We start from the raw sequence: 44028 nt of genomic DNA on the forward strand, positions 1-44028 counted from the left end.
TTGCTGATGTTATGTCTCATTGAGATATAGTCGATCAGGTCCCCACCTTCATTGACCGCATGATCGAACCATTGGCCTTCCTCGTTGATATGGAAGGACCCGATGTGCTTATCCCCGCGATTCGTGTTCAGGGTCCAGTATTCACCGGCTTTCCAGTAGGCGCCGGGTGCCTGGAGGTATCGCTCTATAAGGCCCCGATTGATGCAGCGCCGGGCCTGTTCAAACTTGTCATTCAATCGATTACCCTTGTCTTCACTACCTCGGTTATCCTGAGCTTATGCGGCTGCTTCATGTTGGTCCGCATGAGCGTTATCTCCGACTGGCATTTCTGGAAGTCGCCGTATCCTTCATTGATCGGGTGCCATTGGCCGGGGGAGACTTGCTTTTCGATTTGGTAGCGTTTCATATTTTCACCCACTTCCCGCAATGCGGACACTTAATTTTTGCTTTACCACCGGACACGCCCCGCACCATATCTCGGATAGGATCGGTGTTGTCGCCCTTCCATTTCCCCGGTACTCCTGACCCACCCTTTGGCGGGCTACTCGTCTTCCCCGTTTCCTTCGGCTGATACCCCCGCACCTTCTCATCCTTCCCCACCCGCTTCTCGACCTTCGGAATTTCGCCTTTCGCTTCCTTCTCTTTTCTCACTTTTGAAACGGTCTTATGATCCACCTTGGCTTTCCGCGCGATCTCGTGGTCGCTTAATTCGGGCGTCTCCCCGAGGTAGTGATCGGCAATCGCCCGCTTCTGGAGGTTCGATATATGCCGCCGGTTGTAATTGTCATCGATGGCAAGCTGGGTGTATTCCTTGGTAGTGCCTTCGTAGATGTCGATCGGTACATGCTCCATGTTGATCTCAAGGGCGATGTTGTGGCGCGTAAGGCCGCCGATGATGAAGAATTCGCCGTCTGCATTCTGATATACCTTGATGGCGTCCCGGATGCCGTTCTTTCTGATGTCGGCCGCCGTGCGCTCAAGGTCATCGTTATTCCAGGGGAAAAGATGCTGGACCGAGAGCAGCTCGGGCGATGGCTGGAGGAGCTTCGGGGAGACTTGCATGGTGGTGAGTTTTTTCATTTTTTGACCTCAATAATTATTTCGAGAACAGCTCTCAATTCTCCGATTGCCTTTATAATAACATCAATCGGATCAGATCCACCCTGTTTGTAATAGATCATTTCATCACGGAATTCTTTCATTTTTTTATAGGAAAGTTCTATAAGTCTTTTTTGGAGTTGTTCATCGGTCAGGTTCATTTCCATACCTCGCCAATTATCAGCACAGCCAATTCAGCAAGCCCGAGGACGAGCAAGACGTGTGCAATAATCTTCCACTTCTTCGCCTGATCCATATGCCACTTCAACTCCTGGCCGTGCTGCGACATGAGAAACTTCATTGTTTGTCGTCTGCGTTTCTTATCTCGACGGTTGCGGGCTGACATGCGCGACCTCCAATATTTCAATTAGTTCGCAGAGCGGCTTCAAATATTTCTCCCGCTTTAAAACAGTGACTTCAATATCCCCCGCGATTATCTTCTGGGATGTTACATCCGACGGGATCATTCCGGCATAATATTCACCGAAGGCCTTAATCATTTCATCCCGCAGCTGGGCGAGATATCCTTCATGGCGGTTTCCAACTATAACGACATGGCCCATCTTTTCGATTTCTTCGAGGCATTGCAGCGTGTACATGGTCGGGCCGAATGATGATTGACTGACCTCGCAGGGCACCAGGATGATGTCAGAATACCAGGCGGCGGCGCGGGTGATCCCCTGCATGGTCGGCGGGGTGTCGAAGATGATATAATCGTACTCTGATTCGATGGATTTCAATGCCCGCTTGAATGCGAGATGGTCAAGCGTCACATACAATTTGTCGAGCTCATAGCTTGAAGTGAAAACATAGGTATTGTCATCTCCGACGGATAAATACGGCAGGCAGGGTTTGCCCATCAAAACATCATGAACGATTCCCTTTAAACTTGGAGCGAGATTACATGAGAGCCCGCCCTGGGGATCGCAGTCAATGGCGAGATTCTTTGTCCCCCGGAGAGCCTTGGTGATGAGCGTCGTGAGTCCTGTCTTCCTGGACCCGCCCTTCTGATTGCAGACACAAATTTTAACGGTCATGATCTACCTCGCCACCCACAATGCAAATTTGATTATGCCATACCAGAAGGCGCAACAAAACAGAAGGCTTATTATAAGCGATATGCTTTTCAGTGTCACAATTATCCTCCATAATTTTTATCTGTGAGCAAGGCGGGAATTGAACCCGCGACCTTCCGATTGATTTCGTTCCGGGGGGAGAGAGTTTTATCAATCGGCTGCGCCAACCAACTGCGCCACTTGCTCGGGTGCCGGGACCTTCCCCCGGCGGATTCGTTCAGGTAAATCGTTTGCAGAATTAAGCGGCTATCTGCGCTATCCCAGTGTATTTAATGACGTGACTGGGTTCGTCATGGTTGCCCGGTCATCCTCCGGGCGGATTCACTGCCTCCGTTGTTGTGACCCGCTCATGCAGGGGATTTTCGCTCTTGGTCATCGGCTATCCCATGCCATCACCGATTCGGCATCGCTATGGCCCACTTTCGTGGAAAGGGTCTTTTGCGTTGTGGACAGGGCAGGATTCGAACCTGCGACCTGGTCAACGGTTATTATCATGTGGCTGGCCTTGTCACAGCCCTTTGGACTCATATTCGATAATAATCAATGACCTCTCTGCCTCTGAGATACCTGTCCAGATCGCCGGGCTGCCCTCAGTTTCGGGGACCTCAGGAGCCCGGCTTTCTCTACTACTACTTCTACTACTAACTTACTAATGCAGAAAAATAATCTTTATATTATTAACCTTGGTCCTATCATGGCCCGCGAGAACGCCGTGACGTATAGTTACCTGGGTTATAATCATTGTTCACCCCATGCAATCCATCTGTTGCATGCCGGGCAGCGATCGTGCGAGGTGATTAAACCGCGATATCCGCACACCTGGCAGAAAAATATTATACCGTTCGTGATGGCATCCTGACGCGGATAGGTTCTGTTAATATTCATTTCTTTGCCACCATGAGCAACTTTATCGAATTGAGGCGATCAGTCGCGAGCTTCGTGATCTCGATGAACTTATCGACGGTGATCTTCTGCTCGACGGTCGCGAGATTGAGCATTTTCGAGACCGCCCTCTTATACATTTCGATGGCCTTGTCATTCGTTGACTGGATGACGCGATTCGAGTTTACCTCTTTTATCCGCTCACGCTTGAGGCGGGCCATATCATAACCGATGGTCTTCGGGTTCAGCCCGGTACGCTCGGCGATCTTCTTTGAGTCAATGCCGCATCCGGATTTGTTGTGATGTAGAATGCGGTCTTTGAAGTCGTGATATATATGATAATATAATTGTTTCCGCTCATCGGGTGACAGGTGGCGGCGGTTAAGGTTGTCCCGGAGCATCAGGTCTTCCTCTTCCTGCGCCGTTATTTTCGATTCGACGTATTGGACCGGGACGGTCTTGACCTTGAGTTGGATACAGGCGACGCGCCGGCGATGGCCGCAGAGGATTGTCCCATCCTTCTTTGCGATCAGGGGCACCAGGACGCCATGGGCCGCGATGTCGTCTTTCAGGGTCTTCAGGTCATTCCCCATATCGGGCCTGAAGAACTTGTCGTTCTTTGGATGCGGCTTTAATTTGCCGACTTCGACCTGTTTAATCGGTGATAATTTTATATTCATTGTTTCCTCTCTATCCTGTCCCGCTTGAATTCTTTCATGTTTTCCTCGATCTCGCCTTCCCAATCGTCGGAGCCCGAGAAGAGCGCCATTGCCAGAAATATGATAAATACGATTGCGATCACCGCGGCTTCCATGTTACAGCCTCTGATTCACGTCGCTGTTGAGGTAGTCTCCGATCTGCCCGGTCATCATCCACCTGGTCAGCGTCGAGTTCAGATCGAAGATCTCTGAGTTAATGGAATTCGTCGATTCCTGGATATTTGACATCCTGCTCTTCATAACCGAGAGGACCTCCAGGGCGACGATGAGGATCGCAAGGAGAATGATCGAATTCACTACACGCAGGATATTTTTAAGTCCGCCGGTGCCGATGCGTTTTAAAAAATACTTTACGTCGATCAGGGCGATCTCGACCGGCAGCTTTAAATAACGGGTCACGAAGGTAATCTCGCCCAGCTGGTACTTTTTGTCAGCGACATCTTTAAGCGTTGTGTTCATGGCTCCCCTCCCATTTTTTACAGGTATAAGACGGATTGATCCTGTAGCGCGACGATGTATTGAATCCGATCAATGAGCAGCGCAATTGCGAGCCACCGGTCCCATGAATATGAATGTGCCTGGAATTCATGCAATCCTCGCATCTTCCCTCGCCTACCCTGGCGACCCGATACCCGGCGTCAATCTTGCTCCTCAATCTCGGAAATGATCCCATGTCAACCTTCCCTGACGTTTATAATCCTTCGTCCGTACATTTGATTCTCCCTGTCATCCTTAAATAATGACCGGGCATGGTCCTCGTTATTCGCCTCCCAGTGCTGAACCATTGACGTAGTATTCCCGCCGCCTTCGAGGCTCCCCATGGTGCATGTGATCAGATAATCTTTCATATATACTTTTTCAGGTTCTCGAAATTGTTCTTTTCTTCTTCCTTGAGTTTGTCGACCAGGAAGTCCGGGATTGTCCTCATGATGGGGATGTGGAATTTCTTTTTGATCTTGGTGATAAGGCGCGTATATTCTTCGGCGACTTTCGACTTCTCGGTGTAAAAATGTATGTGCTTGTTCGGCATAGTACCTCGCTTCATTTTTTCTGCATTCAACTTCGCCGGGGACATCATGTCTAGAACCTCTTTAGAAGAAAATCTATCTCGGCTTTCTTCTCTTCGTTATCAGTTTTGCTTCGTTCTATGAGCAGCGTGTTCTTTATGTTATTTCTCGATTCCTCAACCTCAAGTTGGTCGATAATGTGATTAACTGCCAGTGCGTTCACAATTGTGCTCCTTTATTTCAGTATTTTTGATGTATATACGACATAATTTCAGAATTTCTGAAATTGTCAACGCTTTTTTTAATAAAAATTTCATTTTTCTAAAATTTTCAATTGATTCATTCAGTATTTCAGAATATATTGACGATACACATAAACAGGTTAACTGGAGGACACATAATGATGGAAGATTTCAACTGTGGTAAGCGACTCAGAGAGCTGATGCACGAGCAGGGATGGGACCATAGGGATGTAGCCAGGATCCTCGGGCGTAAAAGCATAAGCAGCGTATCGACGAAGATCGGCGGGACTGATTTAAAAATATCAGAAATAACAAAACTCATGAACGCCGCCGGAAAAAAATTATATGAATTCATAATATCAAAAGATGAACTTTCCGAAATATTCTCAATTAACCCTTTATTGCTCGAAGTGTTCAAGAGGATCAACAGCCTTGATAAACCCGCGCTTGAAAAATTCGTTAAATTTATGGATGCTTCGCTCGATAATTTTCAATTATAACATCCAGCTTTTTAATAATGCTTTTTAAATGCTTATCGATATTTTTATCGATCGGCGCCCTATTGCTTTGAATCTTTACCGTTATCGCTTTCTTCATTGTTTTTTCCCCCACCCATGATTTGCTGATGATATTCCAGCATCCATTTCTTGACAATGGTCTGGATTTTATCCCCCGATTCCTCGACTGCTTTGTTGAATTTATCCAATACATTCATTGGAATACGCGTCATAAACGGATGAAGAGTTGCATCGGCTTCTTTATCCCGCTGTTCTTTTTTCGCCCTCGCCCTGGCTTCTGCCATAAGCTCTTTTTGCGGCCGCATATTTCCGTCTTTGTCGAAAAGTCCCATGCTGTCCTCCAATTTTTGATGGACAGATGGAAGCGGTTTTGGTAGGTTGTTTAAGGAAAGTTAAATATTTGTTTTACTTTTGTTTATAAAAATTTAAATACACATATGATATATTATGTCTCATTGAGATATTTTGATTTATAGCAGCCATATATCAGACCATGGGACCAATACTCATCAAGGCAACTGAATAACAGGCGATTCCTTCACCCCTGCCGGTAAAGCCCATCCCTTCGGTGGTTTTCCCTTTTATGCTTACCCGTGATTCTTCAATGTGCAGCGCCGATGATATATTTTTTTTCATATCATCGATATGGGGATAAATTTTCGGTTCCTGGCATATGACGATTGAATCGATATTCACTATCCGCGCGTCATTCTCATCAAGGTAGTTTCTGACCGTGTCAAGAAGGACCATACTGCTGATGTCCTTAAAGGTCTTATCATTATCGGGGAAAAGCCTTCCTATATCCTTCAGCCCCGCGGCACCCAGAAGAGAATCTATTATGGCGTGGATGAGCACATCCGCATCGGAATGACCTTGAAGCCCGAACCTGTAATCGATTTTTTTTCCGCCCAGGATGAGGTCCCGGCCCGTGACAAACTGGTGGGCATCAAAGCCGTTTCCTATCCTCAGGTTCATTATTGACGGCTACATCTCGAAGACGTCGGAAAGAGAGCTTAGCTTGAGAACATTGAGGACTTTAGCACTGACTTTTTTAATATTGAGATTTCGACCTTTCTTTTTTTGAAGCTTTAGGAGGCTTATCAACACACCGACCCCGGAAGAATCGATGTAATCCACATGGGAAAGATCTATCTCAATGTTCTTGTCAATGTTATGACCGATTTCAAAGAGTTTTTCCTTGAAATTCTTGATGGTCATCATCTCTATATCACCGTTGACAATCACATTAACGATATCGGCTTCTTCTTTAATTTCAATATCCATAATGATAGTCTCCCAGAGAATTTTGTATAATTATATTTTAGTATTAATGGCACGTCAAACATAAATTTGGGAAAAACGGTTAAAAATATGTCTTCAGGCAATGATGTCAAGAATAATCATCCGGGGAGTGACTTTTCCGTTAAAATAGTTGTTCTCCAGTCTGAAAACAAGGTCAAGGGGTTTGCCAGATTCGAAATAATTTTTCATCTTTTCTCCCATGCTCCATCCTATTGCCGTGAGCGAGTCATAATCGGAAATTAAATATTTGCCGTGGTTGTTTCCAAACTGCTGGAACGATTCGAATTTCAGCTTCCGCGCCATGAAAACCGGCTCGCCGTTACCCTGCCCGAACGGTTCAAGGGTCTGAAGATCATTGATGAATTTCGAGTTGATACAGGAGACGTCAAGCTCGCAATCTATTTGAACGGCATCACGGGCGACAGAGTCCTCACCGATAGATTGTTCTATGAGGCCTATGATTTCATCCACCAGTTCGACCCTGACCGTGAAGCCGAAGGCATTCTCATGGCCGCCGATCCTTTCGAACCGATCGGAATATTTCTCGAAATGACTGAAGAACAGTGATCCGCCTTTTGACCGTCCCGATCCCTTTACAATGCCGTTTTTCCCGGGCAGGACCGTAACGATGACAGGTTGCCCTGCCATGTCCGCTATGCGATTTGCTATCAGCCCTGCATATCCTTCAGGTATCCTGTCTGTCTTGATATGAATGATACGCCCCTGGATTGGCTGCGGGCTATTTTCTATATTCTCCCAAATAGATCCGCAGAATTTTTTTACAAAGAGACGTCTCCCTTCGTTCAGCTCTTTTATTTCAGATAATACCTGCTCCAGCTTTTTCTTATCTTTGGCTATAAAGAAATCCACCGTTAGATCGGTTTTGCCAAGACGTCCCGGTGTATTGAGCAGCGGCGCCATAGTCCATCCGATGAACCGTGAATCGATTTTCTCTCCATGCGTGACCATCGACAAGGCCCTGTGAGTTGTCCTGCCAAGATTTTCTATTCCAGCTTTTACGAGAATCCTGTTCTCTCCAATCAATGGTATGACATCGGCGATACTGCCAATTGCCACCAGGCCAATGACGGATTCTATATAATCCATCACTTTTTCCGAACCGGTAAATTGAATCTCCATGAAGATTTTATTTAAAAGATCAATGTCATGGGCAAAGAGTGTTCTTTTAAGTGACAAAGACCTGCTTATGCTTTCAATATCTTCGTCTCTGGTTCCTATTATCCCTGTTGCGAATTCTATATAGGCCATGATCCTTTTTGCAGGATATTCATTTTTCATCATCTTGGCGGCTTCATTATCATGGACAAGGATGAAATCATCAATACCGATCCTGTTTATTCTCGTTTGCAGATCATCAAAACTTAAATCGAATTCAATGGCTCCTATGATACAGTCTCGTATTTCAGAAGCCGTGAATCGACCCCGGTTCTCTTCGACTATCAGGAATCGTTTTTTAAATGATTGCAGATAACTCATGAGGATGGCCTGGCACAGTTTAAAGGCCACGCCCACACCCGCAAGGTGTTTGAAAGGATATGGCGAGTCCTGTATTTTTGGATTAATCACTATGGCATCCGGCAGCTCGCGGTCCTGTTCATGGTGATCGGTCACGATAACATCGATGCCCAGGGACCTGGCATAGGCGATCTCGGATATATCCCGAATGCCGGAATCAACGGTTATCATCAGGGATACGCCGTTATCCTTGAACTCATCGACTATCCCATTGGTGATCCCGTAATTCTCCTCATCCTTGAGATATCTTAGGAAAGGGTCGATTTTCATCCTGCTTAAGAGGTTGTATATGACCGCCATTGACGTGATCCCGTCAAGGTCGGAATCGGCAAATATGCCGATGCGCTCACGGCCGAGTATGGCTTTCCTGATCCTCTCAACGGCGTGGTACATCCCTCTGAAGAGAAATGGGCTGTGCAAATCTGCGAGATCGGCATGCAAAAAATTGTCAATTGCCTCTGCCGTGTCGTACCCGCGCGCATGGAGTATTCTGATGATTATTGGATGAACGCCGAACCGGGCCGCATGGTCAGTCACATGCTTGTTCTCACCTGGGGCTATGGTTGCTCGGTTATTCATGGACTATTGTGTTGCCTTCTTGGCCAGGTAATCGGCCTTGTCGTTTTGGCTCCGCGGGACGTGTTCAATCTTGCAGACACCTATTTCCTTTATAAGGGATACGGCCTGGTCGTACAGCTTTTTTATCTGATCGTTTTTAACCTTGTATTCACCGGAAATCTGTTTGACGATGAGCTCCGAATCGGTCCGGACCCTCAGGACCTTTGCCTTGAAATAAATAGCTATTTTCAGGGCACGTATAAGCGCTGTATATTCAGCGTAATTGTTGGTGCGGGAGCCGATATACGACGACACCTTGCCGATCTGCCTGCCGTCATGGTCAAAAATGACGATCCCGATGCCTGCGGGCCCGGGATTACCGCTGGACGCGCCGTCCGTATACATCGTCAGCGTTGAATTGAGAGGGATCGTTGACAGCTCAGCGCCTTCGAACAATAGACTTTCTATCGTCTGGGAGTCGCCGGCTGACTTCGATTTCTCATCGTCATGATCGTCGGCGCCCTTTTTAATAATGATCTTTTTACGGGCAAATTGCTTCTCATACTTATTGATGATGGTGATGGCTTCCTCAATCACTTCCACGACATCTTTTATCTCGCAGTTGGCCAGTTCAGCTATCTTTTCAAGGCTTTTTCCCTCAGCCAGCAGTTTAAGTACCCTGTCGATGCTCAGTAACATTTATGTATCCCCGCTGAAATAATCTTTTCGATCAAGTATTCATCACTAGGGCCTTTCCTGACCCAATGGCGCAGTAGGCTATCGGTAAATAAACTTGCCGCAATTGGTGCAGTTAACAACCTTGTCTTCCTTGGAAGCATCAATTGCCAGGAAGGATGGAATTTTAAAATTGCAGAACCCGCAGATTTCGCCTTCCACTCGGGCAATCCCCTTGCCATCACGGGATTTTATCATCTTGAGAAATTTGGATTTGTATAATGAAGATACCTGGTCCGTCAGCGCATTGAACTTCTCTGTGTTAATTTTTATTATCTCTTCATGTCCGGCTGCGACCTGCGACGTATTTTCCTTCTCTGCATCATGGTGCCGCGCTTTTTCATCGTATCGAATGTTCAACTCTGATAGCTCCTTCTCCATTGCGTCAAGATCATCTATCATCGAAAGCGTTTTTTCCTCAAGGGCTCCTGATTCGAACGTGATGACATCTATCTCTTTTTCCAGTGCATGGAGCTCCTTTTCGGTATGTATCACTTTTTTCCTGTCTTCAAGTTTTCTTGTCCTACCGCTCATCTCGGAGAGGGTCAATTCATTCTGCTTTATGGCGCTTTTCAATTCCTTGGTTCTCTTGGCTAAAATTTCTATCGCTGCCCTGTCCGCGTCAATCTCCTTCTCCATAGCCTTGTTCAGAGTGTTGATCTTTTCAATGGCCGCCTGTGAAGACGTGACTTTGTCCCAATAAAGCTGGAGCTCCAGCATTATTTTTATAGTGCTATTCATTGCCGGTGCCGTATAGTCTGAATGGATTTTTCTCTCTTTCTGATATGCATAGGGGTATATCTTCAGCAGTCCCGTAGTTTGTCAAGCAGTCGATCACAAGGTCACGCAAAAAACCGATCATGATTATCTCTGTTCCGAAATGGCCTGCGTCAAGAACCGCAACACCTGAATCACTGGCATATTTGGCATGGTGGTACCCGACATCGCCTGTAATGATGCAATCCGGGTCAAATTGACTGATAATCTTTTCTATTGAACCGCCCCCTGCCCCGTTCATCAATGCAACTCGCTTTATCTTCTTCCCTGCATCTCCGCTATAATGAATATAATCGAGATCCAGGGCTTTTTTGACCCGTGCGAGCATTTCATTGAGTCCTACCGGTTTTTCAAGAGATGCCAGCGCTCCCATGCCTGCATCCATGCCAGGCTCTGGGTACATTATTTCGATATCGGTAAATCCTATTGTTCGGGCCAATTTATCGTAAAGGAGTTTATCGAGGTTGGTATGGGCCGAATACACATTGATCCTTTTATCGATCAGTTTCACAACCAATGATGATTTTGCATCATACGTACCAATATGGCGCAATGGCTTGAAAAATAACGGATGATGAGTGATTATCAAATCACAATTCCTGTCAAGAGCCTCGTCAACCACCGAAGAATCAATATCAAGTGACAGCAGTATTGAAGTAACCTCTTTGTCATGAAAAATAATCTGCCTACCGGAATTGTCATATTCCTCCTGAATATTTACTTTCAGATACCGGTCAAGATTATTGATGATCGTGGTGATGTTCATATTGGTTATAACGAATGTGAAGGAAAATATTTAAAAATATTTATCTTATCTGGAATAAAATTAAAGATATGTCAAATAGAAAACGCCATGAACATCAATTCATTATAAGGAATCATCTGTTCCTGGGCCGATCATAGAATCAGCATGGAATCGCCGTAAGAGAAGAACCTGTAATTGAGCCGCACCGCTTCGCGGTAGGCATCCATGATCGTTTCATACCCGCCGAAAGCCGTCGTGAGCATGAGGAGCGTCGACCGGGGAGTATGGAAATTGGTTATCAGCGAATCAACTGATGTGATTCTCCGGGGCGGATAAATGAAGATGTCCGTTTCGCCCCTGCCCGGTACGTTTTTCCCGTTTACAAAAGTGCTTTCCAGGACCCGTACTGACGTCGTACCCACTGCTATTATTCTTTCACCATTCCCTCTTGCGGAGTTGATAACGTCAGCGCTTTCTTCGCTGAGGAAGTATTTTTCACTGTGCATGCGATGCAATGTTATATCTGTGACCCGAACAGGCTGGAAGGTGCCCCAGGAAACGTACAGTGTCAGGTTCACCATCCTGATTCCCTTTGCTTTTATGGCCGATATCAGCTCGTTGGTGAAATGAAGGCCCGCAGTCGGCGCGGCCACTGCCCCGCTTTCACTGGCGAAGACCGTTTGATATCTAACCTTATCGTCATCATTCAATTCGCGCTTAATATATGGCGGCAGCGCAAGTCCGCCGATCGCCGAAAGCAGGGCATCGGTCAGTTCGGTGTTTGATTCAATTTCGACTATCTCATTATTTTTACCAGTGATCCTGAACTCAATGCTGCCGTCCTTATCGGAATAGATAACTTCATTAAGGCCGAGTCGGCGGGTCCTGTTAGTGATTGCCGTCCATCTGAGATCATCGATCCGTGATGTCAGAAGCATTTCAACGGCGCCCCCGCTTTTCTTTCTGCAGGGAATGCGGGCGCTTATGACCTTGGCGTCGTTGAACACAAGGATATCGCCGGACCTGAGAAAATCCGGCAGGAACGCAAACGCGCTATGGATGTAGGCCGGACCTTTTCGATCCAGGACGAACAGGCGCGATTCGTCACGCTTTTCTTTGGGATGCTGCGCTATTAAATCTTGTGGAAGCAAAAAGTCAAAATCATCGAGACTGTAGTGGTCATTAGGCATATGTTATTGGTAAGCGGCGTTATTCCTCGATTTCGACGCAACATAGGCATTTCTTATGCTCGTTATCTTAACGCCGGAGTAATAATGTTTTAGAATGTCCCTGCTGTTATATCCTCGCATCGCCATGCCCCGGGCGCCCCACTGGCATAATCCAACACCATGGCCCCATCCATGTCCTTTTAATGCAAGACCGTTTTTAATTTTTTTTGATATAAAATAGAGGCTTCGAATTTTCTCGGCAGGAAAGAGGAGGCGAAAATTATTTCCGCTTATGCGTGTGTTGCCATTGCCATGCCGTACCAGCACCTCCACAACGCGTTCGTCTTTTTTCTTAAAAGATATGGCACTGATAGTCCCGATAGCCGGAAATTTTTTTAAAAGGCACGTCCTGATTTCATCGAGAGAAAGCTCTGATTCCCACTCATATTTGTTTGAATCAGTGCAAAAACCGCAGCGTGTGCCCTGGAGATAGGGAAGACGGCTTTTCTCCCATACATATCTGTCGTCTATGGTTTTTCCGCCGCAGGTGGAATGGAAATACGATAATATCGGTTTTTCATCATAGACCATAACCTGGCCTGAGGTTTCCCTCACCGCTGCAGATGTTTGCGGTTTTTCATCGGACATGCCCCGGTACACCTGTGACGCGGCTGTAGCGTCAAGATCATAGACAGTGTCGCCCTTCTTTTGTGTCGACATATGGTAATAGGTAAAGGTGCGGGCCGCGATTGCCTGGGCCTTGAGAGCTTCCGCATCCCAATTTGCAGGTATTTCACCGGGGACCACGCTTATCAGGTATTCATCAACTTTAAGGACATTGATGATCAATGCAAAACCATGGATGTTTTTAATCAAGAAGGAGCCTCTGTACGGAGTTCCATTGAGAAGCAGCGGCTCCTTCATCGGATCCACGGTAATAGAACCGTCCAAGGAACGCGGGTTCAGGGCAATGCTCGACCGATCTCTGTCGCCCATATTCGCAGGCCTGGTGTCTTTATTTACCTTCATGGACCCTTTTGATGATATGGTAAATGTGTCTTTGGTTTTCATCACCAGTATCTTCACGGTCCGGGTATCATAGCCGCCGTAATTCCGTATCAGTTCAGGTGAACATGAAACAAGCAGTATCATATATAATACTGCTTGTCCTATCAGTAGCCTGTACAATATTCTTGAGATGGGCATGTCAGCTCTTGGGATGGTGCTTTTTGTGTATATCCTGGAGCTTCCTCTTGGCCAGGTGCGTATATACCTGGGTGGTTGAAATATCCATGTGCCCCAGCAATTCCTGGACCGATCTGAGGTCCGCGCCGTTCTCTATGAGATGCGTCGCAAAGGAGTGCCTCAGCGTATGAGGAGTTATATTCTTCTTTATTTTGGTTCTTGTTACGTAATTTTTCAAGAGCCGCCACACGCTTTTGCGGTTTAACTTCGATCCCTTCTTGCTTATAAAGAGATATTCGCTTTCACGCTTGCCGCATATGTCTGGACGGGATTCCAGGAGATACTTTTTCAGAAGTCGCTTTGCCTCATCGCCTATCGGGGCGAGGCGCTCCTTGTTCCCCTTCCCTATTACGCGAATGAGGGAATTATCGAAATCTACATGGTTGTGAAGGATCTCGATCGCCTCGCTTATACGCAGTCCGCATGAATACAGGAGCTCGAAAATCGCCTTGTCCCTCAACTCGTACACGTCGTTTTCGGAAATGGAGCTGAAAAGAGTATTGACCTCCTGGATGTTGAGAAAATCAGGCAGCGTTTTTTCAACATGGGGCGATTCGATCTTTGCGGTCGGATTATCCATTTCATCGAATTTATCTGAAATGAAATTGTAAAACTGCCTGATCGCGGCAAGAGAGCGGGCAAGAGTTCGGGACGAGTTCTTTTTCTTTGTTTTTTCGAAATTCAGGAACTGCTGGATGTCTTCCTGAGTCGCGGAAAGAATGTCCTTGTTATTCGTTGACAGAAAATCGCTGAATTTTTTCAAGTCGTAGGTATACGAATAAATTGAATTTTCTGACAACCCCTTCTCTACTTGTAAAAATCTTTTAAACCGATTGATTGCTTGAACTTCTTTCACGTCCGATCTCCTGAGTGGTTTTTTTTTCCACTCCTACATAATATGAAAAAAATTCACCAGGTATGTTATATTAATTAATGTATTCGAATTCTGTATAATTACAAATTAATTATCGGTCAAAGCAGATTATGTCTTAATTTATTGAGAGAAAAGTTTAAATTTTATATAAAAAAAATCGATTTTTTTAATTATTTTTATATTACGATTTTTTGTATTAAATAAGCGGTAATTATATGCGAGTTTATGTCGCATAACTTACCATTGACGCTTTATCTTCAGGTAAATCGATCAGGAAGGTCTTTTTTTCGAAGTTGCGTGTTTTAATTTTAACCTGGGAATGGGGGTGTCCTCAATAATAAGGCCATCTTTGAATACAACTTTCCGGTCAGTGTAGGCAGCCACATCTGATTCGTGGGTCACCATGATGATGGTGATGCCGATTTCCTTATTGAGCCTGGTGAAAAGCTCCATTATTTCAGTTGTATTATGGGAATCAAGGTTGCCCGTCGGCTCGTCGGCAAGGATTATAGCCGGATCATTGACCAGGGCCCGGGCAATGGCCACCCGTTGCTGCTCGCCGCCTGAAAGCTTGTTGGGATAATGGTCCTCCCTGCCGGAAAGTCCCACGCGGGCTAAAAGGTCCTTCGCTTTTTCTGATAAATCCTTCGGCGTAACCCCGCCTTTGTAAAACAGGGGCAATTCAACGTTCTCAAGGGCGCTGGTCCTCGATAACAGGTTAAATCCCTGGAAAACAAATCCAATTTTCGTGTTTCGTATTTCAGCCTTCTCGTCATTATCGAGACGGCTTCCGTCTATGCCGTCCAGGATATATTTGCCCGCAGTGGGCGTATCCAGGAATCCAAGTATATTCATCAGTGTCGATTTACCCGATCCGGATGCGCCCATGATCGCTATATATTCGCCGCGGCGTACATTGAACGATACCCCTTTGAGCGCCCTCACCTGTACTTCTTCACTGAGGAAAAAAGTCTTTTCGATGCCTATGATTTCTATGACATTATCGTCCATGTTACTTGCCGGAGCCCTTTGCGCTCTTCATGTACTTAATGAGGACTTTGTCGCCTTTTTTGAGGTTTTTCTTTATCTCGGTGAAGGTGTCGCCATGCAAGCCCACTTCCACCTTCACTTTCTCAACCGGGAGCTTTCCGCTCAAGCTTTCGGACTTGCGCCAGACCGTATTCTTTTCCGGCTCTGATTTCCCTTCCGGCGGATTCACCAGCAAGGCCTGATTGGGGACACGGAGGACGTTCTCGCGCTTGTCGATCTCGATGGTTGCCGTAGCCGTCATTCCCGGCTTCAGCAGCAATTCGCTGTTATCGCAAATCACATAGGAGTCATAGGTCACGAGGCCGCCCTTCAATACCGGTGTCATATGCACTTCGCTTATTTCACCGGTAAATGTTTTTTCCGGGAACGCGCTCACGGTAAAAAACACCCTCTGGTCCTCTTTGACAATACCCACATCCGATTCATCGACGCTAATGCTCAGCTTCATCTTTTTCAAATTTGGAACGATAAGGAATAACGGCGTATTCATGGCGATTGGCGCTTTTTCTTTTGCCATCATGTTGAGCAGAATACCGCTTACCGGCGATGTTATTCTTGAGTTACTTTTCTGCTTTTTCAGAGTGTCATAATCGACCATGAATTGCCTTTGTTTTAATATGACCGTCTTGTAATTTGATTCAGCCCGCTCCATTCCCTTTTCGGATATCAGGTTTTCCTTGAACATGCTCCTTTTTGATTCGAGATCTTCCCTGGCGATGGTTATTTCTATTTTGAGGGCTTCTCCCTGGGCAGCCATCTTGTTCATGGCCGGATCAAGATCGCTGGTGTCCACCTCGGCGAGGAGCTGGCCTTTTTTTACTTCCTGGTTGAATTCAACATATATTTTCTTGATAATACCGGCTGTTTTAGATTGTACTATCTCCTGCTCGTTCACATCAAGGACTCCGGTCACGGAAATGGTCTTTTCCACTTTTCCAACATTAACATCTTCATATTCAAATTTATCCACGGAGCCCTTCCTGCAGCTGCGGACAATGCTGAAAACGACTATTATGAGGACAGCAATGACGGCGAAGGTTATTATTCTTTTTCTCGTTATAGTTTTTATTTTTTGCATAGGGTATCCTCTCCAAGACCGACCATGCTTGAAATTTTAGCGATGGCCATTAGATAATCAAACCGTGCTCTCTGATAGTTCATTTCAGCGTTTTCATAGGCCATCATGGCATCCTGCAACTCAAGCTGGGTCACCGAACCTGTCTCATATGATTTCTTGGCCATTATCCAATTTTTTTCGGCATTATCCTTCATGATCTTTGATAATTCTATCTGCTTCTTCATGTCCTGTACAGTAATATACTGGTTCTCGACCATAATCTTCATTGACTGTTGCATATCCTTTTCTTTTAACAAAGCCTTATTGTATTCGGCTTTAGATGAAGCAACCTTTGCCTCGATCATACCACTTGAAAAAATTGGTATTCTTGCGATAAAGTTGACACCTAATGTAGGTTTCCAGTTTTCAGAAGAAAAATTACTTTTAGCAACAGCGAAATCAATTCTCGAATTCCGATATCCGCCAGCCAATTGGAAAAGCACTTCAGGATAATGGCTTGCCTTATCAAGTTCCATTCTGGCCCTAAAAAGCTCTGATTGTTTTTTTATCAACTGCAACTCTGGAGAATTCAATTCTGATAAAGAGTTTAATTGTTCAACTGTATATGATAATTCTCTATCATCATTTAGTTCTTCTAAGGTAAATTCTTCACTATTATCTTGAATTCCCATATTTCTGAAAAGTTCAATGCGTGCATTTCTCTCGGCATTGACGGCCTTTTGTAACTCCAATTGGGCGTTTTGATAATCATACTTGGCCCTATTGAGATCCAGAACCGATTTTAAAGCATTTTTATATAGAATTTCGGTCATGCGTATCCGGTCATGATTGCTTTTCAGCTGCTTATCCTTTATCATCACAACTACTTTTGCAATGTAGTAGTTATAATAAAGATTTTTTACAGTTAGAATAACATCATTGATAGTTTTTGTATTCTGAATTTTATATATTTCAACATTCTTTTTCATCATGGCCTGGTTTCTTGCTTTCTTTTCGTCATAAAGACTAACCGAAGCTGTTACCCCTATTGACAAGCCAAGATCATAATCCCGTGTTAACCATTTAAAAATTGGGCTTGGTTGTGGTTGAAGATTGTTGAAATATTGCGTGCCAAAATATTGAACTTGGGATGCTGGAATTGTAACGCCGTTCCAGGTAAAATCTGTTGCAAAAGGTATCCTTTCATACGCGCCTTTATAATGAGATGGGGTACTGACATGAGGGTATGTATCAGTTTGGATATTCATGTCTATATTAAAGAGACGCTGTGCCGTCGCAACTTTATAATCAGCAAGGGCTTTGTTCTTATCTTCTACCGATGCTTTTATGGATGTGCTGTTTTCTACCGCTATATTTATACATTCCTTGAGCAATAAAATCCTTTTTTCAGGTTTCTCGTCGGCATAAACAACATTTGCCGCAACAATCAAAGCCGACAATATAAAAATATAATATTTCATCTTGACCCTGTTATTCAGTTTTATATTTTTCTATATGTGATAAATCAAATACACAAGTAAATTATTAATCCATAATTTACTATCAAAAATAAGGATAATGAAGTGTAAAAATTAATGTAGTTAAATAGTAGCATATAATTATTTATGATAAATACTGTCAAGAAATTAAATCATCCCATACCCATGCATGGAAAGACCCGAGAATGACAATTTTCATATAATTAACATGAGTATTAAACATTTATCAATAAAATGCAATTTGAATATTAGAGTACAATATATAATCATCTGTTACGCCCATATCCGGATCCATGGTGCTCATTACGGTGGACAACCATGCAGATGCTTAATAAAATAAAAAAAATATTTGACAGTTGTCCTTCATAATTAAATAAAGGATTTTCTGATGCGTGCTGGCGTAGCTCAATCGGTAGAGCAGTTGATTTGTAATCAACTTGTTGGGGGTTCAATTCCTCTCGCCAGCTTAGTTAAAAGGTGAGGTTCCCGAGCGGCCAAAGGGAGCAGACTGTAAATCTGCCGGCGTAGCCTTCGATGGTTCGAATCCATCCCTCACCACAGAAAACATTAACGCGGCGCCATGGCGCCGCGTTTTTTTGCTTGTTATTTTCCCATGCGCTCTTTTATAATATTTAGAAACACCAAATGGTGCCACAAACGAATCAGGATTGCGTCAATGCTTTCTAATGATGAAATTCAGTTCTATTCCCGACAGTTGGGAATAGCCGGCTGGGGTGGAGCGGCCCAGGAAAGACTCAAGAGTTCGACGGTATTTGTGGCCGGCGCCGGCGGTCTTGGAAGCCCCGTCCTCTACTATCTTGCGGCGGCCGGCATAGGCACCCTCGTCATCTGCGACTATGATACCATTGAAATGACCAATTTAAACAGGCAGATCCTTCATGAGTACGGTAAGATCGGGCAATTTAAAGTGGATTCTGCCGGGACATCCCTATCTGAATTGAATCCATTTATTAAAGTCATACGGGTAAAAACAAAACTAACCAAAAAAAATGCGATATCGTTAGTCGGAGATCCAGATCTCATAGTAGATTGTCTTGATAATTTTGAGACAAGGCATATTCTTAACCGCGTTTCCGTTGAGAAAAAAATACCGATGATCCATGGCGGTGTCGCTGAATTCAGGGGACAGATAACGTTCCTGCATCCCCCGGAAACGCCCTGCCTTGCCTGCTTCCTGGACCGTAAAGACAGGAAAGGGAAGATTCAGGTGGCCGGCGCCACGGCCGGGGTTATCGGCTCACTCCAGGCGAGCGAAGCGATCAAGTACTGCGCGGGTATCGGACCGGCATTGAAGAACAGGCTCATGTTCTGGGACGGTCTGTCAATGAAATTCGAGACCATAACCATACGGCGCAATCCCCGCTGCCGCGTATGTAAAAACAGCTGATTCGGCATCTGCATTCATATCGGGCGTGAACAATGCGCCTGACGGAAATATCATTAACACGAGGAGTTGATCATGGCAGGTTCATTAAAAGGCAAAATTATCGGAATAACGATCGTGGTTCTACTTGTTTTAAGCGCATTTATCTTTTTCAGGTACTTTTTCACCTTCGAACAGAGGCAGCAGTTCATGAGGAAAGTTGACACGGTGACCGGCCAGAACATGACTATCACTGTTTTCGGATATGATGGCAGAATAATTAAGCGCTGGGTCGGCATACAGAAGATCACATCCGGTTACACGAGGGGCGTCTCAGGAGAACGCAATTACACCTTCTTCTACACCCGCGAAGGGAAATACGTCCAGCTGCCCGATTCGGTCTGGTACATTGCCGAAGAGGAATGACGTGCTTAATGACGCGATCACCGCGATACAGGGCATAGGCCCCAAGAAGGCGCAGGTACTCAGGGATGAAGCGGGCGTAGAAACCGTTGAAGATCTACTGTATTACATTCCCCGGAAATACATTGACCGGTCATATTTCAAACTTATAAAAGACTGTTTTATCAATGACGTGGTCACCGTATCGGGAACGATACGTAACGTTTCCATGTCCGGGATGCGGAAAAAATTCCTGGAAGTGGATATTGAAGACGGCACCGATACGCTTACCGGGGTTTTCTTCGGCGGAGTCGGTTATTTTGCAAAGATATTCACGATCGGCGACAATGTGATCTTTTCCGGTAAAGTTAATTTTTACCGGAAAAAGCAGATGGTACATCCCGATTTCGACTTCATTGACGACGGTTCGGGAACGGGCATTCAGGCCATCAATACCGGGCGGATCATTCCCCTCTACAGGTCCACGGAAAAGCTCAAGACACTTGGGTTTGACTCCCGCGGATTCAGAAGGATCATAAAGGCCGCCCTGGACACGAACCTTCCCTTAGTCAAAGAGACGATCGACCCGGACATACTGGCCAGGCACAGCCTCATTGGCATCGCCGATGCCATTGAGTCCATCCACTTTCCCGGTTCCTTCGAGGACGCCGAACGGGCCCGCAGGAGACTCGCCTTCAACGAAATATTCTTTCATCAATACTACCTGTCCCTTTCGCGAAGATACTTACGGGAAACAAGGAGGAAAAATATTTCCGCCGCTCCAGGCGACTTCTACCGGCGCTTTATATCATCGCTCCCTTTCCGGCTTACCCCGGACCAGACATCCGCCATCGAAACGCTGCGGCACGATATTGCCTCCCCCCTTCCCATGAACCGCCTGCTCCAGGGCGATGTCGGTTCCGGAAAAACCGTGGTTGCCATGGCAGCCATGACATTGGTCATCGAACAAGGACGTCAGACGGTTCTCATGGCCCCGACGGAAATTCTCGCGAACCAGCACTATGCCAATTTCCAGAAATCTTTCGGTGACGCCGTTCCGATGGTCCTGCTGACCGGGAGCACCCCCAAGAGCGAGAAGACCGCCTTCTACGAATCGATAAGTTCCGGCTCGGTCAGCCTTGTGATCGGGACCCATGCCATTATCCAGGATAACGTCATTTTCAAGGATCTCGGCCTCATCATTATCGATGAACAGCACCGCTTCGGGGTCGAGCAGCGCGCGGCGCTCCGCGAAAAGGGAGATGCCGCCGATCTCCTGGTCATGACGGCAACCCCTATCCCACGCTCTCTTTCGCTGACCCTTTACGGCGATCTCAGCATAACGTCAATAAGAACGATGCCGGCCGAACGGCTCCCGGTGCAGACGATGTCTTTTCCCGAATCGCGATTGCCGGGCGTGTATAAATCTATTGAAAAATATATATCACAGGGCCGGCAGGTATATTATGTTCTGCCCCTCATTGAAGAATCGGACAAACTAGATTTAAAATCCGCCATACAGGTGTACGAACATCTCAAGAACGATATTTTCCCTAAACGCCGGGTTGATCTGCTCCATGGACGGATGAAACAGCAGGAACGTGACGATATCATGGGCCGTTTTAAGGATAACGAGATAGACATCCTGGTCTGCACAACGGTCATTGAGGTGGGGATCGACGTTCCCAACGCCACCGTCATCGTGATCGAGCACGCCGAGCGGTTCGGGCTGGCCCAGCTTCACCAGCTCCGGGGACGCGTCGGCCGCGGGGCCCATCAATCCTTCTGCGTCCTCATCAGTCCCGATACTATTTCCGGTGAAAGCAGAACGCGCATCGATACAATCGTAGCCACCAATGACGGCTTCACCATTTCAGAGGAAGACCTTAAACAGAGGGGCGCCGGCGAGCTCATCGGCCTTCGCCAGCACGGCCATGGAGGGACCTTTGAATTTGCCGACCTGGGACTTGATATCGACCTTATCTTGTATGCGCGGGAGGTTTCCGAAGGGCTTGTATCCGCCATTGAGGACATAGCCTCCCTGTGGGATCAGTTCAAGGACAGGAAATACAGCCCCCTCCTTAAAGGCATACGCGATAAAAGGGTATTGTCTCTCTTATCGTGACCGGGGCACATGTCATGGATCACATGAATATCGCGCCGCCCAGAAACCTTTTATATATTTCAATATTCAGGCTTCCGAACCACTGGTTTCCCTTGATCTGCAACAGCTTCATCCTGCTTATCGATCGTTCGGCGCCCAGCTTGGAATTCAATTGTTCAAAACGATTGTTAAACGCGCGCAGGTCATTGTAATACCTGCGCGACGCCACCTTTTTCATCTCTTCATATTTTTGTATGCTGTCAAAGGGAAGGTTAAGCGTGTTGATGTTCTCCTCGAACCACTTCAGGACCGTCGTCTTTATATATTCATCCGGGAAAAATCGCGCCGCCTTGTTTCCGGGGAGATACTTGTAGCAGTATCCGTATTTGTTCTGGATAAAATCATCCTTGATGAATTTGTACACCGTCAGGGGGCCGAGATGGTACATGAAAAGCTTTTCCGCGTCCTGCTCCAACTTGAACGTTGCGGTTATATTTTCCACCATGACCGAAATTTTCCTGCAGATGAAATCGGCATATGTATCGGTGACATGCCCGGTCGGTTTTCTCAGGAAAGCCACGATCTCCTGCTTGATTCTCTGTTTGAGCTCATCCTGCTCGGACGGATCTTCGACGAAGAAAAAAGATTTCTGCAGGCTTTCCAGGTCATTCCTGAGGGCATCGGGATTTACCGGTATGATATAGGGCTCGCGCCGGTTCCAGTTTTTTGAGCCTGGCATTGAAAACATGCCGGCATCGTCGGATCCGGCTGCCCTGATCCTCTCATAGCGGTCCATTTCCGGCGAAGATGGCGCCTCAGCCTCACCGCCGGGACCGGCATCCGCAGGAGCATCTGCTGATTCCGCCGTTACGCTTTCCTGCGAATCCTCACTCTGTTCGATCGTCGCGCCCAGTTTGTCGATTAATTCCGATATCTCATCATTCCGTTTCGCATCGGCGCCCTGAGGCTTGAACAACTTGGCGTCGTCATCCTTATCGATATTCGACAGAATTTCATCGATTTCGTTCATGCCACCACCCGGATTTAATTTTCGCCGCTATCCGCCGTTTCCGTGGTTTCTTTACCCGATGGCGCGGGTTTTATCTTCTCATCATGGTTCTGTACGGGGGGCAGTTTTTGCCCGGCCATGATGATATTGATTTCTTCACCGGTAAGGGTCTCCCGCTCGATAAGGCTCTGGGCAAGCTTGTCAAGCTTAGACATGTTCTTCTTCAACAGCCGCTGGGCGTTGCTCTTGCAGGAGCCTATTATGCCGTTGACTTCCTCATCGATGAGCTGGGCCGTCGTCTCGCTGTAGTCCCGGTGCTGCGTTATCTCCCTTCCAAGAAATATCTGCTCGTTCCTTTTCCCAAAGGTGATGGGACCGAGCTTCTCGCTCATGCCCCATTCGCAGACCATTTTCCGGGCAATGTCAGAGGCCCGCTCAAGGTCATTGCTTGACCCGGTCGTCACTTCCTTGAATTTCATCTCCTCGGCCAGGTGGCCGCCGAAGAGGATGGTTATCTGGTCCAGCCAGTGTTTCTTCGAGTAGAGTCGGCGGTCTTCCTTGGGAAGCTGCATCGTTATGCCGAGGGCCCTTCCCCGCGGGATGATGGTGACCTTGTGCACCGGGTCTGATCCGGTCAGGACGCCCAGGATCGCGTGCCCCCCTTCATGGTAGGCGGTGATCTCTTTTTCCTTATCCGAAATCAGGATGGACCTTCGCTCAGGCCCCATCAGTACCTTATCCTTGGCGTCTTCCATGTCCTCCATGGTAACGCGCTTTCGGCCCCTTCGCGCGGCGAGCAGCGCCCCTTCGTTGATGAGGTTGGCGAGGTCCGCGCCGGTAAAGCCCGGAGTCCCCCGTGCTATTATTTTCAGATCGACCTCACGGGAAAGGGGTATTTTCTTTGAATGGACAGCCAGTATCTTTTCCCTTCCCTTCACATCGGGGATGTCGACAACGACCTCACGGTCAAAGCGGCCCGGTCTCAGGAGCGCAGGGTCCAGCACATCGGGCCTGTTAGTGGCGGCAATGATGATCACTCCCTCGTTGGTCTCGAATCCGTCCATTTCCACCAGAAGCTGGTTCAGCGTCTGTTCACGCTCGTCGTGGCCTCCGCCGAGGCCCGCGCCGCGGAGACGGCCCACTGCGTCAATCTCGTCGATGAATATGATGCAGGGGGCGTTCTTCTTGCCCTGGTCGAAAAGATCCCGCACACGCGACGCTCCGACCCCGACGAACATCTCTACGAAATCGGAGCCGCTGATGGAAAAAAAACGCACACCGGCCTCGCCGGCAATGGCGCGCGCCAGCAGTGTCTTTCCTGTCCCCGGAGGGCCCATGAGGAGTACGCCGGTCGGTATCTTGGCGCCGATATTAATGAACTTCTTCGGGTCCTTGAGGAACTCGACGATCTCCTTGAGCTCCTCCTTGGCCTCATCGACACCTGCCACATCGGCGAAGGTGACCTTGCGGTTCGTTTCAGGGTTCAGTTTGGCCCTGCTCTTGCCGAACGAAAGGGCCTTGTTACCCGTTGACTGTATCTGCCTGATCATGATGAACCAGATGAAGCCGAAAAAAAGGAGCCACGGCAGGAAATTCAATACTCCCTTCAGAAGAATATTATCGTCATCCTCACGTCCCTCGACCTTGACCTCGTTTGCCATCAACGTCTTTATGAGCTCCGGGTCTTCATAGGGGATCACGGTCTCAAAATCCGGGTTCTCCCTTTTGACCAGCCCCTTGGTTTCCGGCTTTTTCGCCTCGTCAATCTTGTTGACCCTGTAGTAACCGATAATCTTCTTGTTGTTCTCTATGGCTACCCTGGCAATTTCCTTGTTCGCGACCTTCACCATGAAATCGCTGTAATTGAGGGTTTTCTTGTCCTTGTCTGTCTGGTTCAATTGAAATATCGCTATGAGAATAAGCCCTATGAGAAGCAACAGGGCTATTTGTTTCGCGGTTTTATTCATGAAAATCTCCTGAGAATTTCTATCGTGCTGACTATTGTTTCTTATAGACAGCTACTACTTTTTTTGAATTTTTGTCTACCAGAAAATCCGGGGCGACCCTGCCGGGGATGTCCAGAACCAGACCGGTCATGCAGGCGATCACGGTATCACCGGCAACCAGGAGTGGAATGCGATCCTTGGTTGCATGATCAAGCTTTCTTTCGATGAACAGTTCCTTTATCTTTTTAGTGCCCTTTTCAGTCTTGATAACGTCTCCGGCTCTCCTGTTTCTAATATATAGTGGTTCCGAACTATTTTCCAGTGTTACAAAAATATACTCGGTATTTTTGCGGAATTTCTCAAAAAAGACATAATCCGCCCGTTCTATGACAATGGTTTCGCCTATTTCCGATAGATGAAGCATCCGTTCATTGCGATCATCAAGATCAACGCGGTATTCCCATAGAGGCTGAACCGACGCTCCTTCAGTGGCGGGACCCATGACGAGCCAGCTTCTGTCTTTTCTGTATGTCTTGTCAACCCGGATGAACCTGTCTTCATAGATGCTGATATTGGCTTTTTCAATCATAAATTTTGAATATATCTCCTGCAGCATGTGCCTGTTCACGTGATGATTGAAGTTCTTCCTGATGATGGATGACACAACATGTGAAAAAACAGGGAAACTGCGCTTAACGGCATCAACATCAAGATATAACAGGCCGTTATTCCATTCTGCCAGATCGCCGAACTTGTCAGAAAGCAATTCGTCGATCATGGAGATTGTTTCACCTGCGACCCGGTTCAGGGAAAGAATTGAATCATCCGCCATGGGGAACTTTTCACGAATCCGGGGCGCCAGTTCATGGCGGATAAAATTCCTGGCGAAAGCCCTATCGTCATTGGACTCATCTTCACGCCATGCAATTCCATGAGCCTTTAAATAGGCATATATATCGGCTGCCGGTACTGACAGGAGCGGCCGTACGATTTTTCCCCTCCTGGGAAGTATCCCCTGGAGTCCGTGTATGCCGGTTCCGGTGAATATCCGCATCAGAACGGTTTCCACCTGGTCGTCCCTGGAATGGGCCGTCGCGATGACTGAATAGTCCCGGGCATCGGCGATCTCCTCGAGCATGCGGTACCGGACGTTCCGCCCATGCTCTTCAAATGATACGCCTGCGCCACGGTCGGCTTTGATATCATGGCGCCTCATATGCAGCTCGAGGCCGAGCTTTTCTCCCAGGGCGCGGAGGAAATCCGCGTCATGGTCCGATTCGGCGCCGCGCGCCATATGATTCAGGTGGAATATTCCCGGCTGAATGCCCAGTTCTTCCCGTAAGAGCATGACACAATGAAGGAGAAACATCGAGTCCTTGCCGGCCGAAAGTGAGAGAAGCACGCGGTCTCCTTTTTTAAAAAGTCCATGCCGATCAATGAAGTTCCGCACTTCCGTGATAAGAGGTTCCATTCATTCATGGTAATGCATCGGGGCCCCCATGTCTATTAATTTTCTTGACTCGAGCCGCTGATGGCATTACAAAGTAAACACTATTATAATTTACAGGAAAGGATCATGGATACGAGCATTCAGAAGCGCATTGAGGAATGGACCCTCACCCCCTTCGATGAAGATACAATCAGGGAAATTCAACTCCTTGTCGAAAAAAACGACGCCAAAGAGCTGGAAGACCGTTTTTACAGGACCCTGGAATTCGGCACCGGAGGCCTCCGCGGCGTCATCGGGGCCGGCACCAACAGGATGAACGTCTACACCGTGGGCATGGCGACCCAGGGCCTGGCCAATTACATCGCAAAAACGCGCTCCGCCGGCACCGGGGTTGTCATAGCCAGGGACTCGAGGCGTTTTTCCGACGTCTTCGCCCATGAAACCGCCTCGATTCTGGCCGCTAATGGCATACCGGTTTATCTTTTCGAAGATATCACGCCGACTCCTCTGGCCTCTTTCGCCATCAGGCTCATGAAAGCGGTCGCCGGCGTCGTTATAACCGCCAGCCACAATCCACCGGAATACAACGGTTACAAGGTCTACTGGGACGACGGGGGACAGATCACGCCGCCCCATGACGACCTGATCATCGCCGAAGTGAATATAGTGGATTCGATAACAAAAATTAAAAAGATCCCGTTCCAGGAAGGCGTGGCAAAGGGTTTGATAAAAGTAATCAGCGATGAAATAAATATAGCCTACATCGCGGAGCTGGAAAGATCGGCCCTCAGGCCAAGGGGAAAATCAACCGTGAAGATCGCCTACACGCCCATTCACGGCACAGGCTACAAGATCATACCGCGCATCCTCAATCATTTCGGCTTCAGCGATGTGCTGGTCCAGGAAGACCAGGCCAGGCCCGACGGGAATTTCCCCACGGTTAAATATCCGAACCCTGAAGAAAAGGAGGCAATGGAGCTTGTCACAAGCCTGGCCCGGTCCACCGGGGCCGATATAATTCTCGCCACCGATCCCGACGCGGACCGGATGGGCGTCGGATTCAAGGGTAACGGCGGAGAATATATTCTCATCAACGGCAACCAGATCGGGACCATGCTCGAATATTACATCCTGTCACGGTCGAAAGAGAACAAGACCCTTCCGGCCAACGCGGCTGTCATCAAGACGATCGTGACGACGGAGCTCCAGAGGAAGATTGCCGAGGGCTTTTCCTGCGCCATTTTCGACGTCCTCACCGGTTTCAAATGGATTGCCGCAAAGATGAAGGAGTTCGACGACAGCGGGTCCGCCACGTTCATGTTCGGGGGGGAAGAAAGCTACGGCTACCTGCCGGTACCCTTCGTCCGCGACAAGGACGCGGTCAGCTCCTGCTACTTCTTCGCCGAGATGACCGATTGGCTCAAGGGAAGGAACATGACCCTTTCCGCGTTCCTTGACGAGATATATTGCTCCTACGGGCTTTACCTCGAGGATCTCGCGTCACTGACCCTTAAAGGCAAGGAAGGCACCGAGAAGATCAAGGGCCTCATGGAAAACTTCCGTCAAACGCCGCCGCCGGCATTTGCATCAATTCCCGTGGAGTCCGTGGCTGACATCAAGAACCTTGTCATGAAGGATATTAAGACCGGCTCCGTCGAGCCGATCAGGGGCCTTCCCGGGTCTGACGTTATCCAGTTTTTCCTGACCGACGGCTCGAAAATAACCATGCGGCCGTCCGGGACCGAACCGAAGATCAAATTCTATTTCAGCGTCCGCGGCGAGGCGGACGCCAAAACGCTGGCCGAAGGCAAAAAGAAGGTGCGGGAAAAGCTTGAGGCCCTTAAAAAAGATCTCCTGAATTTGGTCGGCGAGTGACGCCTTGAACCACGGCTTTCGATCATCTGACGCTAGAGAATGATTGCCCGGCAGATTTCATCTTCCTTTTTGAGCATGATATCTTCGTCCTCGTCGGATCGTTCGTGATCGTACCCGACAAGGTGCAGGATGCCATGCACGATGAGGCGCTTCACCTCATCCTGCAGGGTAACACGGTATTCATGGGACTGGCGATCAGCGCGATCCATGGAAATGTAAATATCGCCGATTTCCTCGCAGGTATCGTCGACGGAGGGAAAAGGATTTTCCCGGTTCGAAAAAGATATGACATCGGTGGGCTCGTCATGACCGCGGAATTCCCTGTTGATCTTCCTTATATACCGATCATTTGACACGATGATGGTAATGGACGCGTTTTTCAATTCAAGCATGTCCGCCGCGGTCGAGGCGACTGCCTTAATAATCTTCTTCCCGATCTTCTTATAGGGAAGCGACAGCTCTTCGCAAAAAACGTCAATCCGTATCATGGGTCTGCATTATTCTCTTTTCAAGTTTTTTCAGATCAAAATCTTCCGGATACTCGATTCGAGAGTGAAAAATGCCCTTCAGGAGAGACAGGAACGTCTCCTGGATTATCCTCAACTCGGTCATGGAAAGCTCCGATGACTCCAGCTCGCCCTCATTGATCTTGTTGAAAATGATTTTTTGCACCAGCCCGTCAAGCTTTTCGTAGGAGGGGTTCTGGACCGAGCGCGCCGCCGCCTCGATCGAATCCGCTAGCATTACGATGGCCGTTTCCTTGCTGCTGGGCCTGGGCCCGGGGTACTGGAAATCGTTCTTATGTATCTCTACCCGGTCGCTGCTGTCGAGGCCTTCCAGGGCCTGGTGATAGAAGAAGGTCATGGTGGTCTGGCCATGGTGCTGCCGGATGAAATCAATGACCGATTCCGGGAGGAGGTTTTTCCTCGCAAGGGCGACCCCCTTTTCCACATGGGAAATGATGAGCTGCGCGTATTCCTGGGGCGTGAGGCTCCTGGCCCTGGGATCGGTGACCCTGTTTTCGATGTACATGCCGGCATCTGCGATCTTGCCGATATCGTGGTAATAGGCGCCGACGCGGGCCAGAAGGTGGTTCGCGCCGATCTCCTTGCAGGCGGCTTCGGATATGGTGGACACAAGCATCGAATGATTATAGGTTCCCGGCGCCTTCATCAGCATTTCCTTGAATATTTCGGCGTTGAGGTCGGAAAGCTCGAGGAGCTTGAATTTCGTGGTGATGCCGAAGATGTTCTCGTACACCGGGAGTATACCCAGCACCAGTATCGAATTGATGAAACCGCTGGCACCGGCGATACCGACGATCTTGAGGAAATTCATGTTCAGTACCGGGATCTCCTGGATCAGGGCAACGGATATGATGATGAAGATGTTGATTATTCCAACGATCATGCCGCCACGGAGAAAATCGGTCCGCTTCTCCACTTTCTCGTTGACAAAGACCCCCACCAGGGCCGTGCAGAAGGAGATTATCGCCGTCGAGATATTGCTTCCGCCGATCAGCGTGGTGAAGAATACGATATAAAGGCCGGCGATGATGGAGAGATACCGGTTGTAAAGGATCGACAGGATCATCGTCGCGAAGGATATGGGCAGCATCAGGGCAAAGGTGAGCCTGGAAATGACCGGCGATTCAAAGCGTGACATGAAAAATGTGTAAACCATGAATACGATGACCAGGGAGAAGATGATGATGGCCGATCTTTTATCAGGGAGGAAGACCTTGTTGAACTCCATGAGGAAAAATCCGAATATGAAAAAAAACACCGCCTGGATCATAAGCAGGCCTAAAATATAGCTCAGGTTTATACTGGCCGTCTGCTTGTTGTAGATGTCTATTTTTTTCAATACGTCCTGTGTGATGGTGTCCCCTTCCCGCACGATGGTCTGGCCTTTTTTAAGCTTGCTGGTAACGGGGGTAACCTTTTTCACCACCTCTGTTATCCGCCGTTTCGATTCCTCAGCATTGAAGGATATGTTCGGTTCAAGAATGCCGGTTATGATGCCGCTGATGGCCGTTATCGCCGGCTTCTGCAAAAACGGTGCGATGGTCGTGGAAATACCGTAAACGTTGCCCTTTACCTCGTCGATGGTCTTCAGCGTGTCCAGGGTGCGCGACACCTCGTCAACCGCTTCGGCCGAATTGATGGTGCGGATCGTGACATTGTTGTTATAGATCTTCAGCGGATTGTCATAGGGCTTGTCCAGGATCCCCATGCGGGAATCATCGTAAATGTATATGAGTATTCTCGATATGATCTTCTTAAGCTTCCCATGGTCCCGGAACTTGAGGATCTCGGCCAGCACCGCGTCGTTGAACTGGAGGTACCGGGGCATCCGGGACTTCATCGCGTAGACCTGGAAGGTGTAATCGTTGCCGGCCGGCGGGAACTGCTTGAGGGTGTCAACGGCATGGTTGATGAGAACGCTTACCACATTGAGCTTTTTCTGCAGAATCGAGGCGTCCTTGTCGAATACGATGGGAACCGATTCAGCCTCGCGTTTACGCTCGATGGCCGTTTCCGGCTCGTTCACGTACTCGATGTCCCTGGGAACCCGGATATCCTCGTTGGCTATATCCCCTATCTCATAATTGTACGATGTGCCGAAGATGTTGATGGACAACATGATCGTCGAGATAAGGACAATTATGATCAGGGATAAAAATGAAAACTTGGTATTCTGGCTGCCGAGGAAATGCCGTGCCGAATGCTTCACTATATCAAACAATGATTTCATGACGGGTAAATTACATTAATCACTATAGCCGCTCTTTTCATAGGCTGCAACTATTTTTTCAACAATTGGATGCCGTGAAATATCATCCCTGGTAAAACGAATGAAGCTTATATCATTTATATCCTTGAGAATGCGCATGGCCTGGAGCAGGCCGGATTTCTTTGGTTTTTCTATGTCAATCTGGGTATCGTCGCCGGAAATGACTATTTTCGAATTGCCGCCGAGCCTGGTCAGGAACATCTTCATCTGCGCCACTGTGGTGTTCTGCGCCTCATCAAGGATGATGAAGGCGTTGTTCAGGGTCCGGCCCCTCATGTAGGCCAGAGGCGCCACCTCGATGATATTCTTCTCCATCATCTTAGATATCTTTTCGAAAGGCTGGAGGTCAAAAAGGGCGTCATAGAGGGGCCGCAGGTAGGGATTAATCTTCTGGATCAGATCGCCGGGAAGGTATCCCAGGTTCTCGCCCGCCTCCACGGCAGGCCTGGTAAGAATGATACGGTCTACCTTTCCAGTGAGAAGGAATTTCAGGGCCATCACCACCGCCAGGTAGGTCTTGCCGGTGCCGGCCGGCCCGGTGGCGATGGTGATCGGGAAAGTGTGCATGGCGGTTATGTAATGGGCCTGGTTCAGCGTTTTGGGCATTACCGCCTTGCCCGTGTCCGGGAAGGTTATCTTCAGCCGGTTTATATCGTCGGCCCTGAAATTCTTGCCCGATATGACCGTGTTGATGACATACCGAAGGTCAAAGTCATCGAACTCGTATTCCTTGCCGTTGGCATAGATGAAATCGCTCATGACATGGAGCAGTTTCATCACCAGGTCGTTCTTTTCCTTGACGGCCTTGACAATGAGGGTATTACCCCGCGGTATGATGTTGACGCCGGTTATCTCCTCGATTTTTTTGATATTTGAGTCCTGGTACCCGCAGATTCTCTTGAATATCGATATGTCATCGATTTCAAACCGGTTCTCGACCATGTTATTTGCCGACCACCTTCAGATTGAGCTCCTGGAGCTGCTCCGGCGATACCGGCGACGGCGCGTTGCTCATCAGGCACTGTCCTCTCGTCGTCTTCGGGAAGGCTATGACGTCCCTGATAGATTTTTTTCCCAGGAGCAGCATCATGACGCGGTCAAGGCCCAGGGCGATGCCGCCATGGGGCGGCGCGCCGTACTTGAGGGCGTCAACCAGGAACGAAAATTTCTCGTCTGCTTCCTCTTTCGATATGCCCAGGAGCGAGAAAATCTTGCTCTGGACCTCCGGGTTGTTGATCCGTATCGATCCCCCGCCTATCTCGACTCCGTTGAGCACCACGTCATAAGCGTTTGCCAGGACCTTGTCCGCCTGCTCGGGCTTCAGGGTGTCCAGGATCGGGATGAACTCCGCCTTGGGCGAAGTGAAGGGATGGTGCTTTGAGTAAAAGCGCTTGTCCTGCTCGCTGTATTCAAAGAGCGGGAAATCGGTGACCCAGAGAAAATTGAGCTTCTTCTCGTCAATGAGGCCCAGGTCGCGGGCAATTTTCACGCGCACGCTCGCAAGGGCGCTTGATGCCGTGCCGTACGAATCTGCGACGAAGAATAAGGATGCCTGGCCTGAAAGGTTAAAAAGGGTTTTCAGCTTGTCCAGTTCTTCCGGCTTGAGGTACTTGGCAATGCCGCTTTCGGCCGCATTGTTATTGTACTTGAACATCAGGAGGCTTTTTGCGCCGAAGACCTTCGCGTCCTCTCCGTACTGGTCGGCCATCTTCCGCGAGAGCTTTCCGCCGTCGGGAACGGCTATGCCCTTAATGACGCCGCCGGAGGCCAGGGCCTGGGCGAAGACGCTGAATTCCGAATTCTTGAATATTTCACTGCAATCCTTTAACTCAAGGCCGAACCTCGTATCCGGTGCGTCCGAGCCGAACCGGTCCATGGCCTCCTGGTAGGTCAGGCGGGGAAAAGGAATTGTTATTTCGCTTCCCATGAGATCGCGTACGACCTCTTTAAGGAGCCCTTCTATGATCCCGATAATGGTATCCTGATCAATGAATGACAGCTCCAGGTCAACCTGTGTGAATTCAGGCTGGCGGTCGCCCCGCAGGTCCTCGTCTCGGAAGCATTTTACGATCTGAAAATACCGGTCAAAACCGGAGATCATGAGTATCTGTTTGAATAGCTGCGGCGACTGCGGCAGAGCGTAGAACTCCCCCTTGCTGATGCGGCTCGGCACAAGGAAGTCCCTCGCGCCTTCAGGGGTCGACTTGTTAAGAATAGGCGTTTCTATCTCGAAAAAGCGGTTATCGCTCAGGTACCGGCGCATAGTCATGGTGACACGGTGGCGCTTGACGATAGCGTCGCGCATTTCCTCGCGCCTTAGGTCGAGATAGCGGTATTTCAGCCGCGTATCCTCGTTCAGCGTATCCTTGGAATCGATCGGAATGGGAGGCACCTCCGAGGCGTTCAATATTATAAGGGAGTCGCAGAGGACTTCGATATAACCGGTAGGCTGGTCTGTCTTGATGTTCTTTTCGTCCCTGAGCCTCACGGTCCCTTTTATTGATACAACAAATTCGCTCCTGGCCTGGTCAGCTGTTTCCAGCAGTCCCGGCGCGGCTGAGGAATCGACAACGACCTGCACCGTTCCGGATACATCCCTCAGCTTGATAAATATCAAACCGCCGAGATTCCTGTTGCTCTCGACCCATCCGGCCAGCTCGACTTGTCGGCCCACATCAGACTGATTCAATTCACCGCAATATGACCTGTTCTTAAACATACTCACACTTCTTTTTTAAAAACTTATAATGTAATAACCTTGATACCCCGCCGCCTTAGGCGGAGGGGGCATTATTGATATGTATTACCTTAATATAACAATTATTGTAAGAATAATTCATCAGATTGTTCAAAACAAGTTAATTCTTGTCATCGGGAGTATTTGTCAAGCTGAAATTATGCGGTGGATATATATGCGCCTTCTGTTAGGGTGGGGTTTAAACCCCACCCTAACAGAAGGCGCATGGGGATTATTTCAACAATTTCTCAAAATGCCTGTAAATCGCTTCCGCCTGGGCGGCATCCTTCCCTTCGGATATGATGCGGAATATCGGCTCGGTATTGGATGGCCTGAGGTGTACCCAGCCGCCGGCGAATTCGTGGGAAGTGGTGAACTCTATCCGGAGCCCGTCGATACTCGATATCGTTTGCTGCGAATATTCCTGTTCGAGGCGCTTCAGTATGGACGGATCGACGCCCTTCCCTGCCAGCTTGATGCTCCCTTTTTTCATGGTATAGCGCGGAAGCTTCGCGACCAGCTCTGAAATCGACATTGACCGCTCCGCCATCATCTCCAGCACATAGCTGATCCCGACAAGGCTGTCCCTGCCAAGATGAACTTCCGGGGAAATGACCCCGCCGTTGCCCTCACCGCCGATGCGGGCTCCGTTGCGCATCATCTCTTCTACGACGTTTATTTCGCCCACCCTGGCCCGCGCCACCGGCGACCCGTGGGACGCCGCTATGTCATCTACCGTCTTGGTAGTGGAAAGGTTTATGACCACCCTCCCCGGCTTTTTTGCCAGCAGGTGCTCCACCACAAGGGCGATGGTGCTTTCCTCGCCTATGGGCTTTCCCCTGTCATCGACGATGGCCAGCCGGTCAGCGTCCGGGTCCTGGGCAAAGCCGATATCGGCCTTCTCCTCGACTACCTTCTTGGAAAGGATCGCGAGATTTTCAGGCACGGGCTCGGCCCCGCGGGGAAAAAGGCCGTTCATTTCGCAGTGGATCGGAACCACGTCACATCCCAGCCGCTTTAACAGGTTTATGGTGATGCGGGAACCGGCGCCGTTTACCGAATCGAGAACGACCCTGAATTTCTTTTTGCCTATCCTGTCACTGTCCACGACTGACAGCACTTTGCCGATATGTATATCATCCGCACCGGTTTCGCCCGTGACAGTGCCAACACCGTCCCACCGCTTATACGCAAAGGGAGATTCCATTAATTTAAAGAATTCGTCTATTTCGGAAGCCGTGAGGAACGTCCCCGATTTGCCCACAAGCTTGAAGGCGTTCCATTCTATGGGGTTGTGCGACGCGGATATGACGATTCCACCGGCTGCATGGAGATGCTCCACCATGACCTGCACGGTGGGGGTCGGGACGATGCCGATGTTCACGACATTGCATCCTGACAGCATGAGGGCTGATTCGAGGCCCTTTTCTATGGCCGCGCCGGTTGGCCTCGAGTCCCTTCCGATTACGACAGTGCCGAATCCGCAATATTTCGCGAAAGCAGACGCTACGCCTGTGATAAGGTCCGGCGTAACAGTCTCCCCGACTATGCCCCTGATCCCGGATACGCTCTTCATTAATACCGATGACATGACGATTACCTTCTGTTCCTGCGGCTTTTCTTGCGCTTAACGCCGCCCACGGTTTCCTGGTGCTCATGCTCTTTTTTTTGTTCCGCGGGCCTTTGCCCCGGTACGGCCTGTGATTGTGACGTCATGGGGATTCCGCCGGCGCCGAACTGTTCGACCTCTGCGTGAAATTCGCTTCCGATGATTTCCGCCGACGGCACCGGGGGCTCTTCCTCGACAATGCGCTCGACCTGGACCCTCATGAGGTATTCGAGGATGTCTTCCTTCAGGGTCGCGAGCATGTCCCTGAATAGGTTGAAGCCTTGGATCTTGTACTCCACCAGGGGATTCCGCTCGCCGTAGCTCAGGGTCCAGATGCCGTCCCGCATCTCGTCCATGTTGTACAGGTGGTCCCGCCACTTGGTGTCGATGATCTGGAGCGATATCATCCGCTCGAGAGCCCTCATATCCTTCACGCCAAGAGTCTCCTCTTTCGTCTTATAGGCCTTTTTCAGCTCGTTTATTATGGCTTCCTCGAATTCCGAGTATCTCATCTCCATGGGGCTTATTTTTTCAAGATCGAGGTCGACGCCGAACTTGAAGCGCATCCAGTTCCTGAGACCTTCAAGGTCCCATTCCTCGGGATGGGCCATGCCGCCGGTGAACACTTCCAGTTTTTCCCTGCAGATGTCTTCTATGTAGGCGGCGAACTTGTAGGATATGTCCTCGCCCAGGAGAATCTCGTCGCGCTCCTTGTAGATGAACTCGCGCTGGGAGTTCATGACGTCGTCGTATTCGAGAAGGTGCTTCCGTATGTCGAAGTTGCGGCCCTCAACCCGCTTCTGCGCGCTGGCGATCGCCTTCGTCACCATGGGGCTCTCTATTTCCTGTCCTTCCTCCATGCCCAGGCGCTGCATGATGTTGCCGATCCGCTCGGATCCGAAGAGCCTCATAAGCTCGTCTTCGAGGGCCAGGTAAAACCGGGACGAGCCGGGGTCACCCTGGCGGCCGGAGCGCCCCCGCAACTGGTTGTCGATGCGGCGCGCCTCGTGGCGCTCGGTGCCCAGGATATGGAGACCGCCAGCCTCCACGACTTTGTTGTGGTTGACGTACCATTCCCTTCCTTCCCGCACCAGGGTTTTCGCCTTGTGCTTGTCCTGTCCAGTCAACTGCTCGGAAAGCTGCTCGGCCTTGTCGAAATCAGACGTGAAAATCGAAATCTTAAAATCATTCCAGAGGTTTGCGTCATGGACCGGCACGTGCGATTCGAGCTCATCCACATAGAGCCTGCGTCCGCCCAGGACTATGTCGGTCCCGCGGCCCGCCATGTTCGTGGCAATGGTCACCGCGCCTGGCCGTCCGGCCTCGGCGATGATGCGCGCCTCCTGCTCGTGGAACTTGGCGTTCAGCACGTTATGCATGATCCCCTTCGACCGGAGCAGCTGCGAGAGCTTTTCCGACCTGTCGATGGAAATGGTTCCCACCAGGATCGGCTGACTCTTCGCGTTAAGCTCCCGTATCTCGCTTATGATGGCGTCATACTTTTCCCGCTCGGTCCGGTAGACCTTGTCCGGGTAGTCCCGCCGTATCATCGGCATGTTCGTCGGAACAACAACTACGTCGAGCTTGTAAATCTTCTGGAACTCGACCGCTTCCGTGTCCGCGGTACCGGTCATGCCGCCGAGCTTCTTATACATCCTGAAAAAGTTCTGGAAGGTGATGGTCGCCAGTGTCTGGCTTTCCCGGGCGATAGTGACGTTTTCCTTGGCTTCCAGTGCCTGGTGGAGTCCGTCGGAGTAGCGGCGGCCAGGCATGAGGCGGCCTGTGAATTCGTCGACGATAATGACCTGGCCGTCCTTGACGATGTAGTCCTCGTCGATATGGAACAGCGTGTGGGCCTTCAGCGCCTGGTTGACATGGTGCACGGTGTCGATATGCCTGTTGTCATAGAGGTTGTCGATCTTGAGGAGGCGCTGCACGTGGTTGACACCGTCCTCGGTAAGGGTGACATGACGGTCCTTCTCATTCACCTCGTAATCGGCCTTTTCCTTGAGGTTGAGAATGACCTTGTTTATGAGATAGTATTTCTTGGTGGACTCCTCCGTGGAGCCGGATATGATGAGCGGCGTCCGGGCCTCGTCGATGAGGATGGAGTCGACTTCGTCCACGATGGCGTAATTGAGGACCCGCTGGACGCGGAGGCTCTGGTGCTCCACCATGTTGTCGCGTAGGTAATCGAAGCCGAATTCGTTGTTGGTGCCGTAGGTTACGTCGCACCTGTACGACACCTGCCGGTTATAGGGGGACATGTCGTGCTGGATGACGCCGACTTCTAGGCCGAGGAACTTGTAGATAGTGCCCATCCATTCCGAGTCCCGGCGAGCAAGGTAGTCGTTCACCGTGACGACATGGACGCCCTTCCCTCCGAGTGCGTTGAGATACACCGGGAGAGTTGCCACCAGGGTCTTGCCTTCGCCGGTCTTCATTTCCGTGATGCGCCCCTGGTGGAGGACTACGCCGCCCATGAGCTGCACGTCGAAGTGACGCATTCCCAGGGTGCGCACCGACGCTTCACGCGTCAGTGCAAAGGCCTCGGGAAGCAGGCTGTCAAGGGACTCTCCCTTTTCTATACGCTGGCGGAATTTCGAGGTCATGCCGCGCATTTCGTCGTTGGTGAGCTTTTTCATATTCGGCTCGAGGGCGTTGATCTTGTGCACGATGGGCCACAGCTTTTTCACGTCCCTCTCATGCTTTGTGCCGAAGAATATGCTCAGAATTTTATCAATCATGGTTCGGTCCTTTCAGGTTATGTCCGGAATAGTCACAGTTTGTCAGTAAAAACAAGGTAAGTGATGTTGCTAATATTCCGTGGATATTTAACCGACATAAAACTTTTCCGTCAATAATAAATCTGCTATAAATATTTCAAGAATAATATATGATTATGAAAGCGCGGTCACGTGACCGCGCTTTTATAATATGCACACATCCTCAAGGGGTATCTTAAAAATACTTCCGAAATCCCTTTACCTCTCCCGGGTCATACCCTGCTTCCCTGTAAAAGGAATGGGCGCCGGTGCGGAACGACGAGGAGCAGAACTCGATGAATATGCAGTTCCGATCCCGGGCGATCGATTCGACCTTTTCCATGAGCAAGGAACCTATTCCCTTTCTATGCCATCCCGCGTCCACCACGAGGTTTTCCATGATCATGAAGGGCCTGCAATCCTTGACCAGGTCGTGGCATATCACCGCCATGATGGTACCGACCAGACGATTATCTCCGGCCCTGGCGCCGAAAAGGCAATAATCGCCGTTGGCCGTGATTTTTTCGAAGGTCTCCCTCATTCCTTCGGGATCGACGTCTCTGTTTGCAAGCTGTTCATAGAGTTTTGCCAGCTGCGGCAGGTCACTTATGGTTATGTCATTGATGATGAACACGGATTTTCAGATTCCTCCGGCATGGGCGGTCGTCGATTCAGGCCTGTTTTGGTCGCCTTTTACCATCCGGTTCTCATAAATCTCCATCATTCTCTGCTTCAGCTCTTCCAGGCCAGTGCCCTGTGCCGCCGATCCGATGATCGCGCCGGGATAGTTGTTCCCCATCCTATTGGCGATGGCTTCGTCATCAAGGAGATCGGCCTTGTTGAAAAACTGTATCACCTTCTTGTCCGCGCCGCCGAGCTCATAGATCTCCTGGTTCACGGTCCTGATGTTAGAGGTGATTTCATGTGACGAGATATCGATGATGTGGACGAGAAAATCGGCGTTAAGTATCTCTTCCAGCGTGGACCGGAAGGATTCGACCAGGTTTGCCGGCAGGTTCCTGATAAATCCGACAGTATCAACAATGAGGCATTTCCTGCCCTCGCCGAGGTACACCGTACGTGTATAGGAGTCGAGGGTCGCGAAGAGACGGTCCTCTACAAAGAGATCATCCTTTGCCAGGCGGTTAATGACCGTTGACTTGCCTGCGTTGGTGTATCCCACCACGGCCCCCACCAGCTCGTTCCGCCGTCCCTTGCGCATGGTTTCGCGGTGTCTCCGTATCTTTTCCAGCTTGCGGTTGAGACTCGATATTCGACGGAGGATGTGGCGACGGTCGGTTTCCAGCATCTTTTCGCCGGGTCCCCTGGTGCCGATGCCGCCGCCGAGACGCGACAGCACGCCGCCGAGGCCCTTGAGGCGCGGCAGGATATACTTGAGCTGAGCCAGCTCCACCTGGATCTTCGATTCCGTGCTGCGTGCCCTGCGGGCGAATATGTCCATGATGATCTCGTTCCGTCCGATGACGCGGCACTTCAGGCGCTCCTCCAGGTTCCGGACCTGGGCCGGCCTGATGGTGTTAAGGTCGAACACGATGAGGCGGATCTTTTTTTCGGCTATTATTTTCTCTATTTCCGAGAGATATCCCTTGCCTACGATATACGTCGGATCGATGGCGTCGCGGTTCACGATCTGCCTGCCTGCCACGACGGCCCCGGCGGTCTTTACCAGGAGAACCAGCTCGTCGAGGGAATGCTCCAGGTATTCGTTATCGGCGCCCCGCAGGCGTATACCGAACAGGAGTGCGCGCTCATCTTTAGATGAAGGGATCCTATTTACTGATGCATCCATCGAGGACTATTCTGCAGCCTTTCACAATATTGTTCTTCCTGAACCATCCCTGGTTTACCTCCAGGGCGTACCGCGCGGGCATGGCCGACGGGTATGTGACCGATGTATCCAGGGGCTTCATGTCGTATATCTCGTTGATAACTCCCGTTGAGCTGATATAGGCTATGCTCAGTGGAATGAAAGTGTTTTTCATCCAGAAATTATGCCTGCTCTCACGGTCGAACACGAAAAGCATGCCCCTCCCCTGGGTCATCTCCCTGCGGTTCATGAGGCCCTTTGTCCTCAGCGGTTCCGTGTCGGCAATTTCCACAATCAGGGGAACCTGCCTGCCCTGGGTATCGATGATCATTAACTTGAAGGGCTCCTTCGCCGCAAGGGTGGGTACGGTAACGCCTGAAATGATAATTAATAATAGTATGAATATCGTTCGCCCTGATCCACTCATATATGCTCCTTCTGTATCCGCATCAATTCGTTTATCCCCTCTTCCGCCAGCTGAATCATCGAATCCAGCTGCTTCTTCGTAAATGATTTTTTTTCCGCCGTGCCCTGCACTTCGATGATATTCGATTGGCCGTCCATGACGACATTCATGTCGACATCGGCCCGTGAATCCTCCGCGAAGTCGAGGTCCATCAAAAGCTCGTTGCCGACATATCCCACCGATACCGCCGCCACGGCGCTCCTGATCGGATCCCTGTCTATGAGGCCTTCTCCTATCATGCGCCGGACCGCCCGGGCCAGGGCTATATATCCCCCGGTGATTGCAGCCGTGCGGGTACCCCCATCCGCCTGAAGGACGTCGCAATCCACGGTGATGAGGCAGTTCTTCATCGCGGTAAGATCGACGGAGCTGCGGAGGGCCCGCGCGATGAGGCGCTGTATTTCCACTGCCCGGCCGTCCCTCCGGAAGAGGTCCCTTCCCGTCCGTCGGGGCGTCGAGTATGGCAAGAGGGAATACTCAGCCGTGATCCAGCCTGTTCCGCGGTTCACGGCATGGTCCGGCACATCGGCGCTTACGCTGGCAGCGCAGATCACCCTGGTGTTCCCCATTTCAAAAAGTGCCGAACCATATGCGCCGGGGCAAAAATCCGTTGTAACGCGAGGGTCCCTGAGCCGGCCGTTATTTCTCCCGTTCGATCTCATTCTCTTTTTCTTCTTCCATTTTATTTTGTCTCTTGAACACCATGATCTCCTCGAGATCGTCAGTCTTCTTTTGAATAATCTTTTGATAGGGTTTGTAATCCTTGGTCGTCTTGAATTCATTGACGGCACCGTCGATGTCGTCACCGACGTAAGACTTAATGCCCCTCTCATAGTGGAATTCGCCTTTTTTCGGTCCTCGATGGTAACGACCTTCGGTATCAACTTGAAGGAAACTGAGCAACGCGACCATGCAAATCGGAATTATCCGGCAGCTGAATTTCATACAAGAACAATTTTTTGTATGATCTCAAGGGAATCCTCGAACTCCGATGGACGGAATTCAACAACGGAAAATTGATCGTTGAAGAGCTTGTTGTATTCAACGATCAGCGAGTTAATAATCTCGAGAAATTCTTCTTTTGTTAAAATTATGATATGCCCCTTGATGATGTGGACCAGCACAGAATCGGCACGGAGCTTGTACCCAAGCTGGGAAATGATATATTTCATGATAAACGTCCGGCTGGTGCTTTCTTTGGATTTCACCTTGATGCTTATGCCGATGCGGTTGGGATTCTGAAGGAAAATGGTGAACAGATAATCGAGTACATGGTAGGAAAAATCGATGTTCTCGTAATTTCTTGCGGTAAAAACCAGCGGGCGGTTGTCCGCCACAAGATAAAACGGCAGGACGAGCTTTCTCCTGAGGGTCCCGAAGACAGCGCTTTTATTATAGGGGCTCGTTTGCAGGGGAAGCTCGATCATGAGTATGGATGACGGCAGGAATGGCACCACCTGCGTGCCATCGGTCCCCTGCAGCTCCTGAACAACGTCTGACACTAGATAACTGAGCAGAACAAAGAACAGGGCGCGCGGCTCTTCGCCTTCTTTCAGGTTGAAGATCTTTTCCAGGAAATGGTCCTCCTGGATATCGTTGGCATCGAGTATCACTCCATCGGGACTTTCAATGATGTCCTTGAATAGCCTGTCATGAAGACCGATGACCAGATTCTCAACATAATACCGCTCAAGGTTCTGGAACGAGGGGACGAGCCCCTTCTCGCTGATATTATAGGACATGATGGCAAAGTGTGAAAGGTTGAGCCGGGCCATGCGATCCTGGATATAGACGTTCAGTGCCCCGTCTATTGATGATCCGGCGGCATCCGGCATTTCAAAAGGGTTGAACGCGACGTTCATCTCCCGGTTGTCATGGAGCATCCGCGCGCGATAATATAGCCGATACAGCCTCAGGTTCAACTCATCTTCGGTAAGATCGTCGATGTCCTCATCATCTCCGTCATAGGCTTCCGCCGACGGCTCATTGATCCTGACCCGGTCCACGAGCTGCCTCAGTTCCTCGTTAAAGGTACGTTCCCGAAGGAGGTTCAGCTGATTTCTCGTGTCTTCTTCGAAGGTTTCCGCAGCTGACCGCGAGGGAGGACCACCGTTGGATACTGGAGGTGGGATGCGTCCGGAATCGTCATCCATCAATTCTTCAGCTTCGCTAGCGCCCTGGGGCTTGGGATCCGGCATGAAATCGTCCTGTCAATATGATAGCTCGAGCATCCGCTCAAGAGCCTTTTTCGCCCTGTCACGTACGTCGGCGGCGACAGATACCTCCGTTTGTTCCTTCTGAAGTCCCTCCAACAGTACCGGCAGGGTTATTTTTTTCATATTGGGGCAAACAAAGGAGTCTGATGCCGGTATGTATTCAATATGGGGCGCGACGCTTTTCAGCTTGTGTATCATTCCGATTTCGGTTCCGACTATGATTTTTCTCTTATCTGTTTTTTTCGCGAATGTTACCATCTGCCCAGTGGAAAGAACCTCATCGGCTATGTCGATCACTTCAGGCCTGCACTCGGGATGGACTATCACCACCGCGTCAGGATGCTTCTCACGAATGGCTACAAGGTCTTCGCGGGTGAACTTTTCATGGGTGGGACAAAAGCCCTTCCAGAGAATTATCTTTTTTTTGGTAAAACGCTGCACATAGCTTCCAAGGTTCTTATCGGGAAGGAATATGATCAGGTCGGCATCGACCCGTTCAACGATCTTCAGGGCATTGGATGATGTGCAGATTACGTCGGAATGGGCTTTCACGGCAGCGGTAGAATTTATATAGGTGATCACCATGGCGCCGGGATGCTTTTCCTTGAGGGCGACCACGTCCTCCGGTTCCACCATATCTGCCATGGGACATCCGGCCGTGGGATCTGGTATGATGACCTTTTTCTTCGGTGAAAGTATGGATGCAGATTCAGCCATGAAATGGACCCCGCAGAACACTATCATGGAAGCGTCGTTCTTCGCAGCCAGCTGGGAAAGCTCCAGCGAATCGCCGCTGAAATCCGCGATATCCTGGATCTCGTCATTCTGGTAGTTATGGGCAAGAATGATCGCATTCTTATCCTTTGCCAGCTTCTTTATTTCCCGGGCAATATCCATCTGCCGATTGTATCTATATAACTTCTCCCGACTCGGACGGAAGCAGCCATCTCTCCCTATTATTAATATGATTATCAGGCAAATCGCGAAAAATTACAAAGCATCCCGATTTATCCCCCCGTGAAAATCAACACAGACCAAGAAAAACTCGCCAGCATCGGAAATCATTTTCACGAACGGTAATATAATATAATCATTGGGACATAATATTAAATCAAGATAAAAATGAACGAAATAACAAAATTTTATCAAAAAAATAATTGACACTATCATGGTACATAATCTATTAACCATGCATTGCATTACCATGCAATTGAGTTGGTGGGCATCTTAAACTATTTGGATGTACCACTCAGTCGCAAGTAAGCAGTATTACATATTCCCCTGTAGCTCAGTCGGTAGAGCAAGTGGCTGTTAACCACTGGGTCGTAGGTTCGAGTCCTACCGGGGGAGCA

Annotated in this window: 45 protein-coding genes and 5 tRNA genes (1 of these 50 running past the window's edge); 8 read left to right on the forward strand and 42 right to left on the reverse strand. The window is 49.2% G+C overall.

Features of this window, described 5'->3' with window-relative positions:
• From KA369_08460 to KA369_08520, 13 genes are all read right to left on the reverse strand, one after another.
• On the reverse strand, positions 1-236 hold the 5' end (the start) of the coding sequence (locus tag KA369_08460; protein ID MBP7735990.1) for a hypothetical protein. It extends 2443 nt beyond the left edge of the window; the window shows 236 of its 2679 coding nt (coding positions 1-236); its start codon is at positions 234-236; its stop codon lies beyond the left edge, outside the window.
• The gene (locus KA369_08465; protein ID MBP7735991.1) at positions 233-406 is read right to left on the reverse strand and encodes a hypothetical protein; all 174 of its coding nucleotides are present in this window, start codon (positions 404-406) and stop codon (positions 233-235) included. The genes KA369_08460 and KA369_08465 overlap by 4 nt, the downstream gene beginning before the upstream one ends.
• Complete coding sequence (locus KA369_08470) at positions 403-1080, reverse strand: ParB N-terminal domain-containing protein (protein ID MBP7735992.1); 678 nt, start codon at positions 1078-1080, stop codon at positions 403-405. The genes KA369_08465 and KA369_08470 overlap by 4 nt, the downstream gene beginning before the upstream one ends.
• A complete protein-coding gene (locus KA369_08475) occupies positions 1077-1259 on the reverse strand; it encodes a hypothetical protein (protein MBP7735993.1) in 183 nt (60 codons plus the stop codon). The genes KA369_08470 and KA369_08475 overlap by 4 nt, the downstream gene beginning before the upstream one ends.
• 159 nt (positions 1260-1418) lie before the next feature.
• On the reverse strand, positions 1419-2135 hold the full coding sequence (locus KA369_08480) for a ParA family protein (protein MBP7735994.1): 717 nt from the start codon (positions 2133-2135) through the stop codon (positions 1419-1421).
• A 124-nt stretch (positions 2136-2259) separates the two neighbouring features.
• Positions 2260-2360 (reverse strand) — tRNA-OTHER (locus tag KA369_08485).
• 260 nt (positions 2361-2620) lie between these two features.
• Positions 2621-2747 (reverse strand) — tRNA-OTHER (locus tag KA369_08490).
• A 308-nt stretch (positions 2748-3055) separates the two neighbouring features.
• Positions 3056-3736 carry a ParB N-terminal domain-containing protein gene (locus KA369_08495; protein MBP7735995.1) on the reverse strand — a complete coding sequence of 227 codons (681 nt, stop codon included), beginning with the start codon at positions 3734-3736 and terminating at the stop codon, positions 3056-3058.
• Positions 3733-3870 carry a hypothetical protein gene (locus tag KA369_08500; protein ID MBP7735996.1) on the reverse strand — a complete coding sequence of 46 codons (138 nt, stop codon included), beginning with the start codon at positions 3868-3870 and terminating at the stop codon, positions 3733-3735. The genes KA369_08495 and KA369_08500 overlap by 4 nt, the downstream gene beginning before the upstream one ends.
• Position 3871: 1 nt before the next feature.
• Positions 3872-4234, reverse strand: a complete 363-nt coding sequence (locus KA369_08505; protein MBP7735997.1) for a hypothetical protein — start codon at positions 4232-4234, stop codon at positions 3872-3874.
• 215 nt (positions 4235-4449) lie between these two features.
• Positions 4450-4623, reverse strand: coding sequence for a hypothetical protein (locus KA369_08510; GenBank protein ID MBP7735998.1), 174 nt, complete (start codon positions 4621-4623; stop codon positions 4450-4452).
• The gene (locus tag KA369_08515) at positions 4620-4820 is read right to left on the reverse strand and encodes a hypothetical protein (protein MBP7735999.1); all 201 of its coding nucleotides are present in this window, start codon (positions 4818-4820) and stop codon (positions 4620-4622) included. The genes KA369_08510 and KA369_08515 overlap by 4 nt, the downstream gene beginning before the upstream one ends.
• Positions 4821-4855: 35 nt before the next feature.
• Positions 4856-5005 (reverse strand): hypothetical protein, encoded by a 150-nt coding sequence (locus KA369_08520; GenBank protein ID MBP7736000.1) that lies wholly within the window; start codon positions 5003-5005, stop codon positions 4856-4858.
• A 177-nt stretch (positions 5006-5182) separates the two neighbouring features.
• On the opposite strand from KA369_08520, the gene KA369_08525 reads away from it, so the two are divergent.
• Positions 5183-5524, forward strand: coding sequence for a helix-turn-helix transcriptional regulator (locus tag KA369_08525; GenBank protein ID MBP7736001.1), 342 nt, complete (start codon positions 5183-5185; stop codon positions 5522-5524).
• 59 nt (positions 5525-5583) lie between these two features.
• On the opposite strand, the gene KA369_08530 is transcribed toward KA369_08525, so the two are convergent.
• The 13 genes from KA369_08530 to KA369_08590 all read right to left on the reverse strand — a co-directional run bounded on the left by KA369_08530 (position 5584) and on the right by KA369_08590 (position 18071).
• Positions 5584-5874 (reverse strand): hypothetical protein, encoded by a 291-nt coding sequence (locus KA369_08530; protein ID MBP7736002.1) that lies wholly within the window; start codon positions 5872-5874, stop codon positions 5584-5586.
• Between the two features lie 154 nt (positions 5875-6028).
• The gene (locus tag KA369_08535) at positions 6029-6517 is read right to left on the reverse strand and encodes a 2-C-methyl-D-erythritol 2,4-cyclodiphosphate synthase (GenBank protein MBP7736003.1); all 489 of its coding nucleotides are present in this window, start codon (positions 6515-6517) and stop codon (positions 6029-6031) included.
• Positions 6518-6526: 9 nt separating this feature from the next.
• A complete protein-coding gene (locus tag KA369_08540; GenBank protein ID MBP7736004.1) occupies positions 6527-6826 on the reverse strand; it encodes an STAS domain-containing protein in 300 nt (99 codons plus the stop codon).
• A gap of 93 nt (positions 6827-6919) precedes the next feature.
• Entirely contained in the window at positions 6920-8959 is a 2040-nt protein-coding gene (recJ, locus tag KA369_08545) for a single-stranded-DNA-specific exonuclease RecJ (protein ID MBP7736005.1), read from the reverse strand.
• 3 nt (positions 8960-8962) lie between these two features.
• The gene (locus tag KA369_08550; GenBank protein ID MBP7736006.1) at positions 8963-9343 is read right to left on the reverse strand and encodes a ribonuclease HI family protein; all 381 of its coding nucleotides are present in this window, start codon (positions 9341-9343) and stop codon (positions 8963-8965) included.
• Between the two features lie 372 nt (positions 9344-9715).
• The gene (locus tag KA369_08555) at positions 9716-10414 is read right to left on the reverse strand and encodes a hypothetical protein (protein MBP7736007.1); all 699 of its coding nucleotides are present in this window, start codon (positions 10412-10414) and stop codon (positions 9716-9718) included.
• Positions 10407-11216: a Nif3-like dinuclear metal center hexameric protein gene (locus tag KA369_08560; protein ID MBP7736008.1), complete on the reverse strand. Its 810-nt coding sequence runs from the start codon at positions 11214-11216 to the stop codon at positions 10407-10409. The genes KA369_08555 and KA369_08560 overlap by 8 nt, the downstream gene beginning before the upstream one ends.
• 131 nt (positions 11217-11347) lie before the next feature.
• Positions 11348-12385 carry a tRNA preQ1(34) S-adenosylmethionine ribosyltransferase-isomerase QueA gene (queA, locus tag KA369_08565; GenBank protein ID MBP7736009.1) on the reverse strand — a complete coding sequence of 346 codons (1038 nt, stop codon included), beginning with the start codon at positions 12383-12385 and terminating at the stop codon, positions 11348-11350.
• 3 nt (positions 12386-12388) lie between these two features.
• Positions 12389-13516 (reverse strand): SpoIID/LytB domain-containing protein, encoded by a 1128-nt coding sequence (locus KA369_08570; protein ID MBP7736010.1) that lies wholly within the window; start codon positions 13514-13516, stop codon positions 12389-12391.
• Positions 13517-13571: 55 nt separating this feature from the next.
• Entirely contained in the window at positions 13572-14465 is an 894-nt protein-coding gene (gene xerD / locus KA369_08575; GenBank protein MBP7736011.1) for a site-specific tyrosine recombinase XerD, read from the reverse strand.
• A gap of 288 nt (positions 14466-14753) precedes the next feature.
• Entirely contained in the window at positions 14754-15494 is a 741-nt protein-coding gene (locus KA369_08580) for an ABC transporter ATP-binding protein (GenBank protein MBP7736012.1), read from the reverse strand.
• A 1-nt stretch (position 15495) separates the two neighbouring features.
• Entirely contained in the window at positions 15496-16611 is a 1116-nt protein-coding gene (locus KA369_08585; GenBank protein MBP7736013.1) for an efflux RND transporter periplasmic adaptor subunit, read from the reverse strand.
• The gene (locus tag KA369_08590) at positions 16599-18071 is read right to left on the reverse strand and encodes a TolC family protein (GenBank protein MBP7736014.1); all 1473 of its coding nucleotides are present in this window, start codon (positions 18069-18071) and stop codon (positions 16599-16601) included. The genes KA369_08585 and KA369_08590 overlap by 13 nt, the downstream gene beginning before the upstream one ends.
• A gap of 412 nt (positions 18072-18483) precedes the next feature.
• Between KA369_08590 and KA369_08595 the strand changes: the two genes are divergently transcribed.
• The 5 genes from KA369_08595 (at position 18484) to recG (ending at position 22000) form a co-directional block, all read left to right on the forward strand.
• Positions 18484-18556 (forward strand) — tRNA-Thr (locus KA369_08595).
• Between the two features lie 9 nt (positions 18557-18565).
• Positions 18566-18647: transfer RNA gene (locus tag KA369_08600), tRNA-Tyr, on the forward strand.
• Between the two features lie 118 nt (positions 18648-18765).
• On the forward strand, positions 18766-19497 hold the full coding sequence (locus KA369_08605) for a HesA/MoeB/ThiF family protein (protein ID MBP7736015.1): 732 nt from the start codon (positions 18766-18768) through the stop codon (positions 19495-19497).
• Between the two features lie 72 nt (positions 19498-19569).
• Positions 19570-19899 carry a hypothetical protein gene (locus tag KA369_08610; protein MBP7736016.1) on the forward strand — a complete coding sequence of 110 codons (330 nt, stop codon included), beginning with the start codon at positions 19570-19572 and terminating at the stop codon, positions 19897-19899.
• 1 nt (position 19900) lies between these two features.
• Positions 19901-22000: an ATP-dependent DNA helicase RecG gene (gene recG, locus KA369_08615; GenBank protein MBP7736017.1), complete on the forward strand. Its 2100-nt coding sequence runs from the start codon at positions 19901-19903 to the stop codon at positions 21998-22000.
• A 19-nt stretch (positions 22001-22019) separates the two neighbouring features.
• Here the strand turns inward: recG and KA369_08620 are convergent, their stop codons facing one another.
• From KA369_08620 to tilS, 3 genes are read right to left on the reverse strand one after another with little or no spacing between them, the layout of a single operon-like run.
• Positions 22020-23009 carry a hypothetical protein gene (locus KA369_08620; protein ID MBP7736018.1) on the reverse strand — a complete coding sequence of 330 codons (990 nt, stop codon included), beginning with the start codon at positions 23007-23009 and terminating at the stop codon, positions 22020-22022.
• Positions 23010-23023: 14 nt separating this feature from the next.
• Positions 23024-24955 (reverse strand): ATP-dependent zinc metalloprotease FtsH, encoded by a 1932-nt coding sequence (gene ftsH, locus KA369_08625; GenBank protein MBP7736019.1) that lies wholly within the window; start codon positions 24953-24955, stop codon positions 23024-23026.
• Positions 24956-24986: 31 nt separating this feature from the next.
• Positions 24987-26405: a tRNA lysidine(34) synthetase TilS gene (gene tilS, locus KA369_08630; GenBank protein ID MBP7736020.1), complete on the reverse strand. Its 1419-nt coding sequence runs from the start codon at positions 26403-26405 to the stop codon at positions 24987-24989.
• Between the two features lie 105 nt (positions 26406-26510).
• Here tilS and KA369_08635 point away from each other — a divergent pair, with 105 nt between their 5' ends.
• On the forward strand, positions 26511-28259 hold the full coding sequence (locus KA369_08635; GenBank protein ID MBP7736021.1) for a phospho-sugar mutase: 1749 nt from the start codon (positions 26511-26513) through the stop codon (positions 28257-28259).
• A gap of 32 nt (positions 28260-28291) precedes the next feature.
• On the opposite strand, the gene ybeY is transcribed toward KA369_08635, so the two are convergent.
• From ybeY to nadA, 13 genes are all read right to left on the reverse strand, one after another.
• On the reverse strand, positions 28292-28747 hold the full coding sequence (ybeY, locus tag KA369_08640; protein MBP7736022.1) for an rRNA maturation RNase YbeY: 456 nt from the start codon (positions 28745-28747) through the stop codon (positions 28292-28294).
• Positions 28734-31016, reverse strand: coding sequence for an HDIG domain-containing protein (locus KA369_08645; protein MBP7736023.1), 2283 nt, complete (start codon positions 31014-31016; stop codon positions 28734-28736). The genes ybeY and KA369_08645 overlap by 14 nt, the downstream gene beginning before the upstream one ends.
• Before the next feature lie 15 nt (positions 31017-31031).
• A complete protein-coding gene (locus KA369_08650; GenBank protein ID MBP7736024.1) occupies positions 31032-31997 on the reverse strand; it encodes a PhoH family protein in 966 nt (321 codons plus the stop codon).
• 1 nt (position 31998) lies between these two features.
• Positions 31999-33774 carry an aspartate--tRNA ligase gene (gene aspS, locus KA369_08655; GenBank protein MBP7736025.1) on the reverse strand — a complete coding sequence of 592 codons (1776 nt, stop codon included), beginning with the start codon at positions 33772-33774 and terminating at the stop codon, positions 31999-32001.
• 250 nt (positions 33775-34024) lie between these two features.
• A complete protein-coding gene (gene glmM / locus KA369_08660) occupies positions 34025-35383 on the reverse strand; it encodes a phosphoglucosamine mutase (protein ID MBP7736026.1) in 1359 nt (452 codons plus the stop codon).
• Positions 35384-35388: 5 nt separating this feature from the next.
• Positions 35389-38148: a preprotein translocase subunit SecA gene (secA, locus tag KA369_08665; GenBank protein ID MBP7736027.1), complete on the reverse strand. Its 2760-nt coding sequence runs from the start codon at positions 38146-38148 to the stop codon at positions 35389-35391.
• A gap of 214 nt (positions 38149-38362) precedes the next feature.
• The gene (locus KA369_08670) at positions 38363-38800 is read right to left on the reverse strand and encodes a GNAT family N-acetyltransferase (GenBank protein ID MBP7736028.1); all 438 of its coding nucleotides are present in this window, start codon (positions 38798-38800) and stop codon (positions 38363-38365) included.
• Between the two features lie 6 nt (positions 38801-38806).
• Positions 38807-39976 carry a GTPase HflX gene (hflX, locus tag KA369_08675; GenBank protein ID MBP7736029.1) on the reverse strand — a complete coding sequence of 390 codons (1170 nt, stop codon included), beginning with the start codon at positions 39974-39976 and terminating at the stop codon, positions 38807-38809.
• Positions 39957-40421 carry a DUF192 domain-containing protein gene (locus KA369_08680; GenBank protein MBP7736030.1) on the reverse strand — a complete coding sequence of 155 codons (465 nt, stop codon included), beginning with the start codon at positions 40419-40421 and terminating at the stop codon, positions 39957-39959. Before KA369_08680 ends, hflX begins: the two co-directional genes overlap by 20 nt.
• On the reverse strand, positions 40418-41122 hold the full coding sequence (gene rph / locus KA369_08685) for a ribonuclease PH (GenBank protein MBP7736031.1): 705 nt from the start codon (positions 41120-41122) through the stop codon (positions 40418-40420). Before rph ends, KA369_08680 begins: the two co-directional genes overlap by 4 nt.
• Complete coding sequence (locus KA369_08690; protein MBP7736032.1) at positions 41100-41372, reverse strand: hypothetical protein; 273 nt, start codon at positions 41370-41372, stop codon at positions 41100-41102. Before KA369_08690 ends, rph begins: the two co-directional genes overlap by 23 nt.
• Positions 41373-41401: 29 nt before the next feature.
• Positions 41402-42658 carry a hypothetical protein gene (locus KA369_08695; protein MBP7736033.1) on the reverse strand — a complete coding sequence of 419 codons (1257 nt, stop codon included), beginning with the start codon at positions 42656-42658 and terminating at the stop codon, positions 41402-41404.
• Positions 42659-42670: 12 nt separating this feature from the next.
• On the reverse strand, positions 42671-43573 hold the full coding sequence (gene nadA, locus KA369_08700) for a quinolinate synthase NadA (GenBank protein MBP7736034.1): 903 nt from the start codon (positions 43571-43573) through the stop codon (positions 42671-42673).
• A gap of 380 nt (positions 43574-43953) precedes the next feature.
• On the opposite strand from nadA, the gene KA369_08705 reads away from it, so the two are divergent.
• Positions 43954-44026: transfer RNA gene (locus tag KA369_08705), tRNA-Asn, on the forward strand.
• Positions 44027-44028 lie beyond the last annotated feature (2 nt).

The organism is Spirochaetota bacterium, assembly GCA_017999915.1.
In the GTDB taxonomy this organism is placed as follows: domain Bacteria; phylum Spirochaetota; class UBA4802; order UBA4802; family UBA5550; genus RBG-16-49-21.

Bases quoted from the DNA above. Each gene is read 5' to 3' on its own strand.
- KA369_08465 (MBP7735991.1), bottom strand. From the start codon at position 406: ATGAAACGCTACCAAATCGAAAAGCAAGTCTCCCCCGGCCAATGGCAC.
- KA369_08470 (MBP7735992.1), bottom strand. From the start codon at position 1,080: ATGAAAAAACTCACCACCATGCAAGTCTCCCCGAAGCTCCTCCAGCCA.
- KA369_08475 (MBP7735993.1), bottom strand. From the start codon at position 1,259: ATGAACCTGACCGATGAACAACTCCAAAAAAGACTTATAGAACTTTCC.
- KA369_08480 (MBP7735994.1), bottom strand. From the start codon at position 2,135: ATGACCGTTAAAATTTGTGTCTGCAATCAGAAGGGCGGGTCCAGGAAG.
- KA369_08495 (MBP7735995.1), bottom strand. From the start codon at position 3,736: ATGAATATAAAATTATCACCGATTAAACAGGTCGAAGTCGGCAAATTA.
- KA369_08500 (MBP7735996.1), bottom strand. From the start codon at position 3,870: ATGGAAGCCGCGGTGATCGCAATCGTATTTATCATATTTCTGGCAATG.
- KA369_08505 (MBP7735997.1), bottom strand. From the start codon at position 4,234: ATGAACACAACGCTTAAAGATGTCGCTGACAAAAAGTACCAGCTGGGC.
- KA369_08510 (MBP7735998.1), bottom strand. From the start codon at position 4,623: ATGAAAGATTATCTGATCACATGCACCATGGGGAGCCTCGAAGGCGGC.
- KA369_08515 (MBP7735999.1), bottom strand. From the start codon at position 4,820: ATGAAGCGAGGTACTATGCCGAACAAGCACATACATTTTTACACCGAG.
- KA369_08525 (MBP7736001.1), top strand. From the start codon at position 5,183: ATGATGGAAGATTTCAACTGTGGTAAGCGACTCAGAGAGCTGATGCAC.
- KA369_08530 (MBP7736002.1), bottom strand. From the start codon at position 5,874: ATGGGACTTTTCGACAAAGACGGAAATATGCGGCCGCAAAAAGAGCTT.
- KA369_08535 (MBP7736003.1), bottom strand. From the start codon at position 6,517: ATGAACCTGAGGATAGGAAACGGCTTTGATGCCCACCAGTTTGTCACG.
- KA369_08540 (MBP7736004.1), bottom strand. From the start codon at position 6,826: ATGGATATTGAAATTAAAGAAGAAGCCGATATCGTTAATGTGATTGTC.
- recJ (MBP7736005.1), bottom strand. From the start codon at position 8,959: ATGAATAACCGAGCAACCATAGCCCCAGGTGAGAACAAGCATGTGACT.
- KA369_08550 (MBP7736006.1), bottom strand. From the start codon at position 9,343: ATGTATACGGACGGCGCGTCCAGCGGTAATCCCGGGCCCGCAGGCATC.
- KA369_08555 (MBP7736007.1), bottom strand. From the start codon at position 10,414: ATGAATAGCACTATAAAAATAATGCTGGAGCTCCAGCTTTATTGGGAC.
- KA369_08560 (MBP7736008.1), bottom strand. From the start codon at position 11,216: ATGAACATCACCACGATCATCAATAATCTTGACCGGTATCTGAAAGTA.
- queA (MBP7736009.1), bottom strand. From the start codon at position 12,385: ATGCCTAATGACCACTACAGTCTCGATGATTTTGACTTTTTGCTTCCA.
- KA369_08570 (MBP7736010.1), bottom strand. From the start codon at position 13,516: ATGATACTGCTTGTTTCATGTTCACCTGAACTGATACGGAATTACGGC.
- KA369_08580 (MBP7736012.1), bottom strand. From the start codon at position 15,494: ATGGACGATAATGTCATAGAAATCATAGGCATCGAAAAGACTTTTTTC.
- KA369_08585 (MBP7736013.1), bottom strand. From the start codon at position 16,611: ATGCAAAAAATAAAAACTATAACGAGAAAAAGAATAATAACCTTCGCC.
- KA369_08590 (MBP7736014.1), bottom strand. From the start codon at position 18,071: ATGAAATATTATATTTTTATATTGTCGGCTTTGATTGTTGCGGCAAAT.
- KA369_08605 (MBP7736015.1), top strand. From the start codon at position 18,766: ATGCTTTCTAATGATGAAATTCAGTTCTATTCCCGACAGTTGGGAATA.
- KA369_08610 (MBP7736016.1), top strand. From the start codon at position 19,570: ATGGCAGGTTCATTAAAAGGCAAAATTATCGGAATAACGATCGTGGTT.
- KA369_08620 (MBP7736018.1), bottom strand. From the start codon at position 23,009: ATGAACGAAATCGATGAAATTCTGTCGAATATCGATAAGGATGACGAC.
- ftsH (MBP7736019.1), bottom strand. From the start codon at position 24,955: ATGAATAAAACCGCGAAACAAATAGCCCTGTTGCTTCTCATAGGGCTT.
- tilS (MBP7736020.1), bottom strand. From the start codon at position 26,405: ATGGAACCTCTTATCACGGAAGTGCGGAACTTCATTGATCGGCATGGA.
- KA369_08635 (MBP7736021.1), top strand. From the start codon at position 26,511: ATGGATACGAGCATTCAGAAGCGCATTGAGGAATGGACCCTCACCCCC.
- ybeY (MBP7736022.1), bottom strand. From the start codon at position 28,747: ATGATACGGATTGACGTTTTTTGCGAAGAGCTGTCGCTTCCCTATAAG.
- KA369_08645 (MBP7736023.1), bottom strand. From the start codon at position 31,016: ATGAAATCATTGTTTGATATAGTGAAGCATTCGGCACGGCATTTCCTC.
- KA369_08650 (MBP7736024.1), bottom strand. From the start codon at position 31,997: ATGGTCGAGAACCGGTTTGAAATCGATGACATATCGATATTCAAGAGA.
- aspS (MBP7736025.1), bottom strand. From the start codon at position 33,774: ATGTTTAAGAACAGGTCATATTGCGGTGAATTGAATCAGTCTGATGTG.
- glmM (MBP7736026.1), bottom strand. From the start codon at position 35,383: ATGTCATCGGTATTAATGAAGAGCGTATCCGGGATCAGGGGCATAGTC.
- secA (MBP7736027.1), bottom strand. From the start codon at position 38,148: ATGATTGATAAAATTCTGAGCATATTCTTCGGCACAAAGCATGAGAGG.
- hflX (MBP7736029.1), bottom strand. From the start codon at position 39,976: ATGGATGCATCAGTAAATAGGATCCCTTCATCTAAAGATGAGCGCGCA.
- KA369_08680 (MBP7736030.1), bottom strand. From the start codon at position 40,421: ATGAGTGGATCAGGGCGAACGATATTCATACTATTATTAATTATCATT.
- rph (MBP7736031.1), bottom strand. From the start codon at position 41,122: ATGAGATCGAACGGGAGAAATAACGGCCGGCTCAGGGACCCTCGCGTT.
- KA369_08690 (MBP7736032.1), bottom strand. From the start codon at position 41,372: ATGGTCGCGTTGCTCAGTTTCCTTCAAGTTGATACCGAAGGTCGTTAC.
- KA369_08695 (MBP7736033.1), bottom strand. From the start codon at position 42,658: ATGCCGGATCCCAAGCCCCAGGGCGCTAGCGAAGCTGAAGAATTGATG.
- nadA (MBP7736034.1), bottom strand. From the start codon at position 43,573: ATGGATATTGCCCGGGAAATAAAGAAGCTGGCAAAGGATAAGAATGCG.